At 59.9% G+C, this 56,817-nt stretch carries 48 protein-coding genes, 1 tRNA gene and 14 pseudogenes (2 of these 63 cut by a window edge); 34 read left to right on the top strand and 29 right to left on the bottom strand.

The window, feature by feature from the left end; all coding sequences use genetic code 11:
- A protein-coding gene (locus tag P6U16_RS11775; protein WP_277703828.1) for an MFS transporter crosses the window boundary here: on the top strand, positions 1-685 show its end. Its footprint begins 1,067 nt before the window's first position; 685 of the gene's 1,752 nt are visible here — the last part of the coding sequence; its start codon lies beyond the left edge, outside the window; the stop codon is at positions 683-685.
- A gap of 201 nt (positions 686-886) precedes the next feature.
- On the opposite strand, the gene P6U16_RS11780 is transcribed toward P6U16_RS11775, so the two are convergent.
- The 3 genes from P6U16_RS11780 to leuB form a co-directional block, all read right to left on the bottom strand.
- Complete coding sequence (locus tag P6U16_RS11780; protein ID WP_277700753.1) at positions 887-1,171, bottom strand: hypothetical protein; 285 nt, start codon at positions 1,169-1,171, stop codon at positions 887-889.
- A 95-nt stretch (positions 1,172-1,266) separates the two neighbouring features.
- Entirely contained in the window at positions 1,267-1,944 is a 678-nt protein-coding gene (locus P6U16_RS11785; RefSeq protein WP_277700754.1) for a phosphatase PAP2 family protein, read from the bottom strand.
- A gap of 273 nt (positions 1,945-2,217) precedes the next feature.
- Entirely contained in the window at positions 2,218-3,330 is a 1,113-nt protein-coding gene (gene leuB, locus P6U16_RS11790) for a 3-isopropylmalate dehydrogenase (protein ID WP_277700755.1), read from the bottom strand.
- Positions 3,331-3,554: 224 nt separating this feature from the next.
- Here leuB and P6U16_RS11795 point away from each other — a divergent pair, with 224 nt between their 5' ends.
- Positions 3,555-3,803: a hypothetical protein gene (locus P6U16_RS11795; RefSeq protein WP_277700756.1), complete on the top strand. Its 249-nt coding sequence runs from the start codon at positions 3,555-3,557 to the stop codon at positions 3,801-3,803.
- A 106-nt stretch (positions 3,804-3,909) separates the two neighbouring features.
- Here the strand turns inward: P6U16_RS11795 and P6U16_RS11800 are convergent, their stop codons facing one another.
- The 3 genes from P6U16_RS11800 to P6U16_RS11810 all read right to left on the bottom strand — a co-directional run bounded on the left by P6U16_RS11800 (position 3,910) and on the right by P6U16_RS11810 (position 5,275).
- Positions 3,910-4,296 carry a RidA family protein gene (locus tag P6U16_RS11800; protein ID WP_277700757.1) on the bottom strand — a complete coding sequence of 129 codons (387 nt, stop codon included), beginning with the start codon at positions 4,294-4,296 and terminating at the stop codon, positions 3,910-3,912.
- 19 nt (positions 4,297-4,315) lie between these two features.
- Complete coding sequence (gene leuD / locus P6U16_RS11805) at positions 4,316-4,921, bottom strand: 3-isopropylmalate dehydratase small subunit (protein WP_277700758.1); 606 nt, start codon at positions 4,919-4,921, stop codon at positions 4,316-4,318.
- 108 nt (positions 4,922-5,029) lie between these two features.
- Positions 5,030-5,275 (bottom strand): hypothetical protein, encoded by a 246-nt coding sequence (locus P6U16_RS11810; RefSeq protein ID WP_277703829.1) that lies wholly within the window; start codon positions 5,273-5,275, stop codon positions 5,030-5,032.
- Between the two features lie 150 nt (positions 5,276-5,425).
- Here P6U16_RS11810 and P6U16_RS11815 point away from each other — a divergent pair, with 150 nt between their 5' ends.
- Both P6U16_RS11815 and P6U16_RS11820 read left to right on the top strand, forming a co-directional pair.
- A complete protein-coding gene (locus tag P6U16_RS11815) occupies positions 5,426-6,334 on the top strand; it encodes a CoA ester lyase (protein WP_277700759.1) in 909 nt (302 codons plus the stop codon).
- Complete coding sequence (locus P6U16_RS11820; protein ID WP_277700760.1) at positions 6,331-6,537, top strand: DUF1737 domain-containing protein; 207 nt, start codon at positions 6,331-6,333, stop codon at positions 6,535-6,537. The genes P6U16_RS11815 and P6U16_RS11820 overlap by 4 nt, the downstream gene beginning before the upstream one ends.
- Before the next feature lie 25 nt (positions 6,538-6,562).
- On the opposite strand, the gene P6U16_RS11825 is transcribed toward P6U16_RS11820, so the two are convergent.
- A complete protein-coding gene (locus P6U16_RS11825) occupies positions 6,563-6,997 on the bottom strand; it encodes a metallopeptidase family protein (protein ID WP_277700761.1) in 435 nt (144 codons plus the stop codon).
- A 1,156-nt stretch (positions 6,998-8,153) separates the two neighbouring features.
- On the opposite strand from P6U16_RS11825, the pseudogene P6U16_RS11830 reads away from it, so the two are divergent.
- From P6U16_RS11830 to P6U16_RS11855, 6 genes and pseudogenes are all read left to right on the top strand, one after another.
- Positions 8,154-9,584: pseudogene (locus tag P6U16_RS11830) on the top strand (DNA polymerase Y family protein).
- Positions 9,584-12,924: pseudogene (locus tag P6U16_RS11835) on the top strand (error-prone DNA polymerase). The pseudogenes P6U16_RS11830 and P6U16_RS11835 overlap by 1 nt, the downstream one beginning before the upstream one ends.
- Before the next feature lie 282 nt (positions 12,925-13,206).
- A complete protein-coding gene (locus P6U16_RS11840; protein WP_277703830.1) occupies positions 13,207-13,560 on the top strand; it encodes a (2Fe-2S)-binding protein in 354 nt (117 codons plus the stop codon).
- A complete protein-coding gene (bfr, locus tag P6U16_RS11845) occupies positions 13,526-14,017 on the top strand; it encodes a bacterioferritin (RefSeq protein ID WP_277700762.1) in 492 nt (163 codons plus the stop codon). Before P6U16_RS11840 ends, bfr begins: the two co-directional genes overlap by 35 nt.
- A gap of 178 nt (positions 14,018-14,195) precedes the next feature.
- Positions 14,196-14,708 carry a hypothetical protein gene (locus P6U16_RS11850; protein ID WP_277700763.1) on the top strand — a complete coding sequence of 171 codons (513 nt, stop codon included), beginning with the start codon at positions 14,196-14,198 and terminating at the stop codon, positions 14,706-14,708.
- A gap of 113 nt (positions 14,709-14,821) precedes the next feature.
- Positions 14,822-15,291: pseudogene (locus tag P6U16_RS11855) on the top strand (ferritin-like domain-containing protein).
- Positions 15,292-15,361: 70 nt separating this feature from the next.
- Here P6U16_RS11855 and P6U16_RS11860 read toward each other — a convergent pair.
- The 10 genes and pseudogenes from P6U16_RS11860 to obgE form a co-directional block, all read right to left on the bottom strand.
- Complete coding sequence (locus P6U16_RS11860) at positions 15,362-15,889, bottom strand: RNA pyrophosphohydrolase (RefSeq protein WP_277700764.1); 528 nt, start codon at positions 15,887-15,889, stop codon at positions 15,362-15,364.
- Positions 15,890-15,951: 62 nt separating this feature from the next.
- Positions 15,952-17,169: a divergent polysaccharide deacetylase family protein gene (locus P6U16_RS11865; RefSeq protein WP_277700765.1), complete on the bottom strand. Its 1,218-nt coding sequence runs from the start codon at positions 17,167-17,169 to the stop codon at positions 15,952-15,954.
- A gap of 142 nt (positions 17,170-17,311) precedes the next feature.
- Positions 17,312-18,634: a S41 family peptidase gene (locus P6U16_RS11870; RefSeq protein ID WP_277700766.1), complete on the bottom strand. Its 1,323-nt coding sequence runs from the start codon at positions 18,632-18,634 to the stop codon at positions 17,312-17,314.
- Positions 18,624-19,948 (bottom strand): annotated as a pseudogene (locus P6U16_RS11875) (murein hydrolase activator EnvC). Before P6U16_RS11875 ends, P6U16_RS11870 begins: the two are co-directional and overlap by 11 nt.
- A 254-nt stretch (positions 19,949-20,202) precedes the next feature.
- Complete coding sequence (gene rlmH / locus P6U16_RS11880) at positions 20,203-20,685, bottom strand: 23S rRNA (pseudouridine(1915)-N(3))-methyltransferase RlmH (protein WP_277700767.1); 483 nt, start codon at positions 20,683-20,685, stop codon at positions 20,203-20,205.
- Positions 20,686-20,842: 157 nt separating this feature from the next.
- Positions 20,843-21,328 carry a ribosome silencing factor gene (gene rsfS, locus P6U16_RS11885; protein ID WP_277703831.1) on the bottom strand — a complete coding sequence of 162 codons (486 nt, stop codon included), beginning with the start codon at positions 21,326-21,328 and terminating at the stop codon, positions 20,843-20,845.
- Between the two features lie 48 nt (positions 21,329-21,376).
- Positions 21,377-21,982, bottom strand: a complete 606-nt coding sequence (locus tag P6U16_RS11890; protein ID WP_277703832.1) for a nicotinate-nucleotide adenylyltransferase — start codon at positions 21,980-21,982, stop codon at positions 21,377-21,379.
- Positions 21,983-21,997: 15 nt separating this feature from the next.
- Positions 21,998-23,281 carry a glutamate-5-semialdehyde dehydrogenase gene (locus P6U16_RS11895; protein WP_277700768.1) on the bottom strand — a complete coding sequence of 428 codons (1,284 nt, stop codon included), beginning with the start codon at positions 23,279-23,281 and terminating at the stop codon, positions 21,998-22,000.
- Complete coding sequence (proB, locus tag P6U16_RS11900) at positions 23,274-24,446, bottom strand: glutamate 5-kinase (RefSeq protein WP_277700769.1); 1,173 nt, start codon at positions 24,444-24,446, stop codon at positions 23,274-23,276. Before proB ends, P6U16_RS11895 begins: the two co-directional genes overlap by 8 nt.
- 1 nt (position 24,447) lies before the next feature.
- Entirely contained in the window at positions 24,448-25,470 is a 1,023-nt protein-coding gene (gene obgE / locus P6U16_RS11905; protein WP_277700770.1) for a GTPase ObgE, read from the bottom strand.
- A 401-nt stretch (positions 25,471-25,871) separates the two neighbouring features.
- Between obgE and P6U16_RS11910 the strand changes: the two are divergent.
- The 5 genes and pseudogenes from P6U16_RS11910 to P6U16_RS11935 all read left to right on the top strand — a co-directional run.
- Positions 25,872-26,543, top strand: a pseudogene (locus P6U16_RS11910) (GntR family transcriptional regulator); the annotation flags it as partial.
- A 100-nt stretch (positions 26,544-26,643) separates the two neighbouring features.
- Entirely contained in the window at positions 26,644-27,429 is a 786-nt protein-coding gene (locus P6U16_RS11920) for a transporter substrate-binding domain-containing protein (RefSeq protein WP_277700771.1), read from the top strand.
- A gap of 81 nt (positions 27,430-27,510) precedes the next feature.
- Positions 27,511-28,182, top strand: a complete 672-nt coding sequence (locus P6U16_RS11925; protein WP_277700772.1) for an amino acid ABC transporter permease — start codon at positions 27,511-27,513, stop codon at positions 28,180-28,182.
- On the top strand, positions 28,179-28,838 hold the full coding sequence (locus P6U16_RS11930) for an amino acid ABC transporter permease (RefSeq protein WP_277700773.1): 660 nt from the start codon (positions 28,179-28,181) through the stop codon (positions 28,836-28,838). Before P6U16_RS11925 ends, P6U16_RS11930 begins: the two co-directional genes overlap by 4 nt.
- Positions 28,816-29,540 (top strand): annotated as a pseudogene (locus P6U16_RS11935) (amino acid ABC transporter ATP-binding protein). Before P6U16_RS11930 ends, P6U16_RS11935 begins: the two are co-directional and overlap by 23 nt.
- Before the next feature lie 58 nt (positions 29,541-29,598).
- On the opposite strand, the gene P6U16_RS11940 reads toward P6U16_RS11935, so the two are convergent.
- The 4 genes and pseudogenes from P6U16_RS11940 to rplU all read right to left on the bottom strand — a co-directional run.
- On the bottom strand, positions 29,599-30,183 hold the full coding sequence (locus tag P6U16_RS11940; RefSeq protein WP_277700774.1) for a GNAT family N-acetyltransferase: 585 nt from the start codon (positions 30,181-30,183) through the stop codon (positions 29,599-29,601).
- The gene (locus tag P6U16_RS11945; RefSeq protein ID WP_277700775.1) at positions 30,180-30,827 is read right to left on the bottom strand and encodes a GNAT family protein; all 648 of its coding nucleotides are present in this window, start codon (positions 30,825-30,827) and stop codon (positions 30,180-30,182) included. Before P6U16_RS11945 ends, P6U16_RS11940 begins: the two co-directional genes overlap by 4 nt.
- Positions 30,828-30,953: 126 nt before the next feature.
- The gene (gene rpmA / locus P6U16_RS11950) at positions 30,954-31,223 is read right to left on the bottom strand and encodes a 50S ribosomal protein L27 (protein ID WP_158476700.1); all 270 of its coding nucleotides are present in this window, start codon (positions 31,221-31,223) and stop codon (positions 30,954-30,956) included.
- 108 nt (positions 31,224-31,331) lie between these two features.
- Positions 31,332-31,634, bottom strand: a pseudogene (rplU, locus tag P6U16_RS11955) (50S ribosomal protein L21); the annotation flags it as partial.
- Between the two features lie 288 nt (positions 31,635-31,922).
- On the opposite strand from rplU, the gene P6U16_RS11960 reads away from it, so the two are divergent.
- From P6U16_RS11960 to P6U16_RS11985, 6 genes and pseudogenes are all read left to right on the top strand, one after another.
- Positions 31,923-32,012: transfer RNA gene (locus P6U16_RS11960), tRNA-Ser, on the top strand.
- Positions 32,013-32,102: 90 nt separating this feature from the next.
- Positions 32,103-32,366, top strand: a complete 264-nt coding sequence (locus tag P6U16_RS11965; protein ID WP_277700776.1) for a hypothetical protein — start codon at positions 32,103-32,105, stop codon at positions 32,364-32,366.
- A 3-nt stretch (positions 32,367-32,369) separates the two neighbouring features.
- Positions 32,370-33,335 (top strand): transglutaminase-like cysteine peptidase, encoded by a 966-nt coding sequence (locus tag P6U16_RS11970; RefSeq protein WP_277700777.1) that lies wholly within the window; start codon positions 32,370-32,372, stop codon positions 33,333-33,335.
- Between the two features lie 301 nt (positions 33,336-33,636).
- Positions 33,637-33,906, top strand: a complete 270-nt coding sequence (locus P6U16_RS11975; RefSeq protein WP_277700778.1) for a hypothetical protein — start codon at positions 33,637-33,639, stop codon at positions 33,904-33,906.
- A 284-nt stretch (positions 33,907-34,190) separates the two neighbouring features.
- Positions 34,191-35,392 (top strand): annotated as a pseudogene (locus tag P6U16_RS11980) (TIGR03862 family flavoprotein).
- Positions 35,393-35,409: 17 nt separating this feature from the next.
- Positions 35,410-36,096: a hypothetical protein gene (locus P6U16_RS11985; RefSeq protein WP_277700779.1), complete on the top strand. Its 687-nt coding sequence runs from the start codon at positions 35,410-35,412 to the stop codon at positions 36,094-36,096.
- Positions 36,097-36,113: 17 nt separating this feature from the next.
- Here P6U16_RS11985 and uxuA read toward each other — a convergent pair whose 3' ends face one another.
- Positions 36,114-37,289 (bottom strand): mannonate dehydratase, encoded by a 1,176-nt coding sequence (uxuA, locus tag P6U16_RS11990; RefSeq protein WP_277700781.1) that lies wholly within the window; start codon positions 37,287-37,289, stop codon positions 36,114-36,116.
- A 167-nt stretch (positions 37,290-37,456) separates the two neighbouring features.
- Here uxuA and P6U16_RS11995 point away from each other — a divergent pair, with 167 nt between their 5' ends.
- The 3 genes and pseudogenes from P6U16_RS11995 to P6U16_RS12005 all read left to right on the top strand — a co-directional run bounded on the left by P6U16_RS11995 (position 37,457) and on the right by P6U16_RS12005 (position 39,645).
- The gene (locus tag P6U16_RS11995; RefSeq protein ID WP_277700782.1) at positions 37,457-38,149 is read left to right on the top strand and encodes an FCD domain-containing protein; all 693 of its coding nucleotides are present in this window, start codon (positions 37,457-37,459) and stop codon (positions 38,147-38,149) included.
- Positions 38,146-38,931: an SDR family oxidoreductase gene (locus P6U16_RS12000; RefSeq protein ID WP_277700783.1), complete on the top strand. Its 786-nt coding sequence runs from the start codon at positions 38,146-38,148 to the stop codon at positions 38,929-38,931. Before P6U16_RS11995 ends, P6U16_RS12000 begins: the two co-directional genes overlap by 4 nt.
- 28 nt (positions 38,932-38,959) lie before the next feature.
- Positions 38,960-39,645: pseudogene (locus P6U16_RS12005) on the top strand (D-lyxose/D-mannose family sugar isomerase).
- 15 nt (positions 39,646-39,660) lie between these two features.
- Here P6U16_RS12005 and P6U16_RS12010 read toward each other — a convergent pair.
- The 4 genes and pseudogenes from P6U16_RS12010 to P6U16_RS12025 all read right to left on the bottom strand — a co-directional run bounded on the left by P6U16_RS12010 (position 39,661) and on the right by P6U16_RS12025 (position 41,791).
- The gene (locus P6U16_RS12010; RefSeq protein WP_277700784.1) at positions 39,661-40,290 is read right to left on the bottom strand and encodes a hydratase; all 630 of its coding nucleotides are present in this window, start codon (positions 40,288-40,290) and stop codon (positions 39,661-39,663) included.
- Positions 40,281-40,424 (bottom strand): hypothetical protein, encoded by a 144-nt coding sequence (locus P6U16_RS12015; protein WP_277700785.1) that lies wholly within the window; start codon positions 40,422-40,424, stop codon positions 40,281-40,283. Before P6U16_RS12015 ends, P6U16_RS12010 begins: the two co-directional genes overlap by 10 nt.
- Positions 40,425-40,691: 267 nt before the next feature.
- Positions 40,692-41,198 (bottom strand): pyridoxamine 5'-phosphate oxidase family protein, encoded by a 507-nt coding sequence (locus tag P6U16_RS12020; RefSeq protein WP_277700786.1) that lies wholly within the window; start codon positions 41,196-41,198, stop codon positions 40,692-40,694.
- Positions 41,199-41,229: 31 nt separating this feature from the next.
- Positions 41,230-41,791, bottom strand: a pseudogene (locus P6U16_RS12025) (type 1 glutamine amidotransferase domain-containing protein).
- 128 nt (positions 41,792-41,919) lie between these two features.
- Between P6U16_RS12025 and P6U16_RS12030 the strand changes: the two are divergent.
- Together P6U16_RS12030 and P6U16_RS12035 are read left to right on the top strand one after the other, a co-directional pair.
- Positions 41,920-43,146: pseudogene (locus tag P6U16_RS12030) on the top strand (putative DNA modification/repair radical SAM protein); the annotation flags it as partial.
- 4 nt (positions 43,147-43,150) lie between these two features.
- A complete protein-coding gene (locus P6U16_RS12035; protein WP_277700787.1) occupies positions 43,151-44,662 on the top strand; it encodes a UdgX family uracil-DNA binding protein in 1,512 nt (503 codons plus the stop codon).
- Here P6U16_RS12035 and P6U16_RS12040 read toward each other — a convergent pair.
- A complete protein-coding gene (locus tag P6U16_RS12040) occupies positions 44,617-45,864 on the bottom strand; it encodes a Xaa-Pro peptidase family protein (RefSeq protein ID WP_277700788.1) in 1,248 nt (415 codons plus the stop codon). The genes P6U16_RS12035 and P6U16_RS12040 overlap by 46 nt on opposite strands.
- A 166-nt stretch (positions 45,865-46,030) precedes the next feature.
- On the opposite strand from P6U16_RS12040, the pseudogene P6U16_RS12045 reads away from it, so the two are divergent.
- Both P6U16_RS12045 and P6U16_RS12050 read left to right on the top strand, forming a co-directional pair.
- Positions 46,031-47,217, top strand: a pseudogene (locus P6U16_RS12045) (acyl-CoA dehydrogenase).
- An 8-nt stretch (positions 47,218-47,225) separates the two neighbouring features.
- Entirely contained in the window at positions 47,226-48,398 is a 1,173-nt protein-coding gene (locus P6U16_RS12050) for a CaiB/BaiF CoA-transferase family protein (protein WP_277700789.1), read from the top strand.
- Positions 48,399-48,405: 7 nt separating this feature from the next.
- Here the strand turns inward: P6U16_RS12050 and P6U16_RS12055 are convergent.
- Positions 48,406-49,861, bottom strand: a pseudogene (locus P6U16_RS12055) (NAD-dependent succinate-semialdehyde dehydrogenase).
- A gap of 153 nt (positions 49,862-50,014) precedes the next feature.
- Positions 50,015-51,282: pseudogene (locus P6U16_RS12060) on the bottom strand (aminotransferase class III-fold pyridoxal phosphate-dependent enzyme).
- A gap of 181 nt (positions 51,283-51,463) precedes the next feature.
- Between P6U16_RS12060 and P6U16_RS12065 the strand changes: the two are divergent.
- From P6U16_RS12065 to P6U16_RS12090, 6 genes are all read left to right on the top strand, one after another.
- The gene (locus P6U16_RS12065) at positions 51,464-52,297 is read left to right on the top strand and encodes a MerR family transcriptional regulator (protein ID WP_277700790.1); all 834 of its coding nucleotides are present in this window, start codon (positions 51,464-51,466) and stop codon (positions 52,295-52,297) included.
- A 188-nt stretch (positions 52,298-52,485) separates the two neighbouring features.
- Positions 52,486-54,018, top strand: a complete 1,533-nt coding sequence (locus P6U16_RS12070; RefSeq protein WP_277700791.1) for an acyl-CoA carboxylase subunit beta — start codon at positions 52,486-52,488, stop codon at positions 54,016-54,018.
- A gap of 178 nt (positions 54,019-54,196) precedes the next feature.
- Positions 54,197-55,087 (top strand): glutathione-dependent disulfide-bond oxidoreductase, encoded by an 891-nt coding sequence (gene yghU, locus P6U16_RS12075; protein ID WP_277700792.1) that lies wholly within the window; start codon positions 54,197-54,199, stop codon positions 55,085-55,087.
- A gap of 29 nt (positions 55,088-55,116) precedes the next feature.
- Positions 55,117-55,494, top strand: coding sequence for a hypothetical protein (locus tag P6U16_RS12080; RefSeq protein ID WP_277700793.1), 378 nt, complete (start codon positions 55,117-55,119; stop codon positions 55,492-55,494).
- Positions 55,495-55,498: 4 nt separating this feature from the next.
- Complete coding sequence (locus P6U16_RS12085; protein WP_277700794.1) at positions 55,499-55,909, top strand: hypothetical protein; 411 nt, start codon at positions 55,499-55,501, stop codon at positions 55,907-55,909.
- A gap of 16 nt (positions 55,910-55,925) precedes the next feature.
- Positions 55,926-56,817: the start of an acetyl/propionyl/methylcrotonyl-CoA carboxylase subunit alpha gene (locus P6U16_RS12090; RefSeq protein WP_277700795.1), read on the top strand. 1,130 nt of this gene lie beyond the right edge of the window; the window shows 892 of its 2,022 coding nt (coding positions 1-892); it begins with the start codon at positions 55,926-55,928; its stop codon lies beyond the right edge, outside the window.

The following is a 56,817-nucleotide window of genomic DNA, read 5'->3' on the forward strand; positions in this document are numbered from 1 at the left end:
TGCGGCGCACCAGACTCCGGTCACCGTTACCGCATCGCCGGAAGACTGCTCGTTCCAGTTCAACCCGACCGGAACGGCAAAGTTCACCTCGTCCTGCGATATCGCGAAAGCGACGCTTGCCCGCACGTCGGTGAACTATGAGACAGTCGAAGATCCTGCGGCAACCGTTGCCCAGGTCAAGGTCGGCGAAACGGTTATCACTGCCTATGATTCGGCTACGCTCACCGGTGACGATCTGAAGAACACCACGGCTGCCTTCACCAAGGGCGTAAACGATGCGCTGACGGCGGCGGGTTATCCGATCTCGGCAGATGCGAACACGACCGTAGCCAGGGCTGCGCACTTCTTCGATATCTTCACCGGCCAGAAGATCACGATCGTCCTGATCCTGACCTATCTGATTCTGCTTGTGACGATGGTCTATGGCCCGATCGCGGCCATGCTGGTCGAACTGTTCCCGACCCGCATCCGCTACTCAGGCCTGTCGCTGCCTTACCATATCGGCAACGGCTGGTTCGGCGGCCTGATGCCTGCAACGGCCTTCGCCATCTCGGCGCAGACCGGCAACGTCTATGGTGGTCTGTGGTATCCGATCATTATTGCCGCAGCCACGGTCGTCATCGGGGTCATCTTTGTGCCGGGCAATACACACAAGAAGGACATCTTCGCGAACGACGCGAAGTAATGTCGCACAGGCTGGTCTCCGGGCCAGCCTGCTATTTTGAATGCTTTACAGCCAACAGCAATTTAAGGAAACGCCGCCGCGGTTTTAGCCGTGGCGGCGTTTTTATGTGTCAGGTGAAACAGTGGCGGCGCATTGTTGCGCATTCGCATCCAGGTAAAAGCCGTTCTTGCAGCCAATCGGTTGTCTCAGGAGAACGATGTCCTATTGACGTACCTTCGTCCAAACCGCCCATGCCGAGACGAAGCAGCCAAGAATAATGGCATTCGAGACGATTCCCCAGGCCATCATGGTGAGCCTTGCTCCGTTGTCCGTCACGGTATTTGCCCCCGTCGTCAGCGGTAACAGGATTGCCACGAAAACGACGCCGAGACCCAGGGGCATTGCCAGGCCCATCGCTGCGCGTGTCCGCAAGGCGGTCAGGAACAGGAACAGAATCAAGCCTATGCGAAACGGATCTGTGAGCTGAGAGACAAGTGTTTCCAACATTTTAGATCCTCCGTTTGCAGTGGCGCCATGGTTCCATAAAGACCGGGCGCGGGCAAGCGAACGAAAGCATCATAAAGCGCCTTCTTCGTTGTGTTTCAGGATTTTGGCCGCGGCCAGCCTTTTTCATCGTGTCGGAAGAGCCAGTTGCGCGCGGCAAAGACAAAAGCGGCCATGATCGCCGCCCACAGGCCCAGCAGCAGCCCGGCGGCCACATCGCTTGGGTAATGCGCTCCGACGACAACCCGTGTGACCCCGATCGTCAGGGCGCCCAGCAGGAACAGGATACGCAGACGCGGCACCAGCATGGAAAAGGCACTGAAGAAGGAGCCGACAGCAGCCGAATGGCCCGACGGAAAGCTCTGATACACCCATTCATGTCCGGCGAACCAGGTGAGGCTATGCGCGCCGTAATCCGCAAACAGCTCCGGGCGTGCCCGCCCGAAGATCAGCTTGGCCAGATGCACCAGCGTGCTGGCGCTGCCGATCGTCACCAGGAAATACAGCGCCAGCCGCCACGCCGTTTTCGACTTCGACGAGAAACTGTCGCTGCTGGCGACCCGGCTGGCGATATAGGCGATGATGACGATCGAGCCGGACCCATAGATCATCCATGCGAAGGTGCCGAAATCGGTGATGCGGGTGTTGAACGCAACGATCCCTTCAGGCAGCGCCTGGGCCCGCTGCGACAGGGTGCCATCGAAGGGCAGAAGTGCAGCCACGAGAAGCATGGTGGCGAGCAGCAGCCACAAAGAGGAGGAGAAGGGTCGGCTCATGAAAATCCTGCTTGTCTGCGATTACGAAGGCTTGTTCTCCCATCCTCTCGCCCGTGGTGCGGATCATGTACACTGAGTGAAGCGAGCAAAAGGCTCTTCCCTGAGGCTGATGGTTGAGTTTCCGTCACGTGCGCTGAAACGAGGGAGCTTGGAACAGCGCCTTTTCGAAACCTGTGGTCCTATCGCAACTATTCAACCTCGCCAAGCAAAACGGCACCTGAATCTTTCGATGGAGGTGCCGTTTTCACGAAGTAGGGCAGGTGTGGGATGACTCTAAGCCGACAAAGCCTTGAATTCTGCAAGAATCGCGTCGCCCATCTCAACGGTGCCGACCTGTCGTGCACCCTCGGCCATAATGTCGCCGGTGCGAATGCCCTTGTCGAGCACGTTGGCGATCGCCTTTTCCAGCGTGTCGGCTTCCTTGACGAGGTTGAACGAGTAACGCAGGCACATGGCGAACGAGGCAATCATGGCGATCGGGTTGGCGATGCCCTTGCCGGCGATGTCCGGGGCTGAACCGTGTACGGGCTCGTAAAGTGCCTTGCGCTTGCCGGTCTTGGCATCCGGCGCGCCGAGCGAAGCGGATGGCAGCATGCCGAGCGAACCCGTGAGCATCGCCGCGACATCAGACAGCATGTCGCCGAACAGGTTGTCGGTGACGATCACGTCGAACTGCTTTGGCGCGCGAACGAGCTGCATGCCGCCGGCATCGGCGAGCATGTGGTCGAGCGCGACATCAGAATACTTCGCCTTGTGCGTCGCCGTCACCACCTGGTTCCACAAAACGCCCGACTTCATGACGTTACGCTTTTCCATGGAGCAGACGCGGTTGCCGCGCGTTCGGGCCAGTTCGAAGGCGACCCCGGCGATGCGCTCGATTTCGTAGGTATCGTAGACCTGCGTATCGATGCCGCGCTTCTGGCCGTTGCCGAGGTCGATGATTTCCTTCGGCTCGCCGAAATAGACGCCGCCGGTCAGTTCGCGCACGATCAGGATGTCGAGGCCTTCAACCAGTTCCGGCTTCAGCGAGGAAGCGTCGGACAGGGCCGGGTAGCAGATCGCCGGGCGCAGGTTGGCAAACAGTTCCATGTCCTTGCGCAGGCGCAGCAAGCCGGCTTCCGGGCGCACCTCGTAAGGCACGTCATCCCATTTCGGGCCGCCGACGGCGCCGAAGAGAACGGCGTCCGCTGCCATTGCCTTTGCCATGTCGGCGTCGGAAATCGCTGCCCCATGCGCGTCATAGGCCGATCCGCCAACCAGGCCTTCGTCCGTGGTAAAGCCGCCCGCCATCTCGGCGTTCATATAGGCGATGATTTTACGGACTTCCGCCATGGCTTCCGGGCCAATGCCATCGCCGGGCAGGAGGAAAAGATTGCGCACTGTCATGGGGCATTCCTTTGAGTTCGGGCTGTCAGGTGTCGGCGCGTTCTTAACGCAACTTTCCCCCAAGTAAAATGCGTTTGGCAAAGAATCGCACCCGGTATTACAAGCGTTCCTGTGATTTCGGAGGTCCTGTTCCATGCGAAACAGCACGATCCTGAACGCCATGGCATTGTCGGGTCACTGGATGAGACGAACTCATCCGCAACCCGGATCAAAGGATTTACACCATGCGCAAGTTCATCATCTCCGCCATCGTCGCCGCAGTCGCTGCCGTCTCTTTCGCCGCTCCCTCGCAGGCCGGTGGTTATGGCTACAAGAGCTACGGTTATTCCAAGAGCTACGGCCACAAGTCCTACGGTTACAAGAAGAGCTATGGCCACAAGCAGTACGGCTACAAGAGCCACAGCTACAAGCCTTACGGCTACAAGAAGCACTACAAGGCCAAGGTCGTCATCAACTACGGCTACGGCTACTGAGCCCATACAACAACGAACTGACCTCCCCAGAGCCCGGTCGCCCCTGCGACCGGGTTTCGGCTGTTTCGTAGGCTTGCACGGGGGACAGCCTGTTCCTTCATCGGAATCAGCCCCTGAAGGCTGTGACTTCGATCTCGATCAGCATTTCCGGGCGGATGAGGCTGCAGACGACCATGGTCGCCGCCGGCCGGATCGTGCCGAAGTCTTCGCCGAGGATCGGAAAAACCCTGTCGGCAAAGGCGGCGTCGGTGATATAATAGTGATTACGGACGATATCTGAAAGCGAAAATCCCGCCTCCTGCAAGGCGCCTTCTATGGTTTTCAGGCAGTTGCGCGTCTGTTCTTCCACGGTTTCCGGCATGATCATCGTGGTGTAGTCGTAGCCGGTCGTGCCGGACACGAAACACCAGTCGCCCTGCACCACCACCCGCGAATAACCCGCCGTGCTTTCGAACGGCGAGCCGGAAGAGATCAGCGTGCGTGGGCTTGCCATAGTCCGGGCTGCCTTTGGCTTACGCCCAGGGATGGGAAACGGCGTTGGCCTTCTCGAAACTGTCGATGGCGGCCGCCTTTTCGAGCGTCAGGCCGATATCGTCGAGGCCGTTCAGCATGCAGTGACGGCGGAAGGCATCGAGCTCGAAGCTGATCTTGCCGCCATCGGGGCCTGTGATCTCGCAGGATTCGAGATCAACCGTCAGAACGGCGTTGGAGCCGCGCGAGGCGTCGTCCATCAACTTTTCCAGGTCTTCCGGGGAAACGACGACCGGCAGAATGCCGTTCTTGAAACAGTTGTTGTAGAAGATGTCGGCAAACGAGGTCGAAATGACGCAGCGGATGCCGAAGTCGAGCAACGCCCAGGGAGCATGTTCGCGCGAGGAGCCGCAGCCGAAATTGTCGCCCGCCACCAGAATCTTGGCGTTCTGGTAGGCCGGCTTGTTCAGCACGAAATCCTCGTTTACCGAGCCGTCTTCATGGTAGCGCGCCTCGGCGAAAAGGCCGGTGCCGAGACCGGTGCGCTTGATCGTCTTCAGGTAATCCTTCGGAATGATCATGTCCGTGTCGATGTTGACGACGGGGAGCGGCGCAGCGACGCCGGTGAGCTTGACGAACTTGTCCATGACTGAAAGCCTTCGATTTCAACGGAACGGCAGGAATTGCGCCCAGCATCTAGAGCAATTTAACGTGAAAATGAAGGAAAATCTGCGGCGCCCGGTTGGCGATGTCGATTACAGGTCGATGATCGTGCCGCGGCCGTCGTTCCAGATGCGCGGTTCGCGCGCCGGGCGTGGGGCATCGCGATTGGCTCGGGCGCGCACCGGCTTGGGCGAAAGCCGTGCCGAGATCGCCGAGCCGATCATCAGCACCGAGACGATGCCGGCCAAGGCCAGCCCGAGCGAAGCCGTGAACACGAAGGCCATCAGCGTGAACGCGATGCCCGCGACGGTCAGGAGGAGAGTTCGAATGCTTTGCATGATCATGGTCACCTTTCGTTGCTTCAGATGTGGCCCTGTCGCTTGCAGTTTGCAAGAGGCGGCTCTTCCGCAAGGGATGCGGCGGCATGTCCATCGTCAGACACGCAACCTGCCTTGCGAAAAAGGCGAAAGCCGGGCAAGACTGCGCCGATGACAGCCTCTTCCTATCGCCATCCCGTCCGTCTTCGTCGCTCGGTCCTTTGTGTCCCGGCCGACAATGCCAGGGCGATTACCAAGGTCGCTGTGCTGGAATGCGACGCGGTCATCTACGATCTTGAGGATGCTGTTTCTCCGGATGGCAAGGCGCCGGCACGCGAGGCGCTCGCAGCCCATCTGTCAGCTCGCCATCGGCCGAATCTCGAAGTCATCGTCCGTATCAACAGCCTGTCGTCCGGTTTTGGTGAAAAGGATCTCGCAGCGCTCGTATCCTGCAATATCGACGCGCTACTGCTCCCCAAGGTCGAAAGCCCCCAGGATATCCAAGCGGTTGTCGATTTCCTGTCCGAGAGAGATGCGCCGGATACGTTGCGCCTGTGGGCGATGATCGAGACACCGCGTGGCGTGCTCAATGCTGCGGCCATCGCCGAAACCGGCCGTACTCGTGGCGGCAGGCTCGATTGTTTCGTGCCGGGTGCGAATGACTTGCGCAAGGAAGCCGGCGTGCCGGATGCGCCGGGCCGACCCTATCTTGTGCCGTGGCTGATGCAGATTCTGCTTGCCGCCCGCGGCAGCGGGCTTGATATCATCGATGCGGTCTTCAATGATTTTGGCGATGCGCAAGGTTTTGCTGCCGAATGTGCTCAGGGCCGTGCCATGGGCTTCGATGGCAAGATGCTGATCCACCCGGCACAGATCGGCCCGGCCAATGATTGTTTCGGCGTCGATGCGTCTGCGCTGGCTGAGGCGCGTTCTATCATCGATGCCTTTGCTCTTGCCGAAAATGCGGGTAAAGCGGTGATCAACCTTAAGGGCCGCATGGTCGAGCGCCTTCATCTCGATCAGGCGCTGCGCCTCGCCGCCAAGGCCAAAGCCATTCAATATAAAGGTATAAAAGCTTGAAACTGTACCGTTTACTGACCGCGCAGGACGATGCCACCTTCTGTCACAAGGTCACGGCCGCCTTGAACAAGGGCTGGGAGCTCCATGGCTCGCCCACCTATGCCTGGAACCAGGAAACCCGGCAGATGATGTGCGGCCAGGCCGTCGTCAAGGATGTCGAAGGCAAGGAATATACGCCGGATACCAAGTTGTCCGAGCACTGAAACAACAGGGCGGGACAGGCTTTCCTTACCCGCCAACATGCTCGACGCTGGCCTCGATGCGTTCCATGTCGTCGTCCGACAGACCAAAATGGTGACCGATTTCGTGGATCAGGACATGGGTGATGATATCGCCCAGGGTCTCCTCGTTCTCAGCCCAATAGTCTATGATCGGTCGGCGATACAGCGTGATCCGGTTCGGCATTTCGCCGGTTTCCATGGTGAAGCGCTCGGTGACGCCCCGACCCTCGAAAAGTCCGAGCAGATCGAAGGGCGTTTCCAGCGCCATATCCTCCAGAACGTCATCGCTTGGAAAGTCCGCAATCTCGATGCTGAGACCGCTGGCCAGCGCTCGGAATTCCTCGGGCAGATGACCGTAGGCCTCCAGCGTCAGGGATTCGAATGTGCTGATGGTCGGTGCGTGGCGTTCCCGCCAGTCATCGGTCTGGTCAATCCTGGCCATGCGTACTCCTTAACTGACCTCCATATAACGATTTCATCCGCATATTTCGAGTGATGAATTCTGGCTGATCCGATGCAAGGAATAAATTCTTAAAATTTGCGATTGACTCTTTTTGAAGCTCTGGAATCTATAGGAACATAACAGGAACAAATGCTGAGAGGGTGACCGTCATGGCCGCAAAAGCTGTGTCGCGGGCGGGGCTTTCTGCGCTTCGCGAAACCATTGCACGGATCGAAAACGAAAAGCTTCCGGGGCTCATCCACTCCGCCCGTGGTGTCGATGAAGCCGGATTCCAACGGCGTGAAAGCCACAGGGAAGCACCCGGAAAAAAGTCCTGCCGATCGGGGTTGAGACGCTGGACCGCATTCTGGATGGTGGCTTCCCATTGGAAGGCCTGACGGAAATCCGTGCCCCGCAAACCCGCGATGCGGGGGCTGCGACCGGGTTTGCATTGGCGATCGCGGCTCTTTGCCAGGGCGTGGCTTCGGCAGAACTGCGTTTGCCGGTTCTCTGGATCGGTCAGGCCATGGGCGCGAAAGAAGCGGGTCTGCCCTATGCGGTCGGCCTTCAGGCGTATGGTCTGGATATGCGCCGCTTCCTGCTTGGCCGGCCACGCACCGTTCAGGATGCGCTGTGGATCGTCGAGGCGGCGCTGACCGCGCCAGTCTTTGCCAGCGTCATTCTGGAGGTGCGCGGCAACCCGACCTGTCTGGGGCTCAGCGAAAGCCGGCGGCTGCATGTGCGGGCTCGAGCCGGCGGCACGCCTTTGCTCCTGCTGCGCCAGTCCGGCGAAGAGGAGGCAAGCAGCGCGCTCTTCCGGTTACGGGTCGAGTCGCGCCCTGGGCAGGGCCAGCGGCTGCCGGATGGTGCGATTCTGCCCGGCAGCATCGGAAATCCCGTCTTTCACGTCACTGCCGAAAAAGCCGGATGTTGTCGCATGCCGGTACAGTTCTGGAATGGAGCCCCCATGACCGCCGCTTTTATGCCCTCGACCCGGACGCAGCCGCTCTTCAGCCAGACCCAACGCATCTTGTCGCTTACCTTCCCGCATCTGCCGACGAACCGGGTAGCGCGCCTGCGCTGGGGCATGTCGTGGCTTTCAAGAGGGCGTCCTGATCATCCGCCGATCGTTTTTTCCGGGCAGGTAAAAAACGCCATGCGGATCGTGGCACTCGACCACGTGGCGGAACGGTCCGGCCTCCGGTTTGGTCAGGGCATCACAGAGGCTCGTGCCATTCATCCGGTGATCGATGTGATCCCGGCAGATCCGGCGGCGGATCGTGCCTTTCTCGACGGGTTGGCTGATTGGTGCGACCGCTACACGCCGTTGGTTGCGATGGATGGAGATCGCGGACTTTTTCTCGACATTACCGGATGCGCTCATCTGCATGGCGGGGAAAAGGCGCTTCTCGACGATCTGCTGTTTCGCCTTTTCCATCTGGGCGTCGAGGCCCATGCCGCGATTTCGAACACGCCCGGCCTGTCCTGGGCCATGGCACATTTTGGCGGCACGCGGATGATTGCCGCGGCGGAGGATGCGGAAACCATCCTGTCGCCCATGCCGCTTGCAGCGCTCCGGCTGGCGCGTGAAACCGTCGAAGCATTGGCGCGTGTCGGGTTGAAGACGGTGGGCGATATTCTTCATGCGCCGCGGGCGCCGCTCGTCCGTCGCTTCGGAACACAACTGCTGTTGCGCCTCGATCAGGCGCTGGGGCTTGACGATGAACCCTTGTCGCCGCGTCTTACCGTCGCCAGCCTGTCGAGGGAGCGGCGGCTCGCGACCCCTGTCGAGGGGAGGATGACATTCTCGGCCTGGCACTGCAACTGGCCAAGGGATTGGTCCCGGCTCTCGAAGAACGGGGAGAAGGTGGACGTCTTTTCGAACTCCTGCTGTTTCGGGTCGATGGCAAGGTTTTCCGCATCCAGGCACGGACATCCGCCCCTTACGCGACCCCGCGCGCGTGGCAGGGCTTTATCGGGAACGGCTTCAGGCCGTGCATGATGATCTTGATGCCGGCTATGGTTTCGAAATCCTGCGTCTGTCGGTGTTGAAGGCGGAACCGTTCGGTCAGACACAGCAGGATTTTTCAGGAAGCCCTGATCAGGGTCTGTCGCTGGCCGCCTTTGCTGACAAGGTGGTGGCGCGTCTCGGTCCTGACAGCCTTGCGGTGCCGGTCCTTCTAGAGAGCCATCTGCCGGAGCGCGCCGCTACTTTCCAGCCGCTGTCCGACACGGCTCTTCTTTCGATACCCACCAAAGCGGTTTCCCCTCGTCCGTTGCCTATTTCCGCACAGCAAGACCCTTGCGGCTTTTTCATTACCCAGAACCCGTGCAAGCCTTTCTCGCCGAGGTTCCGGACGGCGCACCGGAAAGCTTTGAATGGCGTCGTATGCGTCACCGCGTCGAGCGTTCGGAAGGGCCGGAGCGGATCGCCGCGGAATGGTGGGTCGATGGCGAGATGGCGTCAACCCGGGATTATTTCCGGATCGAAGATCAGAACGGCCATCGTTTCTGGCTCTATCGCGACGGTCTTTACGGACAAGGTGCGGCCCCTCCCCGCTGGTTCATGCACGGGGTCTTTGCTTGATGCATCAACCGGTCTTTTTCGAGTTCGGCGCCCGGACCAATTATTCCTTTCTCGAAGGGGCGGCGCCTGCGGAAGAAATGGTGGTCTACGCCCGGAAGATCGGCCTGGCCGGCCTCGGTATCGCCGATCGTAATACGGTTGCCGGCGTGGTGCGGGCACATGCCAAGGCGCGGTTTGAAAAGACTGTTTTTCAACCTGGCTCCCGGCTTGTCTTCGCTGACGGGACGCCTGATATTCTCGCCTATCCGCAAAATCGAAGGGGCTGGGGGCATCTTTGCCGGCTGCTCAGCACAGGCAACCTGCGCTCGAAGAAAGGGGCGTGCACGCTTTTTCTCGGGGATTTGTTCGCATGGCAGGACGATCTCCAGCTGGTTGTCATGCCGTCTCCGGGGTCGGTGGATTGCAAGAGCCTGCAAACCCTGCTGTTGAAACTGAAAGCCGTGGCCGGAACCCGGCTCTATCTCGGGCTTGTCCCGCGCTACGATGGCTGCGACCGTCATCATTTCGCAACGCTTGCCCAGCTTGCCGGCAAGCTCGGTGTTCGACTGCTGGCCACCAATGATGCGCTGTATCACGATCCAAAATATCGTCCACTGGCGGATGTGGTGACGGCGATCCGCGAGCATCTGACGATCGCCAATGCCGGATTCCGATTGCAGGCGAATGCCGAGCGACATCTGAAATCACCACGGGAGATGGCCCGGATCTTTCACGATTATCCGGATGCCATCAGCAATGCCGGCCGCTTTTTTCGTGGGCTATCCTTCACACTCGATGAATTGAAACATCAATATCCCGACGAATCGGAAAATGGCAAAAGCCCGGCGGAGATGTTGAAAAGGCTGGTGCAGGAGGGGGCCGCGAGGCGCTATCCCAAGGGCACTCCGCCGAAGGTTCAGAAACAACTCGCCTATGAACTCGAACTTATCCATTTCAAGAAATACGAACCTTACTTCCTGACCGTGTACAAGCTTGTGAATTTTGCTCGAAGCAGGGATATCCTCTGTCAAGGGCGCGGCTCTGCCGCCAACTCCTCTGTCTGTTTCTGTCTTGGTGTTACGGAAGTCGATCCGCAGCACTTCACGCTGCTTTTCGATCGCTTCCTGTCGCGCGACCGCGATGAGCCGCCGGATATCGATGTCGATTTCGAGCATGAACGCCGCCAGGAGGTGATCGAATACATCTACGCGACCTATACCAAGGAACATGCCGGCATCGCCGCCGCCGTCATCAGTTACCGCGCCCGCTCCGCCGGCCGCGAGGTTGCCAAGGTCTTTGGCCTGTCGGAGGATGTGCAGTCGGGTCTCTCGAGCTCAATCTGGGGCTGGTGGACAACGTCGTTCTCGGAGGAGCAGGCAAAGGCGGCCGGTCTCGACATGGCCGATCCGGTGACGCAGCGCGTACTGACCTATGCCGGGCTTCTGATGGGCGCGCCGCGACATCTTTCCCAGCATGTCGGCGGCTTCGTCATCACGCGGGACCGGCTCGACGAAGTCGTTCCGATCATGAACACGGCCAAGGAGGACCGCTACATGATCGAATGGGACAAGGATGATCTCGATACGTTGAATATCCTGAAGATCGATGTGCTCGCGCTCGGCATGCTGACCTGCCTTGCCCGCGCCTTCCGGCTTCTCAAGAGCCATTACCATAAGCCGAAAACGCTGGCCGCAATTTACGAGGACCAGCAACCGGCGGTCTACGACATGATCTGCCGGGCCGATACGCTCGGCGTCTTCCAGATCGAGAGCCGCGCCCAGATGAGCATGCTGCCGCGTCTTCGACCGCGCGTCTTCTACGATCTTGTGATCGAGGTGGCGATCGTCCGCCCGGGTCCGATCCAGGGCGATATGGTACACCCCTATCTCAAGCGACGGCAAAATCCCGATGCCGTCGAATATCCGAGCGAAGAACTGAAGGAGGTTCTGGAGCGAACCCTGGGTGTGCCTCTATTTCAGGAGCAGGCGATGCAAATCGCCATCACGGCTGCCGGTTTTTCGCCGGCGGAAGCCGACAAGCTGCGCCGTGCCATGGCGACGTTCCGCCGGACGGGTGAGGTCAGCAATTTTAGGGATCGCATGATTGAGGGCATGGTCAACAATCCGCGCCACCGTTACGAGCGGGAATTCGCCGAGCGCTGTTTCAGCCAGATCGAAGGTTTCGGCGAATATGGCTTTCCGGAAAGCCATGCCGCCTCCTTCGCCTCGCTCGTCTATGCGTCCTGTTGGTTCAAGACCTATTATCCCGATGTCTTCTGCGCAGCGATGCTCAATTCCCAGCCTATGGGTTTCTATCCGCCGGCCCAGCTGGTGCGCGACGCGCGGGAACATGGCGTGTCTGTCCTAGCCGTCGATATCAACCATTCTACCTGGGATGCCGCCCTGGAAGATGGTGGTTTCGATCGCGCTGGGATCGAGCCGCGACATCGGGAGATGCGCGATGTGATCCTGTCGAAAAAATCAGTGCGGCTCGGTTTCAATCTGGTGAAAGGCCTGAACGAGGACGACATGGAAAACCTCGTTAAGCATCGTGAACGGGGGTATCGCTCCGTAAGGGATCTGTGGCTGCGCTCCGGCTTGGCGCGGGGGCGATCGAACGGTTGGCCGACGCCGATGCCTTCCGTTCTGTTGGGTTGGATCGGCGTGCGGCACTCTGGGCCGTTAAGGCGCTGGACGACAAAAGCGCTGCGGAAAGCCTGCCTTTATTCGAGCGGGCCGGCCATGCCGACCTTCAGCGCGAACCCGCCGTCGACCTGCCCGCCATGTTGCCGGGCGAGCAGGTGATCGATGATTATCGTTCGCTCACCCTCTCGCTGAAAGCCCATCCGGTTTCCTTTCTTCGGGAAAGTTTTTCCAGGCAGGGCATCGTCACGAACAGGCATCTCGATACGATCCGGAGCGGTCGGATGGTGACAATTGCCGGTTTGGTTCTGGTGCGTCAGCGCCCGGGGACTGCCAAGGGCGTGATTTTCATGACGTTGGAAGACGAAACCGGTGTCGCCAATGCGATCATCTGGAAGAAAACCTTCGAAAAATACCGTGCCGTCGTGATGGGTGCGCGGCTCGTGAAGATTCGCGGCCGCGTGCAGAGCGAAAGCGGCGTCATCCATGTGGTCGCAAGCCATATGGAGGATATGACGCCGGCGCTTGGCCTGTTGCGGCAGGAGACACGCAGCTTCGCGGCCCATCCGCGCGCCGACGAGGTACTGCGCCCGACCACCGATCACCGGCAGAAACAGGCAGCAAAGGCGAAAGCAAAACAGGCTGACATCGCCCAAGGTCTTTTGGCGGAGGTGGAGGATGCGGCAAGCGTAATGCCGAGGGGGCGGAATTTTCATTGAGCGTGGGCCTGCCGGAGAGCCCTTTTAGTCGGCGATTCGAAGCGGACGCTTAGAAACGCTGGCAGTGACACCCTTTGCCCCTGTGTCGGCAATTGCTGGTTTCGAGAAAGATATTGCGACAAAAAAGCCGCGTTGCACGAAAGAGATCGTGCGTCGCTGCTTTGGGCAGGACAATAAGGTCCTGAAAATACGATGTTTTTCATCAAGTTTAGAATGACTCAAAAATACAGCGAAAAGTCCTCGCGCTATTTTTTCTTGACAGGAAATATCCGCTTTGGCTTTATGAAAACAATTCAGTGCTTTGCGTATGATGGGCAAGACAAGATGCTGGTTTGCAGTTGCAATTTCATCAGTGAAAAGGAAATCGAGGACACCATCATCGGTCTTCTCGATGAGGACTGCTGGCAGCTGATCGTGCCCGCCAAGGTCTATCATGCAATGGAAAAACGCGGCCGCTGCTGCGGCTGTTTTCCCAATGTCATCGACATCATCATACGCACCACAGAGCGATATCATGCCGGTCGCCCCTCGACGGATGGCGATATATTTGATTTCATGAGCCGCCTCAAACACTTCCATGAAGAAAACAGGAGAGCGGATCTTGAAAGGCGACACAAAAGTCATCGAGCAGCTTAACGAAGCGCTCTATCTCGAACTCGGTGCGGTCAACCAGTACTGGCTCCACTATCGCCTGCTGGACGATTGGGGTTATTCACTTCTCGCCAAGAAGGAGCGAGCAGAATCGATCGAGGAAATGCAGCACGCCGATAAGATCATCGAGCGTATCATTTTCCTCGAAGGTCATCCCAATCTGCAGACCGTTGGCCCGTTGCGTATCGGGCAAAATGTCAAAGAAGTCTTGGAAGCCGATCTTGCGGGCGAATATGACGCCCGTACGGCCTACAAAAACTCCCGCGACATCTGTCATAACGCTGGCGATTACGTCACCATGAAGCTGTTTGAACAGTTGCTTATGGATGAGGAGGGCCACATCGACTTCCTTGAGACACAGCTTGAATTGCTGAACACGATTGGTGCCGAAAAATACGGTCAACTCAACGCGTCACCGGCGAACGAAGCCGAAGGCGACTGAGATAACACCTGGAATCGTGATAAAAAACCGCCGGTCATGCCGGCGGTTTCTTTTGCGTTTTACGATTGCTTACCCAATTTGAAGATGTTTCTCTTCGTGACTTTGATCACCGAGATCCCGCGCTTGACATGGACAACCCACCCGGCAATTTAGAATCTGTGTCAGCAGAGGAATCAAGATGAAGGCAATTCTTGCGGGGTTTTTGGCTGTCTTTATCTGTGCTGAAGCCTCAGCCGCGGAATTCTTTGACCACAATGGTTCGCTGATGCTCGTTGACTACGATACCGGCACCATTTCCTATCATGAGGTCAAGCCGTCGATACGGAAGATTGTCTCTCCCGGCGCCATCGTCTTTTCCGGAACGGTCGTCCGCGGAAAGTTCGCGCAAGGTACTGCTTACACGTTCAGAAAAGGCTGTCCTTCCGCACCCTACGACGTGTCGGGACGGTACGACCCGCAATTGCCCGGATATATTCTATCGGGCGCGGCGCCTCACCGTCCAAAGTCGGGCTGCGGGATCATCAGCTATGAGATAGACAATCCCAATGCCCGCCTCGTCTTCGTCGATCGTTCGAAGGATGCCCGAAGATCCACGCCTTCTGCCGCAGCAGATGACGATAAGGGTTTCGACGAAAAAACGTCCTCCAGCGGGATCGCACCCAAACCTCATCTACCCACGGCGACACCCTGATGGCGACCTGATCTTCAGCAAGCCGACTCAACACATCGCCATCCAGCAGACTCCAACGCAGGAACGAACAAGGCGTCCACACGTTCTCCGGTGTCATTAAACAGGAGAATTTCATGGAAACGCTGGCCGAATTGTTTGAGCATACGCTCAAGGACGTCTATTACGCCGAAAATGCCATTGCCAAGGCTCTGCCGAAGGTCTCAAAAGCCGCGAAGAACGCCGAATTGAAAAAGCCGTCGATCATCACCTTGAGGAAACCAAAGGCCAGATTAAGACCCTCGACAAGGTTTTCAAGACGCTCGGTATCAAACCGGAAGCAGTTAAATGCGATGCCACCGACGGCCTGATTAAGGAAACCGAAGGGCTGATTGAAGAAGGCAAGGGCGTCGCACTGGATGCAGGCCTGCTGGCCGCATGCCAAGCGGTGGAGCACTACGAGATTGCGCGTTATGGCTCGCTGCGCGAATGGGCGAAGGTGCTCGGCAATGAAGAGGCCCATGTGCTGCTGAGCGAGATCTTGGACCAGGAGAAAGCCGCCAACAGCAAGCTGACCAACCTCGCCGTGACGGCGATCAACAAGTAAATCATCATCCATGGGTCGGCGGATTTTCCACGAATTTCCGCCGATTCAGCCTGCTACGGATCCCTGCCTCCTATGGCACCAGATGCTCAAAGGCAGCGACAACTTCTTCATAGACCTTGCGCTTGAAGGGCACGATCAGGCCCGCCAGTTCGCGCATCGGTTTCCACGCCCATTCGTCGAATTCCGGATCATGGCCACCAGGCGGCGGGTTGATGGCGATTTCGGTCTCCTCGCCTTCGAAGCGGAAGGCGTACCAGCGCTGGGTCTGGCCGCGATATTTGCCTTTGAGGCCGATACCGATCAGGCGCGGCGGCAGATCATAGTTGATCCAGCCGTGCGTCTCGGCGAGCAGCGAAACCGTCTGCATGCCGGTTTCCTCGTAAAGCTCGCGATAGGCGGCTTTCAGCGGATCTTCGCCCTTGTCGATGCCACCTTGGGGCATCTGCCAGAGCTGGGCAGAGCCGTCATATTCGGAATTGACAATCGGGATGCGGCGTCCGGCCCAGACGAGGCCATCGCGGTTCAGCACCATGACGCCGACGCAGGGGCGATAGGGCAGGTCTTCCGCCCTCACCGGTTTCGTCTTGTCCTTGCCCATGCGAATGCCCCTTGATAAACGGTTTGTCGCGGCGGCGCTCTGCCCCGCGACCGACCTATAGATTATTGCTGTTGCGGATCCTTGACGAGCGCCGAGACGCCGACGAATTCGATGCCGCGCGTGCCGGCCTCCTCCATCCATTGCGACACTGCGCCGACGCTTTCGTCGAATGCCGAGGCAACCCCGATGGCAGTTCCGTTCCTGCGGGCGATCCGCTCCAGTTCGTCGAGCTTGCGCAAGATGGCGATGCGTTCCAGCTGGCCATCGACCACGAGATCGGCAAAGCCGTGTGGCACGCCGATCGTGTCAGCCAGCGTGCCCGTCAGAGATTGGGCCGATGTGCCGTCATCGAGAAAAAGCAGGCCGCGTTTGGCAAGATCACGCATCACCGGCTCCAGAGCATCGGCATTGGAGAGAAACTGGCCGCCAAGGAAGTTCATGATGCCGGTGTAGTTGGTGATTTGTGCCAGCGAATAATGCAGTTCCTTCAGGTTCTTCTGGGCGTCAAGCCCGGTGCGCAGTGTATGCGGTCCGGGATTATTATCCGGGTAATCGAATGGCTCCATCGGAACCTGTAGAAGAATCTCATGGCCGTCGCGCCGGGCTTCCTGCATCCAGCGCTGCAAGCTGTTTCCAGTAGCAGCAAAACCGAGCGTCACTTCCTCCGGCAGATCGCGGATAGCCTTCTGCGTCCCGGTCTGGCTGAGCCCGAGGCCGCCGACGACAAGCGCAATGCGAATGCCGCGGGCACCGGACCAGGGCCGTGCATATTGATCCATCGGCCGCTCGCCGTTTGCCCCGATGATGGGCAGGCGCCCATCAGGTGTGTCGTCCAGAAGCGCGTCGTTCGGCAGCGCCGCCATACGCGGATCCTGGCCCTTCGTCCGCTCCACCTGAATCAACGCTGGTCCGTCGCCGCTGCGCTGACCGGGGCTGAACTTGGTGATGATCGAGCCGTCTTCGGTGAGCGTCTTCTCGACATTGGCCCCGGACAGTGCGCCGCTTGTCGGCAGAGGGGTTGGTTTGCTGCCGGTATCATCCGGTTTGGCACCCCCGTTCATTTGATCGGGTGTTGCCTCGGGGGTGCCTTCTGCGATTTCCTGTGGCTTTTCCGTCTGTCTGAGACCTGACGGCGCGAGCACGGCCCATGTGGAAATGCCGGCAAGCACAGCTATCCCGATCCCGGCAAGCACGCGCCCCGCTGACAGGACAGTTTTTTTGCCGGCCTGCGGTTCCGGTCTGCGGTTCTGTCCAAGGGGTCTGTTGAGATCTGTTCCCAAAAAGGGCCTCTGTCGATCGAACCTGGTTGCCTGCACCGTGCGCCATCAAGCGGCTTGTGCGGAGAATCAATTCCGCCGCCGGACGCAGGTCTGGCGGCGGAATAAGTCTGGTTTGCGTGCCGACGCCCGACACGGCCTTTCCTCAGGGCTGCAATTCAGCCTTCTGCGGGTTGGCCGGAAATGCCGGATCGCTCTTTTTGCCACGCAGGAGATCGAGCGCGTAGTTGAGCTGCAGGTCGTCCTTGGCTTCCGGGGGCACATAGGCAACCGAGCCGGAACCCTCTTCGTTTTCGCTCTGGCCTTTGATGTGACCGCGCAGGCTGGATTCGCTGGTGGTTTCCACCTTGCCGAGCAATTCCGGCGGCAGTGGCTGTTCGACCTTGATATCAGGGGTGATGCCGGTGCCCTGGATAGACTTGCCAGACGGCGTATAATAAAGCGCCGTCGTCAGGCGCAACGCGCCGGCCTCGCCCAGCGGAATAATCGTCTGGACGGACCCTTTGCCGAAGGAGCGGGTGCCGAGAACCGTCGCTCGCTTCAGGTCCTGAAGCGCACCAGCAACGATTTCGGAGGCCGATGCCGAGCCGCCATTGACCATTACGATAACCGGCTTGCCATCGACCAGATCACCTGGTGTAGCATTGAAGCGGCGGGTTTCATCGGCGTTGCGGCCGCGGGTGGAGACCACTTCGCCGCGGTCGAGGAAGGCATCCGACACGTTGATCGCCTGATCGAGCAGACCGCCCGGATTGAGGCGCAGGTCGAGCACGTAGCCCTTTAGCTTGTCGGCCGGAACCTGGGCCTTGATCTTCTCGATGCCGGCTTTCAGGTCGTCATAGGTCTTTTCGGTAAAGGAAATCACGCGCAGATAGCCGACATCGCCTTCAACACGGAATTTCACCGCGCGAACCGCGATGATGTCGCGCACGATCGTGAGCTCAATCGGCTTTTCGGCACCCTTTCGCAGGATCGTCAACTTGATCGGCGCACCGACGGCACCGCGCATCTTGTCGACGGCTTCCTCAAGCTTCAGGCCGCGGACGTCCTGTCCATCGATCTTCGAGATGAAGTCCCCGGCCAGAACGCCGGCCTTTGCGGCAGGCGTATCGTCGATCGGGCTCGTGACCTTGACGAGTTCGTCTTCCATCGTGACTTCGATACCCAGTCCGCCAAATTCGCCGCGCGTCTGGGTGCGCATGTCCTCAGCGTCACTGGAGTTCATGTAACTCGAATGCGGATCAAGCGACGAGAGCATGCCGTTAATGGCGTTCTCGATCAGCTTGTCATCCTGCGGTGGCGTCACATATTGGGCCCGAACGCGCTCGAAAACATCGCCGAAGATCGACAATTCGCGATAAGTTGAGGGATTGGCCGCGATGGCCGGGACGGTCGCGGAATAAACCACGCCCATGGCGGTTGCACCCATCAGTGCCCCGACCAGAACAAGTGAAGCCCTACGAATCATTGCGTGCCTTTCCGGTGTCTACTGCGGTCCACCATGGTCGGGAATCAACCGGCTTTCCGTCTTTTCTGAACTCAATGTAAAGTGTTGGTCGGTCCGTTTCCAGCGCCAATGCTGTGGCGCTCGCCACTCTTTTGCGCCCATCGTCGCCAAGGGTTCCCCGGCCACGACGAATTGTCCTTGCTGAACGGTGACCGCCTCCATTCCCGACAGGACGATGTGATAGCCATCGCCGGGGTTCAGAATGATCATCTGCCCATAGCTGCGGAATGTTCCTGCAAAGACGATCCAGCCATCAGCCGGTGCCGTGACCAAGGCATCCGCATTCGTTTCAAGCATCATGCCCTGCAACGCATGCCCGGTGCCATCGGCATCGCCAAACCGGCGAAGGATAGATCCCGCAGCCGGAAGAGCCAGCGTCCTTTGCAATTCAGAAAACGCATATGCGGGTGCAATGCGGTTTTTGTCGGGCACGGAATTGCGGGCAAGCTCGCGCGCTTCTTCGCGCTGTACATCGGTCATCGTCCGGCGTGCCTCTTCTTCTTCGCGGGCCGCGGCCGCTGCATCGCGAACGGAGGCGATCTCGCTTTCAAGCGAACCGATCAAGTCCTCGAGACTGACTGCTTGATTGGCCAGTTCTTCCGCCTTACGGCGCTCGGAGGCCAGTTCGTCTGCGCTCTGCTGTTTCAGCTTTTGTTTTTCCGCGATCAGCAACGTCAGTCGTTGTTCTTCCTCAAGGCTCGCCGTCATGGCGCCGGCGAGCGTATCCTTTTGCGCGGTAATGTCGCGGCGAACGCCGGAAAGCGCTTGCAGATCGGCGGCAAGGTTCTCGGTCTCGTGGCGAATGCCGGGTACGACGGCGCCGAGAAGGATGGCGCTGCGCACGGAGGAGAGCGCATCTTCCGGCGTGACGAGCAGGGCGGGTGGTGGATTGCGGCCCATACGCTGGAGTGCCGCCAGCACTTCGGCAAGAACGCCGCGACGGGCACGCAGGGAGCTATGAACAGCATCCTCCTTGCCGCGCAGGACTTCCAGTTGTTTTTCGCCATCGACGATCTGCTGTTCCAGAGCCGTGCGTTTTCCCGCCGACTCGACGATTGCGCCCCTGAGCGTCTCGCTGGTTTTTTCGAGGTCGGCAATGCTCGCCTCAAGCTGCGCCGTTTTGTCCTTTGAAAGAGTGATCGACTTCGATAGGGCTTCCAGTTCACTACGGGTGCTGTTGCGTTTCTGGGCAAGAGCGGCCGCCGGGTCGGCAAGCGGTTGGGCAGTCGTCTGGGCCGGCTGCCCCGTTCGGTCGGTGGTTGGCGTCTGGGCGATGGCGCCCGTCGCTAAAAGGGTAAACGTGGCGAAACCGGCACACAGCAAATGCCAGCCGTTTCCGGCGGGCCTTTCTACTGCAATGTGTCTGCTTGCCCCTTGTGTCATTCCGCCGATCTGCCGCCGCCCTGTTCGTCGTGAATCCTACGCTGATTTGGTCTATGCCACCACCAACCATTTGCAAGGATTGCGGCGGGTCCGTGGCAGGAATGCGCACATTTCAGTGATTGGTGGCGTCTGGCTGGTCAAACGGATCAGGCGCGATGGTAGGGGTGCCCTGAAAGTATGGTGACGGCGCGGTAAAGCTGCTCGGCGATCAGGATGCGAACGAGCTGATGCGGCCACGTCATCTTACCAAGACAAATGACGGCATCGGCTTTGCCGTGAAACTGCGGGTCGAGACCGTCGGCACCGCCGATGACCAGTGTTAGGTCGCGCTTGCCATTGTCGCGGAAGGTTCCGATCATCTTGGCGAAGGCTTCGGAATCCACGGCCTTGCCGCGTTCGTCGAGCAGGATCAACACGCCAGCGTCGGGCAGGGATTTTTCGAGCTGAGCGGCTTCCTCGCGCTTGCGGGTATCGGCGCTTGAGGCCCGACTTTCGGCAAGCTCGAGCACGCGGGATATTTCCAGCCCGATCGCGGGACCGGCCTTGGCGAAACGGTCCAGATAACGCGCCGCAAGTTCCTTCTCCGGGCCAGCCTTGAGGCGCCCGACAGCAAAAAGACCTACCCGCATCCGCTCTATCCGATCCTTCGCAAAAAGCTTGCTCTCCGGCGGGCGAACGTCGCCGCTGGCAGGTACACAATTCTATTCAGCCCCGGGAAAGGTCATCTTGTCGCCGGGTGTCTTGCATCCATTCACGACGGGAAGCCTGCCCGTCGATCGTGGTGCGTCAATGCAGCGTGCCGTCTTCCATGTCCGGCGCAGCCCACATCTTCTCGATGTTGTAGAACTCACGGATTTCGGGGCGGAACACATGGACGATAATGTCGCCACCGTCGATCAGGACCCAATCACCGGTCTCCAGGCCTTCGACACGTGCATTGCCGTATCCCTCGTCCTTCAGATCCGTCATCAGGTGATCGGCGATCGCCATGACATGCCTGCTCGACCGCCCGGAGACAACGATCATGTAGTCTCCCAGCGCCGATTTTCCGGCAATGTCGATGGTGACGATTTCTTCTGCCTTTGAGTCCTCGAGGCTTTCGAGAACCAGCTTGAGCGCACGGTCGGCTGCGTCGTCGCGGCGGTCCGGGCTCTTCGGGAAGGTGCGTGCTGCATTTCCCTTTGCGTGTACTGTTGTCAGGGTTTTTCCTTTCCAAATGACAGAACAGGCACGAGGCGATTCGACTTTTTCGGATCGACCCGCACCCTGAATGTAGTCATCAAACCCTTAAGGTTTCAAGACATGAGAAGTAAATGACAGTTATTCGGACTTGGCGCGCAGTGCCGTCGAACTGAGCGCCGAGCGCGGCCCGTGAATGAAGGTCCAGGCCGGTGCCTTCCGCAGAGCCAGCGTTCCGGCATCGTCCTCGTCGATACGGGCGTAATCGAAGGTTTTCGCCATTTTCGAGGAGAGATAGGCAAGCGTGGCACCCGGTCGGTCGATGACGGCAATCGGGAAAGTGCGCGCGATCGTCTGCCAGTTCTGCCAGCGATGGAAATCCTTGAGATTGTCGGCGCCCATGATCCAGACAAAATGAATATCCCGGTTGCGTTCGCGGATCTTCTCCAGCGTCCGGGCCGTGTAGCTCTGCCCGAGCGAAAGCTCGAAGGCCGTGACCTTGATGCGGGGGTTGTGAGCGATCCGTTCGCTGAGCGCGATGCGCTCGGCCAGCGGTGCGAGGTTGCTGCGGCTTTTCAGCGGGTTGCCCGGCGTCACCATCCACCAGAGCTGGTCCAGGTGCAGCCGCCGAAGCGCGATCTCGGCCACCAGGCCATGGCCGTCATGCGGTGGGTTGAAGGATCCGCCGAAAAGTCCGACTGTCATTCCGCTTTCGACATGCGGCATCCGGAGATAGGGCTGCTTCACGTCGTTCGTTGACACTCAGGGCCGGACCTGACCGGTGCCGCGCACCCTGTATTTGAACGATGTCAGCTGTTCGACGCCGACCGGGCCGCGGGCGTGCATCTTGCCCGTGGCAATGCCGATTTCGCCGCCCATGCCGAACTCGCCGCCATCGGCAAATTGCGTCGAGGCATTGTGCAGAAGAATGGCCGAATCGATTTCCGCGAAGAATCGCTCCGCGACCGAAGCATCCTGTGCGATCACCGCTTCCGTATGACCGGACGACCATTGTCCGATATGCTCGATGGCACCGGCAACGCCGTCGACAAGCTTTACCGACATGATGGCGTCGAGATACTCGGTCGCCCAGTCTTCCTCGGTTGCGGCGATAAGTCCGGGCACCATCGCGCGGATGTCCTCGCTGGCGCGCACCTCGCAACCGGCATCCTGTAGCGCCTTGACCAAGGGAGGAACAAGGCGATCCCGACCGGCGCGGTCGATCAACAGGGTTTCCGCTGAACCGCAGACGCCGGTGCGGCGCATCTTGGCGTTGACGACAATGGCTTTTGCCATGTCGAGATCGGCTGACCCATCGACATAGACATGGCAGAGGCCTTCGAGATGGGCGAAAACCGGCACGCGCGCCTCGTTCTGCACACGGGCAACGAGGCTTTTGCCGCCCCGCGGCACGATGACGTCGATGGCGCCGTTCAGGCCGGACAGCATGGCGCCAACGGCCATGCGATCGGCGACCGGCACCATCTGGATCGCATGCTCTGGAAGTCCGGCATCCCTCAGGCCCTGCACCAGGCAGGCATGGATAGCCTGCGATGAATACAGGCTGTCCGAGCCGCCACGAAGAATAACGGCGTTGCCGGCCTTGAGGCAGAGCGCGCCGGCATCCGCCGTGACATTGGGTCGGCTTTCATAGATCACGCCAATGACGCCGAGCGGTGTGCGCACGCGTTCGATATGCAGGCCGTTCGGCCGATCCCATTCGGCGATGATATCACCCACCGGATCCCGCAACTCGGCAATTGCACGAATGCCGTTCGCCATATCGAGGATACGGTTTTCGGTCAAAGTCAACCGGTCGAGAAACGACGCGGCGACGCCGGATTCACGGGCGTTTTCGAGGTCGATGGCATTGGCGGCGAGGATCTTGTCCCTGGACGTAACGATATTGCTGGCCATGCTGATAAGGGCCGCGTGCTTGCGCTCGGCCGATGCGGTGGCCAGCGGTCGGATGGCGGCCTTCGCCTGGCGGCCGATCGCCGCCATGATATCAAGGATTTCCTGCTTGTCCTTCACCGCCTCAAGCATTGGCCGTGTTCCTTTCCGTATCCAGGTCGCGTCGCAGCCCGGCCGCCGTCATCACCAGATCGTCCCGGTGCACCATGGCGGCGCGCCCAGCGTAACCGAGGATAGCGGCGATCTCCGCCGATTTCTTGCCCGTGATCTGGCGGGCTTCGTCGGCATCATAGCCGGCGAGCCCTCGGGCGATTTCACGGCCTTCGATACCGATGATGGCGATTGTGTCGCCGCGGCTGAAACTGCCCCTCACATCGTTTACGCCAGCCGGAAGCAGGCTTTTGCCGGATCGCAACGCATTTTCCGCACCGGCATCAATGGCAAGGCTGCCGGCAGGAAGAAGCTGCCCGGCGATCCAGGTCTTGCGCGCGGTAACTGGTGAGCCGGATGGCGCAAACCAGGAAGAACGCGCACCGTTTTCGATGGCAGACAAGGGATGGTCCGGCTTGCCGGAAGCAATGATCATAGCGCAGCCGGCGCCGGTCGCGATCTTGCCGGCATCGATCTTGGTGCGCATGCCGCCGCGCGACAGCTCGGAAGCGGCGCCACCCGCCATGGCCTCGATCGCCGGGGTGATTTCCGCGATCGTGTCGAGAAACTGTGCATTGGGGTCCAGATGTGGCGGAGCCGTGTAGAGACCGTCGATATCGGAAAGCAGGACGAGCAGGTCCGCGCCGGTCATCGTCGCGACGCGTGCTGCAAGCCGGTCATTGTCGCCATAGCGGATTTCGGTTGTCGCGACCGTGTCGTTTTCGTTGATAATCGGCACGGCGCCAAGCTTGAGCAATTGGTTGATCGTTGCCCGGGCATTCAGATAGCGGCGGCGCTCTTCGGTATCGCCCAGCGTCAAAAGGATCTGGCCAGCAACGATGTCGTCGGTCGACAGGCTTTCCGACCAGGCGCGGGCCAGCGCGATCTGGCCGATGGCCGCCGCCGCCTGGCTTTCTTCCAGCTTCAGCGCGCCGGACGGAAGATCAAGCACCGATCGCCCGAGCGCGATGGCGCCCGATGAGACCACGAGAATATCAATGCCCTTGGCCCGAAGTGCTGCGATATCGGCGCACATGGCATTCAGCCAGGCACCCTTCAGCCCGGTCCTGCGATCGACAAGCAGGGCCGAGCCGATCTTGATCACAATCCGGCGGTATTTTTCCAGCGGTTTGCGCGTCTTCGTCATGTCAGTCGTCGTCTTCCGCTATGTCGCCGGCCGTCTGTGCCCGCACGATAATGTCGCGCAGGGCGCGCAGCGCATCCGTCATGCCGACACCGACGATGGCGGAAAGCTGCATCGGCGTCTGGCCGCAGGCCTTGGCCAGCGCCTTGGTCTTCTTCTTCAGCTCGGCGGGGTCGAGAATATCGATCTGCGAGAGGGCGACGATCTCTGGCTTGCCGGTCAGTTCGCCGCCATAGGCCTCCAGTTCGTGCTTGACCGTCTTGTAGGCCTTGGCAACGTCTTCTTCCTGGGCGGACACAAGATGCAGCAACACCCGGGTGCGCTCGACATGGCCGAGGAACCGGTCGCCAAGGCCGATGCCGTCATGGGCGCCTTCGATCAGGCCGGGAATATCGGCCAGAATGAACTCGCGTCCATCGATCGTCGCCACGCCGAGGTTCGGATGCAGCGTCGTGAACGGATAGTTGGCGATCTTCGGACGTGCACGGGTGACCGTGGCGAGGAAGGTCGATTTACCGGCATTCGGCAGCCCGACGAGGCCGGCATCGGCAATCAGCTTGAGCCGAAGCCAGATGGTCTTTTCCTCGCCCTCCAGGCCGGGATTGGCCCAGTTTGGCGCCTGGTTGGTCGCCGACTTGAAATGGGTGTTGCCGAAGCCGCCATTGCCGCCGGCAGCAAGCCGAAAGCGCTGGCCCTCGGTAATCATATCAACGATCAGCGTTTCCGCGTCTTCCTCGAAGATCTGCGTGCCCACGGGCACTTTCAGCGTCACGTCGGCGCCGCCGGCACCGGTGCGGTTGCGCCCCATGCCATGGATGCCGGTACCGCCCTTGAAATGCTGCTGGAAGCGGAAATCGATCAGGGTGTTCAGTCCGTTGACCGCTTCCACCCAGACATCGCCGCCGCGACCGCCGTCACCGCCATCAGGACCGCCGAATTCGATGAATTTCTCGCGCCGGAACGACACGGCGCCGGCGCCGCCATCGCCCGAGCGGATATAGACTTTTGTTTCGTCGAGAAATTTCATCTTGGTCACCTGTTGGGCTTTTTGCCCGTCACAATCGCCGCCATCGATATAGGCGGTTATTCATGAGGTCAAAGAATATCGTCAAATTTTTGAGCTGTAACGTGCAGTATGCCGCGGTTAAAAGTTGGGATCGATACATCGGCCGTCATTCTTTCCGGCAGGACGGAGGATGCGCCTGTTCGGGCCAGGGCGACAAAGACCCTTGGCCGCTTCGCTTCGAAAGCGCAGATGGTTCTCGAGCGCTCCGTTGATCCTTCAGGCTGCGGTTGCATCCAAGGTGCCAGCGCCTAAGAAACAATCAAGGCTTGCATCAATGGACAGATATTAAGCAGTGAACATGCCTTCTCATTTGAAGAGTCTGAATTTTCTGATCTGGCACAGGTCTTGCTTTCCATTCTTGTATGCAAGACAGCCAGACACAGATCACACTACAATCGACCATCGAGGAGGCCATTGTTTCCGGCATCCTCAGCGCACGGATACGTCCGGGTACCCGGTTGAGCGAAAACCAGCTGGCCGGCCTGTTCGGCGTGTCGCGGACACGGGTACGCGAAGCGATGATGCGGCTCGAAACGCGCTGCATCGTTCACGTCAGCCCAAGGCGTGGCTGGTTTGTCGTCGAGCCCTCCGCGGAGGAGGCGATCATGGTCTATGGCGCGCGACGCGCTATAGAATCCGGCCTCCTGCGTGGCATGCGGGTCTTGAGCGATGCTGGTCGGGCGGCCATCCGCAATCATCTTGAGGAGGAAAAGGCGGCCATGGCCGCCGGCGACCGACAACGCCTGACCTGCTTGATGGGTGATTTTCATATCCGCATCGCCGAACTTGCCAAAAATCCTGTGCTGACGGAGATCCTACGCGACCTCACCGCACGCACCATCCTCATATCGATGCTCTACCAGTCGGATTTTCACGCCCTGCAGTCGCATCTCGGTCACTGCCGCATCGCCGATGCGATGGAGGCCGGGAATTTCGAGAGGGCTGCAGAACTGTCCATCGAGCATCTCGACGAAGTGGAGATGGGCCTCGATCTGACGAGGCGCCCGGACCCGCTCTCCGAACTTCGCGATTCCTTTCGCTTCCACCCAAGACCGTTTCGTCGCCTTCCGCCGGAACAGTCATCCAGAGTAACCCCAAAAGCAATTCTGCCTACTCAAAAGGAGAATAACCCGAATGTTTGCCAAAAACTTCTTGATCGCCGCTGCCGTCCTTGCCGGTACGCTAGGACTTTCGACTGTGTCGCATGCCGATGCCCTCAGCGATATTACAGCCCGGGGCACGATCCGCGTGGCGGTACCACAGGATTTCCCGCCATTCGGAAGTGTCGGAACCGACATGGCGCCGATGGGCTACGATATCGATATGGCCAACCTGATCGCCGAAAAGCTCGGTGTAAAGGCTGAACTCGTGCCTGTTACCAGCGCCAACCGTATTCCCTATCTCCAGACGAACAAGGTCGATCTGGTTATTTCCAGCCTCGGCAAGAATGCTGAACGGGAAGCCGTCATCGACTTCACGACAGCCTACGCGCCGTTCTTCAACGGTGTTTTCGCGCCCGCCGATGTTGCCGTTGCCAAGGTCGAAGACCTGTCCGGCAAGGTGGTCGGCGTGACCCGCGGTGCCGTCGAGGATCTTGAGCTGACCAAGATCGCACCGGCCGATCTGACCATCAAGCGCTACGAGGACAATAACGGCACGATTTCGGCTTTCCTGTCGGGACAGGTCGAATTGGTCGCCACCGGCAACGTCGTTGCCGCGGCTATTCTTGCGAAAAACCCACCCAAGCGTCCGGAACTGAAGTTCCTGATCAAGAACTCACCCTGCTATATCGGCCTTAACAAGAGCGAGCCGGCCTTGCTGGAAAAGGTCAATGCGATCATCGCGACAGCCAAGACCGACGGCACGATGAATGTGATCGCCCAGAAATGGCTGGGAAGCGACGTTCCTGCCGATCTCTGATCGGCTTCTGCAGCGACCTGCCATCCCGCAACCGTTTCGGGATGGCACCGTCATCGCGTATTCAGCAGAGGGGAAACCGCCTTGAGTTACCAATTCCAATTCAACTGGCTCGCCCAGTATTATCCGGAGATCGTCAAGGGCATCGGCATCACGCTGCAACTCATCAGCATTGGCGCCGTGCTCGGCATAGCGCTGGGAATTGCCTGTGCCTGGGCGCGTGCGCTCGGTCCGACTTGGTTGAAGCCGATCGTCGCAGCTTATGTCGAGCTCATCCGCAACACGCCGTTCCTGATCCAGTTGTTTTTCATCTTTTTTGGCCTGCCGTCGCTTGGCCTGCAACTGGGCGAGCTGCAGGCGGCCAATATCGCCATGGTGGTCAATCTCGGCGCCTATAGCTGCGAGATCATCCGGGCCGGCATTCAGTCGACGCCCAAGGGCCAGTTCGAAGCGGGTGCCAGCCTTGCCATGACGCCGTTCGAAACCTTTCGCCACGTGGTGCTGGTGCCTTCCCTCCAGCGGATCTGGCCGGCGCTGTCGTCGCAGGTGGTCATCGTCATGCTGGGCTCGTCCGTCGTTTCGCAGATCGCCGCCGAGGACCTGACATTCGCGGCGAATTTCATCCAGTCACGGACCTTCCGCGCTTTCGAGGCCTACATGGTCTCGACGCTCATCTATCTGGTTCTGGCCATCCTGCTGCGGCAAATCCTTGCCGTCATCGGCGGCTTCATCTTTCCCCGGAGGGCGACGCGATGACAGAATTTACGCTCTGGGATATCTTGCGAAACCTGCTGCTTGCCACACGCTGGACCATTCTCCTGTCGCTTGTGTCCTTCGTCGGCGGCGGGCTGGTCGGTCTCCTTCTTCTGTTCCTGCGCATCAGCAGCCGAAAGGCCGTGCGGGTTTTTGCGCGCTGCTACATCGAGCTTTTCCAGGGAACGCCGCTCTTGATGCAGCTGTTCATTGCATTCTTCGGTCTTGGTCTCTTCGGGATCGATGTGCCGGCCTGGCTCGCCGCGGGACTGGCCCTCATCTTGTGGACAGCCGCGTTCCTGGCGGAAATCTGGCGCGGTTGCGTCGAGGCCATTACCAAGGGGCAGTGGGAGGCGTCTGCCAGCCTTGGCATGGGACGGCTGCAGCAGATGCGCTACGTCATCCTGCCGCAGGCCATGAAGATCGCCGTACCTCCTACGGTCGGCTTCTCCGTGCAGGTTGTCAAAGGCACTGCGCTGACATCGATCATCGGCTTCGTCGAGCTTTCAAAAGCCGGCACTGTGGTCACCAACGCCACGTTCCAGCCCTTCACGGTCTACGGTCTCGTCGCTCTCATCTATTTCGCGCTCTGCTGGCCCCTGTCCAAGAGCAGCCAGATGCTGGAAAGGAAGCTCAATGTCGCTCATCGAAATCACTGAGGTCCGCAAGAGTTTCGGCTCGAACGAAGTCCTAAAAGGCATCAATCTCGACGTCCAGCCCGGCGAAGTCATTGCCATCATCGGCAAGAGCGGGTCTGGAAAATCAACATTGCTCCGCTGTATCAACGGTCTTGAAATGATCAGTGGTGGGTCGATTTCGGTCGCCGGGGCTCAGCTGCTCGACGACCAGCTGCATCTGAAGACGTTGCGGCTGAAGGTCGGGATGATCTTCCAGCAGTTCAACCTGTTCCCGCATCTGACGGTCGGTGGCAACGTCATCCTGTCCCAGACCGTGGTGAAAAAGACGGCAAGGCCGGTGGCGGAAGCCATGGCCCGCAAGATGCTCGATCGTGTCGGCCTTGCCCAAAAATTCGATGCCTATCCCGATGAGCTGTCTGGCGGCCAGCAGCAGCGCGTTGCCATCGCCCGCGCGCTGGCGATGGAACCGATCGCATTGTTGTGCGACGAGATCACCTCGGCGCTCGATCCTGAACTCGTGGCCGAAGTGCTGGCCGTGGTCCGCGAGTTGGCGAACGAAGGCATGACCTTGCTGATGGTGACCCATGAGATGAAATTCGCGCGCGATGTCTGCTCGCGCGTCGTCTTCATGCACCAGGGCCGTGTTCACGAGATCGGCCCGCCGGGGGACGTTTTTCCAATCCGCAGACTCAGGAGCTGAAACAGTTCCTTGGTATGCTGTAGGTATTGAGCTATCCAACCGGCCGCGTTGCGGCGGCCGGTTATTTCTGTTTGGTTGGGGTTATGGTCTGCGCAGATCGGCGGCTGTAAGCCTTGTCTCTATGTGGCTGACCATGCCTGCCCGGGCCAGCGCATAGACCTGCGTGCAGCCGGTGATCTCGAAACCGAGTTTCTGCTGCAGCTTCAGCGATGCCGCATTGTCGGCGAAGACGCCGGAATGCAGGGCCGTTTCCGGCATACGCATGAAGAACCGTTCGATCGAGACATGCGCCGCCTCGCCGCCATAGCCCCTGCCCCAATAGTAGCGGTTCAGCCAGTAGCCGAGATGCCACTGGCCATGCCGCAGCTCGAGACCGACGAAGCCGATATGGACATCGTCGCCAGTCGTGACGGCGAGCGTCCAGCCTGGCAGAACGCCCGCCGTCTGGCGAACCAGCCAGTCGAGGGCATCCTGCCGGTGATAGGGCACGGGCACCCGCGCCAGCATGCGCGAGACCTGGTAGTCGCCCAGCGACTGGGCGATCGCCTCGGCATCGGATAGCCGGTGCGGCCGCAGGACGAGCCGTTCCGTCTCTATGACCGGGCAAGGGCCGGGCTCGGGACGAACAACAGCCTGCTTCGGCCGAGGGAAAGCCAGCGTGTTCATCGTTGACCTCCCCAGCTTCTGAGCGACATCCAGGTCTTGCGGTCGAGCCTGTACCATTCGACCGCGATGGTGCCGCCGAGCGCCAGGCTATCGACCATGCCGGAGCCCTGGAACTGGAAGCCGCACTTTTGGATGACCCGCCTTGAAGCGACGTTCATGACCCGGCAGCGCGCATCGATCTGGTCGATGTCCCGCGTGCGAAAGGCCATGTCCGTCAGAGCCTGCGCAGCCTCGGTGGCATAGCCTCTGTTCCAGTGTGGTTCGCCCAGCCAGTAGCCGAGCTCCGCCGTCTTGCCGTCGGGATGCGGTTCGATCCCACAACAACCCAGAAATGCGCCATTATCCGCTTTGGTAATCGCATAGACGCACTTGCCAATCGCGCCCGTCTTCGTACGACGTACGAAATCCGCAGCATCGGCCACCGTGTACGGGTGCGGCATGCGCGAAACCATGGTGGCGATATTGGCGTTGTTGGCAAGATGGGCAAGGGCGTCGATATCGTCTTCGTGGGGGCCGCGTAAAACGAGCCTGGGCGACAACAATATCGGGCAATCGGTCCTTGACCGTTCCGGCCTCAGCCGTTCCTCTGGCGAGGGCGATATGGGAGACCGGGATTGGTCTTCCCTCAACAATTCGGTTTGCATAGTTCGTCCTCCAAGACGTGAAAAAGGGGCGATCGGGCATTGCCCCATCTCCCCTTTGATCTTGGTCTGAACCAGATGCGGTCAGCCGGGTCGATGAGACGCCGGCTGTTTTAGAGCGCTACCGGCTTATTCCGCTGCTTCGGCTTTCGGCATTACAGACACGTACACGCGGCCATTGGCCTTCGTACGGTAGTTCACATTGCCGGCCGTAAGTGCAAAAATGGTGTGGTCCTTGCCGAGGCCGACATTGGCGCCCGGATGCCACTGCGTACCGCGCTGGCGCAGGATAATGTTGCCCGGAATAACGACTTCGCCACCGAACTTCTTTACGCCAAGGCGCTTGGAGTTGGAATCGCGACCGTTGCGCGAGGAACCGCCAGCTTTTTTGTGTGCCATGGGATGTCTCCTTTAAACCTTAGATCCGTTGTCTCAGTTCGCAGCTTCGACGGCAGCGTCTTCAGACTTCTTGGAAGCCTTCTTCGCCTTCGCGCCGGCAACAGCAGCGATGTCCAGAATGCGGACGGTCGTGTTGTGCTGGCGGTGACCGCGGGTGCGCTTGGAGTTCTGGCGACGACGCTTCTTAAAGGCGATGACCTTCTTGGCGCGGCCGTGTTCCACAACTTCGGCGCTGACAACGGCACCTTCGACAAACGGAGCACCGATGGTTGCATCGGCGCCGACGCCGACCATCAGGATCTCGGTGAATTCGATCGTATCGCCGACGGCACCTTCCAATTTTTCAATCTTCAGAACGTCGTTGGCGGCCACGCGGTACTGTTTACCGCCGGTCTTGATGACTGCGAACATTTTTTATCCTTTCATGTTCGTTCCGGCTCTTCACGCAAGGCGAGGCCGTCTTTTTCTTCAGTCGGACATGACAAGGGTTTCAGGCCTTGCCGGTGAAAGGGCACAATAGATACCCTGCGCGGTTTGGACATGCCACACCACTTCAGTGGCGCGGATTACGGGAAGTCTTCACAACTGTCAAGATCAAAGCCCGGAAGTCGCTGCATATTCCTGTCACATGCCCCTTGTCATCGCGCAAAACTGCCGCTATGAACCGCCTCGCGCTTGACGGCGCCGACCAGCATATCCGGAGAGGTGGCAGAGTGGTCGAACGCACCGCACTCGAAATGCGGCATACCTGCAAGGGTATCGTGGGTTCAAATCCCACCCTCTCCGCCAAAATTTGGGTCACTCTTCCTCAATTACCCGCAAGCCCTCGGGTTTCCTCGTAAATTCCTGACCGATTGCCCTCAAAAGGGAAGTTCAGTCATGAATGTATCGCGCATTGTATCGCGCCATGTACAGTCCGATGTATCGCCGGATGCGGAAATGATTTCCGGGAAGAAACGGAATCGCAAGCTTAAAAAGCGATCCTCCGGGCTCTATCTGGTAAGAAGCGGCGGCATCTACCTTTTTCAGATCAGATTGCCGAAACGCATCGGCGGCGGCGCAGGTTCTCGTCCGATTCCAAAAATCGACACGGTAATTTTATCGGTCTGCTCTAGTGTTTCTCCTATCGCAGGAGGGCTTTAGAAAATGAAAAAGAACATTAGGCGATATGCTTTAGCCGTTGCTTTGGCCTTTACTGCGTTCCCTGGCTTCTCATCAGCAAAGTCCGGAGATGAATTCATAAAAAATGAAGTCCATGAAGATTTTTATTCTTCCGGTCATTCTTCTGTAATTTCGCCTATGTTTTTATATTTTGCGCACACGTTAAGGGACCAAATCGGTACGATATATTTAAAAGCGGTCGAAGTGCAGATTGAGGCATTGGAGGCCCGCATTCAAACCGGGGGCATCCCGACCATCGTGGTTAGCCCAAGCGCTGTACGATCAAAAGAAAGGAAAACGCCGACAACCTCGGCAACAAAAGCGGTATTCGGCACAGTCGCCTTTCCGCTGAAGCGCCTCGGCGCGCTCAAAAAGTTCCGGCCTTCGTTTAGCCAAATTGCGGATGGTTCGGCGTTGAACTGTGAAGCGAAGAACTGCAACGCGGCGGCGGTTTCAATCAAAGCGGCCTACTCCCGTGTCGCTCAATCGTCCTTGCGCGACAAGTTGAACGACATCAATGCAACGGTGAACAATGCCATTCGCTATAGCCGCGACATCGACACCTATAAAACGACAGATAGTTGGGCTATGCCCAGCGAAACGCTCAAGCGCCAGACTGGCGATTGCGAAGATTTCGCGATTCTGAAAATGGCAGCCCTGCACGCTGGCGGCGTTAGCATGGAAGACATGGCCATTGTGGTTCTCTACGATCAAAAACGCCGCTTTTATCATGCCGTGCTCTCAGTTTCGGGCGGCGATAGATATTATATACTCGACAATATGCGGAATGCCGTCATGACCGACGATCAGTTGACTGAATACGTGCCGCTCTACTCGATCCACAATGGTCGCGGCTACTTCCACGGTCTGCCAGTATCGCGGTCCAAGCAAATCGCTCGCAATATGCTACCATTTGAAAAGGTGGCGCCTGGCGAAGGCTCTGCCCTTTAGTTGTCCTCGTAAGCCCTGATCTTCGCCGTACCGTTGAAGACAATCCGGTTCTTGCCTTGCCTTCATCATAGTTCGGGATCCTTTTCGAGCCGGCGTCGGTGCTGAAGGCTTCCCGATCTCGAAAAGCACAGGTCGCGCTACGATCTAAAGAGTGCTCAGAGATATGGCGGCGTGGAGCCGGGCACCAGGAAGCTGCTCGACTCAAGGGCGCTCTATCTCTATCACAACGGGCATGACACGCTCACGTATTCATGGATCGCCGGAATGGTGGAGCATCGGCACGGACATGTCTTCGGGTTGCGTGAGACTGCTCAATCCGGGCGTCAACGATTTCTATGAGCGCCTCACCGACGGTACGTCTGTCACCGTGACCGACAGTTTTGCCGTGCGCGCAGCCGCACGGATCAGGGTGCGTAGAAGGCGTCATCAGCAGGCGCTGGCTGAAACACCTCGCAACAATCTCTCATCAAGACCCGAAACAAAAGTGTGGCCACGCACCAAACAAGCTTACAGACGAGAATCTCCAATCTCAGTACTGCGCAACGCAGGCTTCAGCCATACGTTCAACTGAGGCAACATGATCCATCGTCAGCCGCTTTTGTCGGCACGGTGCCGGACGGTCCGATTGTGCGTTAGTATGCCAAGCGAGCGACGCCTGATGCCATCCATGTCACCAAAGACAAGCAGCGGATTAAGTCGTGTCAACACTCGGGACGGCTTTTAAGGCAGCCAAATGAACGAGGGGCAAGAAGCACAGAGTCAGCCGAATATCTGAGCTTTGGATTGCACCGTGTTCTTGCCTAGGCAGCCGATCGGTATAAGAGGTAAGTTTGCGGGTATGACGGCGGGTGACTGATGGGGCGGGTTGCGGTTATTGGAGGCGGGCCGGCGGGGCTGATGGCGGCGGAGGTTCTCGCTTCCTCGGGACATGCCGTTACGATCTATGAGGCGATGCCAACGGTCGGGCGCAAATTCCTGCTGGCGGGAAAGTCCGGTCTCAACATCACCCATTCCGAGGATCATCAGCGTTTCCTGTCACGCTTCGGCCAGGCCGGAGCGCGCCTTTTGTCATCCATCGACGCCTATCCAGCCGCGGCGGTGCGTGCCTGGGCGCAGACGCTCGGTACGGAAACCTTTGTCGGCTCTTCAGGGCGGGTTTTTCCGACGACGATGAAGGCGTCTCCGCTTTTGCGGGCCTGGTTGCGGCGGCTGGAAGGCCAAGGTGTGACTATCCTGACCCGGCATCGATGGGCAGGATTTGTGGACGGTGGCTGCCGCTTCGAGACGCTGGAGGGCGCAAGGGTGGTCGAAGCCGATGCCTGCCTTCTGGCGCTCGGTGGCGCGAGTTGGCCGCGGCTCGGCTCGGATGCGGCCTGGGTGCCCTGGTTGCGGGACCGCGGCGTCGATATTGCCGACTTGCGCCCCGCCAATTGTGGGTTCGATGTCGGCTGGAGTGATCTGTTCAGCGAGCGGTTTGCAGGCGTGCCCGTCAAGTCCGTTCGCGCCACTTCGGCGGTCGGGGCCATTACCGGAGAGTTCGTGATCACCCGGCACGGCATCGAAGGCAGCCTCGTCTATGCCCATGCAGCCAGTCTGCGGGAGCACCTTGAGAAAAATGGCTCCGCAGCCCTGATGCTTGATTTGATGCCGGGCCGCACACTGGCGCGTTTGGTGCAGGATCTATCAAAACAGGATGGCAAGGCAAGCTTCTCCAACCGGCTGCGAAAGGGAGCAGGCATCGACGGTGTCAAGGCCGCATTGCTTCGTGAGTTTTCGAGCGATGCCGACCGCCGCGATCCGCAAAGGCTGGCCGGCCTCATCAAGCATTTTCCCTTCCGGTCCTCCGCCCGCGCCCGATCGCCGAGGCGATCTCGTCAGCTGGCGGCGTGCGCTGGAGCGCGATTGACGAAAACTACATGCTGAAAGCGCTGCCCGGCACCTTCGTCGCAGGCGAAATGATCGACTGGGAAGCCCCAACCGGTGGCTATTTGCTGACGGCCTGTTTCGCAACGGGTAAGGCCGCAGCAGCGGGCATCGAACGCTGGATGGCGCGCTAGCAATTAAGGAGCGGAAATTGGCAAAAGAAGGTAAGCTTGGAAGGGCGCGGATTTTCGTTCCAAGTGCGGGGCCGCCCGACTGGCAGAAACTCCTTGCCGAACCTGAGAAACAATGGCGTTCGGGGTATTCGGCAAAGACCCTGGCACACAGTTGGCATGCGAGCGACGGGCTTCCGCCGGAAGTTGCCGCATTCTTCCCAGCACCTTGCGAATTGCTTCTGGCTATTCCCGAGTACAGAGTGCCCTTGGCCGGTGGAGGCCGCGACAGTCAGAATGATGTCTTCCTATTGCTGCGTTATAATGATCGAACCTGCGCTGCAACAATAGAGGGCAAAGTCAGCGAACCCTTTGGCCCGACACTCGGTGAGTGGCTGGCTACGCCATCCAAAGGCAAGGCAATTCGCCTGCAGGCGATATGTGACTTACTCGGTCTGGGCAATCCGCTGCCGTTGCACATCCGGTATCAGTTGCTCCATCGAGCGGCATCGGCGGTCATCGAATCTCAGCGCTTTAAGACAGATGAGGCTGCCATGATTGTCCATTCCTTTTCGCCGACGAAACTATGGTTCGACGATTTTGCCAATTTTTGTGGGCTCTTCCACAAAGCAGTCAAGCCGGATGAAGGCGCTATCGTGACCTGCGGCTCGGCGCAACCTTTGCGACTTGGTTGGGCAACAGGCGATCCAATCTTTCTGACGGCGTGATTGTAACGATCTCCACGTCAACCCAACTGATCGACGGCGGCGATGACACCGCGCAGTTCGGCGAGGCCCTTCAGTCGGCCAATACAGGAATAGCCGGGATTGACCTTCTTGTTCTGGTCGTCGATCAGGAGATGGCCATGGTCGGGGCGCATGGGGATTACGCAGTCTGCGCGGCCCTCCGCCTGCCTGCGCTTTTCTTCACCGCGTAGCACCGAGATCAGCGAGACCATGTTGACGTCTCCGGCCAGATGCTCGGATTCGATGAAGGAGCCGTCCGGTTCCTTCGCGACGTTGCGCAAATGGGCGAAATGGATGCGGTCGGCAAAGCGTTTCGCCATGGCGACGACGTCATTGTCCGGTCTCGAACCGTAGGAGCCGGCGCAAAGCGTGATGCCGTTGGCGGGATCGTCGACAGCGTCGAGGATCGTCTGCACGTCATCCGGTGTTGAGACCACGCGCGGCAGGCCGAACAGCGGGAAGGGCGGATCGTCCGGGTGGATGGCGAGCCGCACGCCGTTTTCGGTCGCGATAGGGACGACCTCACTCAGGAATTCGACCAGATTGCCCCGCATGTCCGCGTCGGAGACGCTGTCAAAGGCCGCGATATGGCCGCGGATCGTTTCGCGGGTGTGGCTGTCCTCGCCACCGGGAAGGCCGGCGATGATGTTCCGTTCCAGCGTCAGGATCTCGTCTTCGCTTTTTACCGCAAGGCGCTTGCGGGCCGCCTCTATGACATCAGCGCCGTAGCTGTCCTCCGCGGCATGGCGTTTCAGCACGAAGACATCATAGGCGACGAAGTCGATCATATCGAAGCGGAGCGCATATCCGCCGGCTTCGGTCGGATACATCAGGTTGGTTCGCGTCCAGTCCACCACCGGCATGAAATTGTAGCAGACGACGGGCACGCCGCCGCGGCCGAGATTGGCAAGGCTGGTTTTCCAGGCATCCAGTGTGCGCCGCCAGTGGGCGTCGCGCAGTTTCAGCGACGAGCCGACCGGGATGGATTCGCAGACGGCCCATTGCATGCCAGTCTTGCGCACAAGCGCCATGCGCTCGGCAACATCATCGAGTGTCCAGGCACGGCCGTCATAAATATGATGCAGGGCGGTGACCACGCCCGTTGCGCCGGCCTGCCTCGCATCGGAAAGCGTCACCGGATCTTCCGGTCCGAACCATCGCCAGCTTTCGAGCATCCGTCGTCTCCATTCCGTTAATGTAGGACAATACACTGATGAATGCCGATAAAATCAAGAGTTTTTGATTGCTTGGTTTATTATGTTGGGCATATGATTCGGTTATCAGGGCCAAACGAACGGGCAAGCAGATGGAAAGCGGTGGGCGGGCATCGGCGGTGGATGGCATGGTCCAGCATATTCGTGGCCTCATCCGGGATCGTGGACTGACCGTTGGCGATGTGCTTCCAAGCGAAGGTGAGCTTGCCGTCATGTTCGACGCCAGCCGCAATACCGTGCGCGAAGCCTTCCGGACGCTGAAGGCCTATGGCGTGGCTGAATCCCGCCAGAAGGTAGGCGCCGTTCTCACCGATCAGCATCATGTAGCGATGCGCGATCTTTTCTCCTTCGCCATGGATATTTCTGTCGATGCGTTTCGCGATATTCAAGGCTATCGGCGGCTGACCGAAATGAACCTTTTCGATCTGCTGGTCGGCCGGGTTAGTGAGGATACGTTGGATGAGATGGATGCGGTCAACGCCCGGATCGGCAAGGCAGAGACACCGGAGGAAGCCTCCGATCTTGATTTCCAGTTTCACCGGCTGATGGTCGAAGCGGCCGGAAATCGCACGCTGTCGGAGACCTATGGTATGCTGAAGCCGGTCATCCGCCGTCTGATGCTGGCCGGAAAGTCGCAGCGCCTGGCCCTGGAAGGCGTTGTCGCCGAGCATGCGGCGATCGTTCAGTCCCTGCGCAAGGCCGACCGGATCGCTTTCGTCTATCACATGAACCGGCATCTTGATGCCGGACTGGAATTCATTCCGCTGGCCGGCCGGACCGTGACCGACGGCAATGCGGGTATGGAGGACGACGGACGATGAGCGAGTTTGAAGGCAGGATCGCGCTGGTGACCGGCACGACCGGGATCGGCCGGGCCGTGGCGCTGCACTTGGCCCGCGAAGGGGCCTCTGTGGCGGTGCTGGGAATTGACGAGGCGGCCAATCAGGCCCTGCAGGGCGTCGCGAGGGTGGAAGCGTTGGATCTCGTCGTGCTTCAGGCCGATGTCTCGGTGCCTGCGGAGGTCGGCGCCGCGATTGCAACCGCGGTCGAACGGTTTGGCGGGCTTGACATCATCGTCAACTCAGCCGCCGTACACCCTTACGGGACAGCAGAGACGACGTCTTTCGACGCCTTCATGCGCTGCATGGCGGTCAATGTCGGATCGATCCATCTGACGGCGGAATTCGGGGTTCCGGAGATGCGCAGGCGTGGCGGCGGGGTGATCGTCAATCTGTCGAGCGTGCAGGGCCATGCGTGCCAGAGCGGGGTTTCCGCCTATGTCGCTTCCAAGGGGGCGATCCATGCGTTGACGCGGGCCATGGCGCTCGACTTCGCGGCCGATTGCATCCGTGTCGTCTCCATCAGTCCGGGCTCTGTGCGAACCCCGATCCTCGAACTTGCAGCCCGGACCTTCGAGGGGCCGGATGCGGACATCGACGCTGTCTTTCAGCGTTTCGGCGCGGCACATCCGCTCGGCCGTATCGGCGAACCGGAGGAAGTGGCAGCGCTCGCGGCCTTTCTTGCCTCCGACAAGGCAGGATTCATCACCGGCTCCGACCACCGCATCGATGGTGGTCTGACGGCCGGTATCGGTGTGCGGTAGAGGCCGCGGGAGAGAAAAGATGACCACGATGAAACGCAGCCAGATCAACGCGATCATTCGTGAAAGCGAAGCCTTCATACGCGGCTTCGGTTATATCCTGCCGCCCTTTGCGTGGTGGTCGCCTGGAGAGATGGTGGCGCGCAAGACAGAGATCGCCGGCATTACCGGCGCCGGCCTCGGCTGGGACATCACCGATTTCGGCTTGGGCGATTTTGCCGGCAACGGGCTGCTCCTGTTCACCACACGCAACGGCCGGATCGACGATCTAAAGCAGGGTCGCGGCATGCTTTATGCTGAAAAGGCGATGATTTCGCGCAAGGACCAGGTGACGCCGATGCACCGCCACGATCTCAAGGCGGAAGACATCATCAATCGCGGTGGCGGCACGCTGGTTGTCGAGCTTTTCGGAGATACGGATGGCCGTTGCGACCGCGAAAAGGTGTGACCGTCGCCATGGACGGCATCGCGCGGAGTTTTCCGCCGGGCCACCGGTTGCGGTTGTCTCCGGGTGAAAGCGTCACACTGATGCCGGGCGACTGGCATGCCTTTTGGGCGGAGGAGGCGGACGTCTTCGTCGCCGAGGTCTCGACCGTCAATGACGACGCGATTGACAATATTTTCGAGGATCCGCGCGTGTCCCGGTTTTCCGGTATCGAAGAGGACGAGGACCCCGTCCATCTTCTTGTTTCCGATTATGGGACCTGGCTGCGATAGCCAGCCGCGGTAACGTCAGTCAGGGTGGGCAGTCGATCGCACCTGAACGGTGAAGGTCGCAAAGCCGCTGACGACGATCTCCGCATTGTGCGGCATGGTGACCGGGCCACAGAGGCTGCCGGTGGTGATGATCTGGCCGGCCGGAATCTCCTGTGTCAGCGCGTTGGCAAAGGCGAGCAGGGCAGCGACAGGATCGATGAAGGGGTGTTTGCCGGGGCCGGCAAACAAGGTCTCGCCATCCGCGATGACGGTGAGCGGATAGCTCAATTCCGGTTCGATCGAAGCGACATCCAGTTGCTCGCCGAGTACATAGCCGGCATTGCCAAGCCGATCGGCAAGGAAAAGCTGCGGCTGCGATTTGCTGCCGTCATCCAGCCGGTGGGCGAGAAACTCGATGCCTGCGTGAATGGCGGAAACATGGTCCAGCACGCTAGCACGTGTATACCCGTCCGGGCCACGCGGCGTCAGGGGCGTTGCTAGAATGAAGCAGATCTCGACTTCGACGGCATCGACTACTGGACGCTCGAACGTCGCCTTGCCCTCGTGGGATGCAAAGCTAATATGGGCCATCGGAGCGGAGACCGATATTCCACCGGGTCGTATCGCCACTTTGTAACCACCGGCTGCCCAGCTGCTCAGCGCCAATGTCTCTTGCTGCGTTGCCAGCGCGTCGGCATCACTGCCAGGAATGGGAAGGAGGCCGACACCAGGCGCTTGCCCTCGGTATCGGCTTTGTAGAGCAGGCGGGCAAGTTCGGTTTTGTCAAAGGCGGCGGTCATCTCGACTCCTGCGGAAAGGATGTGGTCTCCCTTTGCACCACATTGGAAACCAAAGGAAAACCCCGGTCCGCCCGCCGCCTTCGAAGTTGTTGGTCCTCGGCCGATTTATTTTTCTTTGAAGACAAAACGAACCGTCCTATTGAAGGACAAACGAAACGTCCCACCCTGCGCACGGCAAGGCGGGACGCGAAAGCAACGGCGCCAGTCCGCAAACGGGCCGCGCTGTGAGAGCGGCAAACCGCCGACGCCGTTGCGATGAGGTCGGCCCTATTGATGCGGCAGAGAGATATGCGTGCGTACGCCCAGATCCGGCTCCTTGCCGGTGAGGTTGGCTTTGGCCATTTCCCAGCCAAAGCGCAGCGTGTTGTTTGATGATGCCCAGATCGCCGCATCATCAAGCTTTAGCTGAAGCATTGTCAGCAACGGATCGTCCTTCCCGCCTTCAAACCAGGCGCTAATCACCGGCGACCAGAACTTGTCGATGTGCTCGCGCGACTTGTTTTCGCTGATCGAGCCAGCAAGATAGGCGTGGTAGTCGTGATCCTTGCTGATGACGCAGAACTGCGCACGCCCGCCGCCATGGACCGCCTTGACGAGATCGCTGTCCGAGCGGGTGTAGAACCAGACGGAGTTGCTTTCCTTCTCCAATTGCGGTGCCATCGGCTGCATAGGCTGGCCGGAATCCTCGACGCCAAGCATGCCGGCGCGGGTATCTTCCAGAATATCCCAGAGCTGCTGCAAGGGGTCTTTGTTTGTTTTCGACAGGTCGACCATTAACGGTCCTCTCTTTAAGCGATGGGGTTGATCAAGCGGCGTGTCGTTCGTGGAGACCTTCCTCGATTTCCTCGACGATCTTGGCAACGAAGGGCTGCAAGTCGTCTGGATTACGGGAGGTGATGATGCCCTTGTCGGTGACGACTGCCTCATCGACCCAGTTGCCGCCGGCGTTCTGCATGTCCGTCTTGATGGAGGCATAGGAGGTAACCTTGCGGCCGCGAACGGCATCCGCCTCGATCAGCAACCAGGGTGCGTGGCAGATAGCAGCAACTGTTTTGCCGGATCTCGACGAATGCGCGAACCACGCACATGGCGTCCTCATTATGGCGCAGAATGTCCGGATTGATTTGACCACCCGGCAGCACCAGCCCGTCGAAATCTTCGACGCTGACATCGCTTGCCAGAATGTCGACATCGACACTGTCGCCCCAATCCTTGTTGTCCCAACTCTTGATGCTGCCTGCCTCGATCGATGCGATCTTGACGTCAGCACCGCGCTTCTTCAACTCGTCCAGCGGGACCCGCAGTTCGGAGCGCTCGTAACCGTCGGTGGCGAGAATGAGGATTTTCGATTGTTGAATGGAAGGCATAATGCCAGCTCCTTCTGTCGTTCATAAAGGGTAGGTTCGCTCAATTAACGGGTCGGGCGGGCATTCGTTCCGTGCAATCGGGCTTTTCTAATTGACCAGAGCGCGCAAAGAACATACCATGAACAGTTATGAAGAAGACGATGAATGAACGTTTGGCCATTCTTTCGGATGCGGCGAAATATGATGCTTCCTGTGCATCAAGCGGCACGACCAAACGGGACTCGACCAGGTCTGGCGGACTCGGATCAACCGAAAGCATGGGGATCTGTCATGCCTATGCGCCGGACGGTCGTTGCATTTCGCTCTTGAAAATTCTCATGACGAATTTCTGCATCTATGATTGTGCCTATTGCATCAATCGCTCGTCGAGCAATGTGGAACGTGCCCGGTTTTCCGTCGAGGAGGTCGTGTGGTTGACGCTGGAATTCTATCGCCGCAACTATATCGAGGGGCTGTTCCTATCCTCCGGAATCATCCGGTCCTCCGATCACACGATGGAGGAGATGGTGCGTATCGCCCGTGAACTGCGCACCACCCATAATTTCCGGGGCTATATCCATCTGAAGTCGATCCCCGAGGCGTCGCCGCTCCTGATCGAGGAGGCGGGGCTCTATGCGGATCGGCTTTCGATCAATGTCGAGCTTCCGACCGATGCCGGGATAACCCGGCTGGCTCCGGAAAAGCGTCCGGCCGGCATTCGCAGGTCGATGGGCGACCTTAGGCTGAAGATCGAGGCGGCGAACGACCCGACGCTACAGACGAAACGCCGCAAGCGTTTTGTGCCCGGAGGCCAGAGCACACAGATGATCGTCGGCGCCGATGACGCGAATGACAGCGTCATTCTCGGCACCAGCGCCCGGCTCTACGGCAGCTATAAGCTGCGGCGCGTCTATTACTCTGCCTTTAGCCCTATCCCTGATGCGTCGAAGAACCTGCCCCTGATCAAACCTCCTTTGATGCGTGAGCACAGGCTTTATCAGGCGGACTGGCTCTATCGCTTCTACGGCTTCGACATCAAGGAAATCACGGCCAGTCAGCCGGGCGGCATGCTCGATCTGGCGCTCGATCCGAAGCTTGCCTGGGCTCTGGCCAACCGCGCCCGGTTCCCGGTCGACATCAATCATGCGGAACGCGAAATGCTGTTGCGTGTGCCGGGGCTGGGCACAAAAGCGGTGAACGGCATTCTTTCGGCGCGACGCTACAGGCGTCTGAGGCTGGAGGACCTGGCCCGGCTAAAGGTCTCGCTGAAAAAGGTCCAGTCCTTCATCGTCGCCGAGGGTTGGTCACCGCACCGTCTGATCGACAGGACCGACTTGCGCGCCATGTTCGAACCCCAACCACAGCAGATGGCTCTTTTTGATGCAACGCATCACGCTGAAAGGGAAAGGCGATTTCGAGGTCTGGCGACGGCCGGCGCGGGCCCTACTCCATGCAGGAATTCCGCCACGGGAGATCGACTGGGTGGAGGAAGCGGGTGCGGTCGGTGACCTTTTCGCGGCGGATGCGACCGATAACCTGCCTTTGCCGGCGGGCGGCGGACAGACCCTTGCCGTGCCACGTGCTTTCGTGCTTCTGGCCGAGTCGATCATCTGTCATTCCGATCCGGCGCGCTTTGATTTGCTTTACCGCCTGCTCTGGCGTCTGCAACAGGAACGCAATCTGCTGGCCATCCCCTCCGATGCCGATGTGGCGCGAGCCTATGGGCTCGAAAAATCGGTGCGGCGCGACAGCCACAAGATGAAGGCTTTCGTGCGGTTCAAGGAAATCGATGGCGTGTCCGGGCAGGGTGGCCGTCGCCGGTTTCTGGCATGGTTCGAGCCGGATTATCACATCGTCGCGCGCACGGCACCATTTTTCCAGCGTCGGTTTACCGATATGGACTGGATCGTCGCCACGCCGAAAGGGTCGGCTGCATGGAATGGGGACGCGTTGACGGTCTCCGACGATCCGGCGGAAAACCCGATGCTGGACGACGCAACGGATGCGCTCTGGCGGACCTATTTCTCCAACATCTTCAATCCGGCACGGCTGAAGGTGAAGGCCATGCAGGCGGAGATGCCGAAGAAATACTGGAAGAACCTGCCGGAAGCCGCGCTTATTCCCGGCCTGATCGCTGGCGCCGAAGCCTCGGTCGCGGCCATGGCGGCACGTGCGGCCAGCCAGCCGCCATTGTTTCATGAAAGGCTGCAATCGGCCGCGGCAAGTGTTGTTTCAAATGAACCGGAAGCGGCGCCCGGAACGTTGGATGCCGTGCGCGAGGAAGCGCGTAGCTGCACCCGCTGTCCGCTGCATTGCCGGGCGACGCAGACTGTTTTTGGCGAAGGGCCTGATAATGCCGGCGTGATGTTCGTCGGCGAACAGCCGGGCGATCAGGAGGACCTGGCGGGGCGCCCTTTCGTCGGCCCTGCCGGCAAGGTCTTCGGCGGCATGCTGGCCGAGGTTGGGCTGGATCGCAGCACCGCCTATGTCACCAATGCAGTCAAGCATTTCAAATACGAGCCGCGCGGCAAGCGCCGTATTCATCAAAAGCCGAATATCGGTGAAGTCCAGCACTGCAAATGGTGGCTCAAGCTGGAACTGGACCTCGTCCGCCCGAAGCTTGTGGTAGCGTTGGGGGCGACGGCTCTCACAGCGCTGACAGATGCAAGCCAGCGCTTTTCGAACCTGCGCGGAACTGCGCAATCCTTCGGTCCGGATCAAACGCTTCTGGTCACGGTGCACCCGTCCTATCTGCTGCGCATTCCCGACGCCGACCGCAAACAGGCGGAAACAGCTCGGTTCCGCGCCGACCTTGAATTAGCCGCGGCGATTGCGTCCGGTTTCGCTCAAACCACGACCAGCCCCGTCGGCAGCCGGTTCATGGCTTCGTAACCCGTCTCGGTGATCAGGTACTGGTTCTCGATGATCATGCCGCCGACACCATCGACATACCAGGGCGTTTCGAAGGCGAGTACCATGCCGGGTTCGATGGCAATATCGGCGTCGCGCGAGATGAATGGCCATTCCTCGCTGCCGAGGCTTGCACCCAGCCCATGGCCGAAATGACCGCGCGTATAACCGGGGAAGCCGGCGCGGCCGATGGCCTGGCTGGTGGCCTGGTGCACATCCTTCAACAGGTTGCCCGGTTTCAGCAGCGCAAGCCCGACTTCGAAGCCCTGCCGGAGCGCATCGAACAGCGCAGCCTGCATGCGGGAAGGTTCGCCGACAACGAAGGTCCGGCCGGTATCAGATGTATAGCCGGCAACGAGGCAGCCGACATCGACCTTGATCAGGGCGCCCGGCGCAACTTCGCCGCCTTTTGTCCAAGGATTTTCGCCGACCGACACATATTCCCAGCTACCGGTGAGATTGTGGACACCTCGTCGTGTCACCTCGGCATCGACGCCCGCCTTCCAGGCGGCCGCGAGACCGTCGCGGCTCGCGCCGATCGCGATCGCATCGCGCAAGGTCTCGATGCCAGCTTCGGCAAGTTCCACCGCGGTACGCAGAAAGCCGATCTCCTGAGGCGACTTGATCATTTTCAGCCGCTGTACGAGGTTTGAGGCATCGACAAGCTCCGCATCCGGCAGGGTGGCGGACAGGAGATGAAAGTCGGTGACCGACAAGCTGTCGAATTCGACGCCGATGCGGGCTTTTGCCAATCCCCGTGCGGCCAGCAATTCGGCCACAAGACGGAATCCGGTTGTGGGATCGAAGGTCTCTGGTCTCGCGAAGCCCGGCGCCCGCCCCTGTTTTTCCCAGGCCTGTCGGATGAGTGCTTCGTCCGTTGCGACCGTGCCGTCCAGACCGCGAATGTCGCCGGTTTCGACCCAGATGGGATGCACGCGAATGTCATGGATCATGCTTGATGCCCGAAAATCAGCCTCGAACAGGTCGGTGACCACGGCTGCGCAGTCGATTGTCGGGTCCGCGGGAACGATCGCCGCCACAGCACCCGCCCGTCTCCACATGGTGGCCACACCGGCCGGTGCCCCCGTGGCATAGGCAAAACTCTCTGGCGTCAGCAGAAGAAGCGCGTCGAGGCGTGCTGCCTGCATCAGCCGCATGGCGCGTTGCCTATCGAGATGGGCCATGCCGTTCATCCTTCTATGCGCGTTGATCCGCGGATATTCCGCAGCGGGTCAAGGATTGCAAGCGCGCTCAGGCACATTCCAGGCGCGCATGAGGCTGTGCCGCAATTTCGTTTGAACAGCGGGCTATCGCTTGTCATAACGGGACAGGACTGCATGGGAGAGAGACATGGCCGCGAAAAACGAGTTCCAGTGGGACGATGCGTTCCTGCTTGAGGATCAATTGTCCGAGGACGAGCGGATGATCCGCGATACGGCGCGCGCCTATGCGCAGGACAGACTGCAGCCGCGTGTCATCGATGCCTATCGTACCGAGCAGACAGACCCGTCGATCTTCCGCGAAATGGGCGACCTGGGGCTGTTGGGCGTGACCGTGCCGGAAGCCTATGGCGGTGTCGCGGCCTCCTATGTGGCCTATGGTCTTGTTGCCCGCGAGGTCGAGCGGGTTGACAGCGGCTATCGCTCGATGATGAGCGTTCAGTCCTCGCTCGTCATCTACCCCATCCTCTCCTACGGCTCCGAAGCACAAAAGCAGAAGTATTTGCCAAAACTGATCAGTGGCGAATGGATCGGCTGTTTCGGTCTGACGGAGCCCGATGCCGGGTCTGATCCAGGTGGCATGAAGACGCGCGCGGTAAAGACCGATGCCGGGTACCGGCTGAACGGTTCGAAGATGTGGATTTCAATGCGCCGATCGCCGATGTCTTCGTCGTCTGGGCGAAATCCGAAACCCATGGCAATGCGATCCGTGGCTTTGTGCTGGAAAAGGGCATGAAGGGTCTTTCGGCCCCCAAGATCGGCGGCAAGCTTTCGCTGCGCGCCTCGATCACCGGCGAGATCGTGATGGACAATGTCGAGGTCGGCGAGGATGCACTTTTGCCTAATGTCGAGGGCCTGAAGGGTCCGTTCGGCTGCCTTAACCGCGCCCGCTATGGCATCTCATGGGGCGTTCTCGGCTCGGCGGAATTCTGCTGGCATGCGGCCCGGCAATACGGCCTCGATCGTAAGCAGTTCGGCCGGCCCTTGGCGCAGACCCAGCTCTTCCAGAAGAAGCTTGCCGACATGCAGACGGAAATCACGCTCGGCCTGCAGGCCTCGCTGCGCGTCGGCCGGCTTATGGACGAGGGGCGGATGGCGCCCGAGATGATTTCCATGGTCAAGCGCAACAATTGCGGCAAGTCCCTCGATATCGCTCGCGCTGCCCGCGACATGCATGGTGGCAATGGTATTTCCGAGGATTACCAGGTGATGCGCCATATGGTGAACCTCGAGACGGTGAATACCTATGAGGGAACGCACGATGTTCATGCCCTAATCCTCGGCCGCGCCCAGACCGGGCTGCAGGCCTTCTTCTGAGCCCGGCGATGGACGCGCCGCTGAAGGGGCTGAAGGTTCTCGAACTTGCCCGCATCCTCGCCGGCCCGTGGATCGGCCAGACGCTGGCTGATCTCGGAGCTGACGTCATCAAGGTGGAAAGCCCTGCCGGTGACGACACGCGCATCTGGGGGCCGCCCTTCATCGAGGGGGCGGACGGCGAGAAGCTGGATGCGGCCTATTTCCACGCCTGCAATCGCGGCAAGCGCTCCGTCGTGCTCGATTTCACCACGCCGGAGGGCCAAGAGGCGGTGCGGCAGCTGGCTGTGCAGTCCGATGTGCTGCTGGAGAACTTCAAGGTTGGCGGGCTTGAGAAATACGGCCTCGACTATGAGAGCCTGCGAAAGGTCAATCCGCGCCTCGTCTATTGCTCGGTCACCGGCTTCGGGCAGGACGGCCCTTATGCCCATAGGGCGGGCTACGACTACATCGTCCAGGGCATGAGCGGCATTATGGACCTGACCGGTGATCCGGCCGGCGAGCCGCAGAAGATCGGCGTCGCCTTCGCCGATATCTTCACCGGGCTCTATGGCGTCATCGCTGTGCAGGCGGCCCTTGCCCAGCGCGAGCGCACGGGAACCGGCCAGCATATCGATATGGCGCTGCTCGACTGCATGACCGGCGTGCTGGCCAATCAGGCGCTGAATTTCCTCGTTTCGGGCAAGGCGCCGACCCGCATGGGTAATGCCCACCCCAACATCGCGCCCTATCAAGTTTTTCCGACAGCCGATGGCCACCTGATCGTCGCGGTCGGCAACGACCGCCAGTTCGTCAAGTTCTGCGCGCTGCTGGGCCGGGACGATTTGGCTGCCGATCCGCGCTACCTGACGAATGCGAGCCGCGTCGCCAACCGCGATAGCCTGACGCCGGCACTGAGCGCGGAAACGGGGAAACACGCGCGCGACGCATTGCTGGCATTGCTTGAGGCTGCCGGTGTGCCGGGCGGCCCGATCAATACGGTCGGCGACGTTTTCGAGGATCCGCAGATCGTCCACCGCGGCATGCGCATCGAGGTGCCGCACACCGGCGCTGCCGCTGGAACCGTTCCCGGCGTGCGGACTCCGCTTCGGTTTTCGGACGCAGGTCTGGCGTTGGACCGCGGCGCGCCACGGCTCGGGGAGCACACGGATGAGGTGCTGGCGGAGATCGGGATGAAGCCCTGACAGGGCCTCAAATATTCCCCATGCAGAGATATTTCATCTCCAGATAGTCCTCCGCGCCGTGGCGGGAGCCCTCGCGGCCGATGCCGGATTGCTTGAGGCCGCCGAAGGGGCGGCTTCAGAGGACATACGGCCGGTGTTGATACCGATCATGCCATATTCCAGCGCCTCGGCCACGCGCCAGACCTTCTTCAGCTCCGTCGCGTAGAAATATGCGGCAAGCCCGTAGATCGTGTCGTTTGCCTGGTGGATGACGTCTTCCATCGTCTCGAAGCGGATGATCGGGGCCACGGGACCGAAGGTCTCGTCGCAGGCGACCAGCATGCGGCCATCGACATCGCCGAGCACGGTTGGCTCGAAAAAGGCGCCGGACAGCCGCTTGCCGCCGCAGAGCAACGTCGCGCCCTTGGCGACGGCGTCGTTGACATGGCTTTCGACCTTGCCGAGTGCCCGGTCGTCGATCAGCGGGCCGATCGTCACGCCGGGCGTGAAACCGTCGCCGACAGTAAGCTTGCCGACTTCCACAGCGAGCTTGCGCGCAAATTCGTCATAGACACGGGCCTGCACATAGATGCGGTTGGCGGATGTGCAGGTCTGCCCGGCATTGCGGAATTTCGCCTGCACTGCGCCATCGACGGCGGCGTCGATATCTGCGTCGTCGAAGACGATGAAAGGCGCGCTGCCGCCGAGTTCAAGACTGACTTTCTTGATCTGGTCGGAGCACTGCCGCATCAGGATGCGGCCGACCTCGGTCGAGCCGGTGAAGCTGATCTTGCGGACCTTCGGATTGCCGCAGAGTTCGCGGCCGATCGCATCTCCTTCGGAGGCCAGGATGAGGTTGAAGACACCTTTGGGAAAACCGGCGCGGATCGCCAGGGCGTGCATGGCAAAGGCAACCAGCGGCGTCTGTTCCGCCGGCTTCAGGATGACGGTGCAGCCGACGGCGAGCGCCGGCGCAATTTTTCGGGCAACCATGGAGGCCGGAAAGTTCCAGGGGTAATGGTGCCGACCACGCCGACCGGCTGCTTGATGACCAGCATGCGACGGTCGGTCGAGGGCGCGGGAATGGTCTCGCCATAGACGCGTTTTGCCTCCTCCGCATACCATTCGATATAGGCGGCGGCGTGCTGCACCTCGGATCGCGATTCCGAAAACGGCTTGCCCATTTCCGCCGTCAGGATCGCGGCCAGGTCGTCGATATGGACGATGATCAGATCATGCCAGCGGCGCAGGATGGTGCTTCGTTCCCCGGCCGGCCGCTCTGCCCAGGCAAACCGTGCCTCGGATGCCGCGTCGATCGCCGCGCAGGTTTCCGTAACGCCCATGTCCGGCAAAGTGGCGAGGAGCGCGCCGTTTGCGGGATTGCGCACATCAAAGGTCCGGGCATCCGGGCCGAACGGCGCATTAGCTAGCCCCAGCAGATCTGGCGCCTTTACATGGGCGATCAGCGTTTCCGTAAAGATCATTGGTGATCCTTTCTGGCGAGACCCGTGCCCTGGGGGCACGGTAAGGCGGTGTCGGCTGAGAAAGCCGCAGACCGATGCCGATAGCCGATAAAGATAGCCGGGGTCCATCGGGCAAGGAGCCGCCCGATGGAGAGATTGAGGATGGTGATCGACCTAGGCGCGGACTTCGAGGATCGATGCTTCGAGGATGTCGAGGGCTTCGGCAAAAACCCCATCCTGGATGGTGATCGGCGCCAGGAAGCGGATGACATTGCCGTAAACACCGCAAGTGAGCAGGATAAGGCCTTTTTCGAGCGCCTTCAGGCGCACCTTGTTGGCGAAATCCGCGCTCGGTAGGTTGGTCGTGACGTCGTTGAACTCGACGGCATTCATAAAGCCGGGGCCACGGATATCGACGATTTCCGGTGCTTTCTCACGGATAGAAGCAAGACGTTGCTTCAATCGGCCGCCGAGTTGTTCGGCACGGTTGCAGAGATCCTCGTCCTTGATGACGTCGAGCACGGCATGCGCCGCTGCAACACCGATCGGGTTGCCGGCATAGGTGCCGCCAAGGCCACCCGGGCCGGGCGCATCCATAATCTCGGCGCGGCCTGTGACGGCCGCAATCGGAAATCCGCCGCCAAGGCCTTTTGCCATGGTCGTCAGGTCGGCGGCAACGCCATAATGTTCCATGGCGAAGAGCTTGCCGGTCCGGGCAAAGCCAGTCTGCACTTCGTCAGCGATGAGCAGGATGCCATGCTGGTCGCAGATTTCGCGCAGCGCCTTCATGAAGGCGACCGGGACAGGGTAGAAGCCGCCTTCGCCTTGGACCGGCTCGACGATGATGGCGGCGACGCGGTTCGGATCGACATCGGCAGCGAAGAGCTTTTTCAACACGCCGAGCGACTGTTCGACAGTCGTACCGTGCATCTCGACCGGGAAGGGGCGTGAAAGACGTCGGCCGGCATCGCGCCGAAGCCGACCTTGTAGGGAACAACCTTGCCGGTCAGCGCCATGCCCATGAAGGTACGGCCATGGAAGCCGCCGGAAAATGCGATGACGGCCTGGCGTCCCGTGGCGGCGCGGGCGATTTTCACGGCATTTTCGACAGCTTCAGCGCCGGTGGTGACGAAGATCGTTTTCTTCGCGAAATTGCCGGGAACGATGGCGTTGAGACGTTCGGCGAGTTCGACGTAATTTTCGTAAGGTACGACCTGGTGGCAGGTGTGGGTAAAGCGATCAAGCTGCGCCTTGACGGCTTCGATGACGCGCGGGTGGCGGTGGCCGGTATTGACCACGGCGATGCCGGCAGCAAAATCGATGTAGCGATTGCCTTCCTTGTCCCAGATTTCCGAATTTTCGGCCCGGTCGGCGTAGATCTGCGTGGTCATGCCAACGCCACGGGAGATGGCGGCATTCTTGCGGTCGGTCAGGCTTGTCATGGTCGTGATCCCGGAAGCTGGGGTTGTATTATCATGGAGAATGATGGAATATTACCTACATTTTTTCTGTAGGATAGCAAATGAATTTTCGTGATCAGATGAGCAGGGGTGTGAATAGATCCGCCTGTGATATGCGGGAACGCGGCGCATGCTGCCTTTTGGCGACAGGAAGGGAAATGGGATGACCGATGATGCCGTAACCGTTCTCCGTTACAAGGTCGCCGAGGCGGCACGGCTTGCCGGTGTGTCGGCATCCACACTCAGGCTTTGGGAAACACAGGGCCTCGTCGTGCCGGAACGCTCTGTCACAGGGCACCGGCAATACAGCGAAAATGACCTGGCACGACTGAAGCGGATTTCCTGGCTCCGGGTCGAACGCGGCCTCAACCCCGCTGCCATTCGCGAGGCGCTGGATGCCGAATTACCTGTAAGCGACGAGGGGACGGCGGGGCCCCCGACCGAGGGCGCGTCAACCTTCGAAATCGGGCGCAAGCTGCGCAGCCTGCGGCACGGGGCCGGCAAGACGCTGGAGCAGGTGGCCGGCGATATCGGTATCGCGGCCTCCATCCTCTCGACGCTGGAGCGCACCTCGCAGGGTGTTTCGGTCGCCGTCCTGCATAATCTCGCTGAATATTTCGGAAGCACGGTGTCCAGCCTGTCGGGTAAGGACGAAGGAGAGGTGCGGGCCGTCGTGAGGGCCGGCGAGTGGCGCAACTGGCCGCGCACCACGCCCGGTGTCACCATCCAGATGCTGGCCGAAGGCCGCAACCAGATGGATTGCCATCGCTTCGTGCTGGAACCCGGCGCCTCCAGCGAAGGCGCCTATAAGCATGAGGGCGAGGAATTCGTCTATGTGCTGTCCGGCCGGGTCGAGTTCGTGCTCGACGCCGACCAGTTTCACGATCTCGGTCCCGGCGATTCGCTTTATTTCGCCAGCCGCCGTCAGCATGCCTGGTCGAACCGGCATGATGGTGAAACTGTGCTGTTGTGGATCAACACGCCGCCGACATTCTGAGCAAAAGGCTCCAATCGGCCTGTTGGCCGAGACTGCCCGAAACTTGCGGGAGAGTCGCCTGGGTTAGCCCTCGTCCACTGGTCTGCTTTCATCCTTTCGTCACAAAGCCTTTCGTCGCTCTTGCGATTTTGCCGCGATTGTTCTCTTGTTCCGCCACAAAGCAAAGACGATGGGAGGCGGCGACAGGCATGCGCGCAGTTCTGGAACAGGTGGAGGCCCGGCGGGCCGAGGCGCGCGCAGGCGGCGGGCAAAAGCGGATCGACGCCCAACATGCCAAGGGCAAATTGACCGCTCGCGAGCGCATCGAAGTGCTGCTCGATGAGGGTTCCTTCGAAGAATACGACATGTACGTCACCCACCGCGCTGTCGATTTCGGCATGGCGGAACAGAACGTGGCTGGCGACGGCGTCGTGACCGGTTGGGGCACGATCAACGGGCGACAGGTTTACGTCTTCTCCCAGGATTTCACCGTACTTGGCGGCTCCCTGTCCGAAACACATGCGCAGAAGATCTGCAAGATCATGGACATGGCGGTGCGCAACGGCGCTCCTGTCATCGGCCTCAACGATTCGGGCGGCGCCCGCATCCAGGAAGGTGTGGCTTCGCTTGCCGGCTATGCAGAAGTCTTTCGCCGCAATGCCGAGGCCTCCGGCGTCATTCCGCAGATCTCCGTCATCATGGGCCCCTGCGCCGGCGGTGCTGTTTATTCGCCTGCGATGACCGATTTCATCTTCATGGTTCGCGATACATCCTACATGTTCGTCACGGGCCCTGACGTGGTGAAGACCGTCACCAACGAAATCGTCACGGCCGAGGAACTGGGCGGCGCCGGCACCCATACAAAGAAGTCTTCGGTGGCGGATGCAGCCTATGAGAACGATATAGAGACGCTGGAGCAGGTGCGCCTGCTGTTCGATTTCCTGCCCTTGAACAATCGCGAGAAACCACCCGTTCGCCCGTTCCACGATGACCCGGCGCGGCTTGAGGCGCGGCTCGACACCTTGATCCCGGATAGTTCGGCCAAGCCCTACGACATGAAGGAACTGATAAACGCGATCGCCGACGAAGGTGATTTCTTCGAGCTGCAGGAAGCCTTTGCCCGCAATATCATCACCGGCTTCGTCCGCATCGAAGGCCAGAGCGTCGGCGTTGTCGCCAACCAGCCGATGGTGCTGGCCGGCTGCCTGGATATCGACTCATCGCGCAAGGCCGCCCGTTTCGTGCGCTTCTGCGATGCCTTCTCGATCCCCATCCTGACGCTGGTCGACGTGCCTGGATTCCTTCCCGGCGTCGCGCAGGAATATGGCGGCGTCATCAAACACGGCGCCAAGCTGCTCTTCGCCTATTCACAGGCGACGGTGCCGATGGTCACCCTGATCACCCGAAAAGCCTATGGCGGAGCCTATGACGTCATGGCCTCGAAGCATATCGGCGCCGACATAAACTATGCCTGGCCGACCGCCGAAATCGCTGTGATGGGCGCCAAGGGTGCCACCGAAATTCTCTACCGCTCGGAACTTGGCGACCCGGAAAAGATCGCCGCGCGAACAAAGGAATACGAGACCCGCTTCGCCAACCCCTTCGTTGCCGCCGAACGCGGCTTTATCGACGAGGTGATCATGCCGCATTCCTCACGCCGCAGGATTGCCCGGGCGTTTGCCTCGCTGCGCAGCAAGCGCAAGGAACAGCTGTGGCGCAAGCACGATACTATCCCGTTGTGAGGAGGTATTCGTCTCAAACTGCAGCCGTCATCCTCGGGTCAAGCCCGAGGATGACGGAAAAACAAAATACGTCTTGGACGGAAAGTGACGATCTGCACTAGCGAAATTCATTGCCCGCTTCCCATATGCCTGATGTGCACTCCCATAAGCACAGCCCCGCTATCAAGGACCCACATTCATGACTGAAAAATCCCCCGCTGATAACTTCCCCGCCGGCTACGAAGTTCCCAAGGTCTGGACCTGGGAAAAGGGCAATGGCGGCCAGTTTGCCAATATCAACCGGCCGATCGCCGGGCCGACACACGACAAGGAGCTGCCGGTCGGAAAACATCCGCTGCAGCTCTATTCGCTGGCGACGCCGAATGGCGTGAAGGTGACGATCATGCTGGAGGAGCTTCTGGCGGCCGGTCATACGGGTGCGGAGTATGACGCCTGGCTGATCAAGATCGGCGAGGGCGACCAGTTCGGTTCCGGCTTCGTCGATGTCAATCCGAACTCGAAGATCCCGGCCCTGATGGATCGCTCGACGCCGGAGCCGACACGCGTTTTCGAATCCGGCTCGATCCTGCTTTATCTCGCCGAAAAGTTCGGTGCCTTCCTGCCTGGGGATCCCAAGGCGCGCACCGAGGCGATCAACTGGCTCTTCTGGCAGATGGGCTCGGCACCCTATCTCGGCGGCGGCTTCGGTCATTTTTATGCCTATGCGCCTATGCACATCCAGTATGCGATCGATCGCTTCTCGATGGAGGTCAAGCGCCAGCTCGACGTGCTCGACCGGCACCTCGCAGATAACCGCTACATGGCCGGCTTAGACTATTCGATCGCCGACATCGCCATCTGGCCGTGGTACGGAAACCTGGCGCAGGGCAAGCAATACGGCGATTCCGGAACGTTCCTCGACGTCCAGAGCTATAAGCATGTTCAGCGCTGGACAGCCGAGATCGCGGATCGCCCAGCCGTCAAGCGTGGGCGTATCGTCAACCGGCCCTTCGGTGAGCCGTCCGAGCAGTTGCATGAACGTCACGACGCCTCCGACTTCGACACGAAGATGCAGGACAAGATCGCCTAGGACGGCGATGCCAAGATAAGGAAAAGCAGATGGCCAAACGGACCGAGATGACGAAACACAGGGGCTTTCCCTCCGGCTTGCCGGGCCATGGCCATCATTTCACCATCCGCAGACCGAACGAGAAGGCGGTTACTCCGCTGAAACCCCTGACCCGCCTCGCGCGTCCGAACACGATCGAGCAAAAGGTCGATGCCGCCTTCCTGCATGCGCTCTGGCACCATTTCGGGACGGAACCGTTCGAGCGCGGCAACCTCGATGCCGGCCGACTCAACCTGCTGTTTGGCCGCGAGGTCGTGCCGGCGGAAAGCCCGTTTGACGTGGCTTCCTATGAGGCCCTCCTGCAGATCGACGAACGCGTGGCGCGAAAGAGCTTTCCGGAAGCGTTTGAAGACGTGTTTGAGGTGTGACGCCATGGCCAAGACCCCCGAAATGCCCAAGCATCGCGGCTTTCCAGCCGGCCTGCTTGGAACCCAGTGGCAATTCACCCTGCGCCGGGCCAATTCCAAGGTCACCCCTTTGACGGCCTGGCCGCGGCAGCGGACCATGGATCAGACGGTAGCGCTCGCCGACATCGGTTTCGTACAGGCCCTCTGGCAATATTTCGGGACGACGCCGTTCCAGCGCGGCAATCTGGACGGAGAGCGCCTCTGCCGCCTGTTCGGCCGCGAACTCCTGCCGGCGGAAAGAGGTTTCGATCCGGCGTCCTACGAGGGACTGCTGAAGCTGAACGAGCCCTTGGCCCGGAAGAACTTCCCGCAAGCCTTCGAGGACGAGAAGAAGGATGCAGGCGTGGCGCGCGGCATCAAGAAGACCGCGGAATGAGCGAGGCCAACCATCCATGATCCAGAAAATCCTCATCGCCAACAGAGGCGAAATTGCCTGCCGGGTTATCAAGACGGCCCGAAAGATGGGCATCAGGACGGTCGCCGTCTATTCCGATGCCGATCGCAATGCGCTGCATGTCGAGATGGCCGATGAGGCCGTCCATATCGGGCCGGCGCCGTCCAGCCAGTCCTATATCGTCATCGACAAAATCCTCGAGGCGATCAAGCAGACCGGTGCCGATGCCGTGCATCCGGGCTATGGCTTCCTGTCAGAAAATGCCGCTTTTGCCGAGGCGCTGGAAAAGGCGGGCGTGGCCTTCATCGGCCTGCCGGTGGGCGCCATCAAGGCGATGGGCGACAAGATCACCTCGAAGAAGCTGGCGGCGGAAGCTGGCGTTTCCACCGTGCCCGGTCATATGGGGCTGATTGCGGATGCGGAAGAGGCGGCACGGATTTCCGCGTCGATCGGCTATCCGGTGATGATCAAGGCCTCGGCTGGCGGCGGCGGCAAGGGCATGCGCATCGCCTGGAGCGACGACGAAGCGCGCGAGGGCTTCCAGTCATCGAAGAAAGAGGCGAAGAATTCGTTCGGCGATGATCGCATCTTCATTGAGAAGTTCGTCACCCAGCCGCGGCACATCGAAATCCAGGTGCTCGGCGACAAGCACGGCACCGTGCTTTATCTCGGCGAGCGCGAATGTTCGATCCAGCGGCGAAACCAGAAGGTCATCGAGGAGGCGCCATCGCCGTTTCTCGACGAGGCGACCCGTCGCGCGATGGGCGAGCAGGCCGTGGCGCTGTCGAAGGCGGTCGGCTATCATTCGGCTGGCACCGTCGAGTTCATCGTCGATGGTAACAGAAATTTCTACTTCCTCGAAATGAATACCCGCCTGCAGGTCGAGCATC

The sequence above is a fragment of the Rhizobium sp. 32-5/1 genome, assembly GCF_029537235.1.
Lineage (GTDB): Bacteria > Pseudomonadota > Alphaproteobacteria > Rhizobiales > Rhizobiaceae > Pararhizobium.

Coding starts and splice junctions, on each gene's coding strand:
- P6U16_RS11800 (WP_277700757.1), bottom strand. CDS start 4,296: ATGGCAAGCCCACGCACGCTGATCTCTTCCGGCTCGCCGTTCGAAAGC.
- P6U16_RS11795 (WP_277700756.1), top strand. CDS start 3,555: ATGCGCAAGTTCATCATCTCCGCCATCGTCGCCGCAGTCGCTGCCGTC.
- uxuA (WP_277700781.1), bottom strand. CDS start 37,289: ATGCTCGAAAGCTGGCGATGGTTCGGACCGGAAGATCCGGTGACGCTT.
- P6U16_RS11895 (WP_277700768.1), bottom strand. CDS start 23,281: ATGCTTGAGGCGGTGAAGGACAAGCAGGAAATCCTTGATATCATGGCG.
- P6U16_RS11860 (WP_277700764.1), bottom strand. CDS start 15,889: ATGGGCAAGGACAAGACGAAACCGGTGAGGGCGGAAGACCTGCCCTAT.
- P6U16_RS12020 (WP_277700786.1), bottom strand. CDS start 41,198: ATGGTCGACCTGTCGAAAACAAACAAAGACCCCTTGCAGCAGCTCTGG.
- proB (WP_277700769.1), bottom strand. CDS start 24,446: ATGACGAAGACGCGCAAACCGCTGGAAAAATACCGCCGGATTGTGATC.
- P6U16_RS11810 (WP_277703829.1), bottom strand. CDS start 5,275: ATGCAAAGCATTCGAACTCTCCTCCTGACCGTCGCGGGCATCGCGTTC.
- obgE (WP_277700770.1), bottom strand. CDS start 25,470: ATGAAATTTCTCGACGAAACAAAAGTCTATATCCGCTCGGGCGATGGC.
- leuD (WP_277700758.1), bottom strand. CDS start 4,921: ATGGACAAGTTCGTCAAGCTCACCGGCGTCGCTGCGCCGCTCCCCGTC.
- leuB (WP_277700755.1), bottom strand. CDS start 3,330: ATGACAGTGCGCAATCTTTTCCTCCTGCCCGGCGATGGCATTGGCCCG.
- rlmH (WP_277700767.1), bottom strand. CDS start 20,685: ATGCGGGTAGGTCTTTTTGCTGTCGGGCGCCTCAAGGCTGGCCCGGAG.
- P6U16_RS11850 (WP_277700763.1), top strand. CDS start 14,196: ATGAAGGCAATTCTTGCGGGGTTTTTGGCTGTCTTTATCTGTGCTGAA.
- P6U16_RS11815 (WP_277700759.1), top strand. CDS start 5,426: ATGACAGCCTCTTCCTATCGCCATCCCGTCCGTCTTCGTCGCTCGGTC.
- rpmA (WP_158476700.1), bottom strand. CDS start 31,223: ATGGCACACAAAAAAGCTGGCGGTTCCTCGCGCAACGGTCGCGATTCC.
- P6U16_RS11825 (WP_277700761.1), bottom strand. CDS start 6,997: ATGGCCAGGATTGACCAGACCGATGACTGGCGGGAACGCCACGCACCG.
- P6U16_RS12065 (WP_277700790.1), top strand. CDS start 51,464: ATGACCGATGATGCCGTAACCGTTCTCCGTTACAAGGTCGCCGAGGCG.
- P6U16_RS11785 (WP_277700754.1), bottom strand. CDS start 1,944: ATGAGCCGACCCTTCTCCTCCTCTTTGTGGCTGCTGCTCGCCACCATG.
- yghU (WP_277700792.1), top strand. CDS start 54,197: ATGACTGAAAAATCCCCCGCTGATAACTTCCCCGCCGGCTACGAAGTT.
- P6U16_RS11920 (WP_277700771.1), top strand. CDS start 26,644: ATGTTTGCCAAAAACTTCTTGATCGCCGCTGCCGTCCTTGCCGGTACG.
- P6U16_RS11870 (WP_277700766.1), bottom strand. CDS start 18,634: ATGATTCGTAGGGCTTCACTTGTTCTGGTCGGGGCACTGATGGGTGCA.
- P6U16_RS11995 (WP_277700782.1), top strand. CDS start 37,457: ATGGTCCAGCATATTCGTGGCCTCATCCGGGATCGTGGACTGACCGTT.
- P6U16_RS11940 (WP_277700774.1), bottom strand. CDS start 30,183: ATGAACACGCTGGCTTTCCCTCGGCCGAAGCAGGCTGTTGTTCGTCCC.
- P6U16_RS12035 (WP_277700787.1), top strand. CDS start 43,151: ATGCAACGCATCACGCTGAAAGGGAAAGGCGATTTCGAGGTCTGGCGA.
- P6U16_RS11965 (WP_277700776.1), top strand. CDS start 32,103: ATGAATGTATCGCGCATTGTATCGCGCCATGTACAGTCCGATGTATCG.
- P6U16_RS12085 (WP_277700794.1), top strand. CDS start 55,499: ATGGCCAAGACCCCCGAAATGCCCAAGCATCGCGGCTTTCCAGCCGGC.
- P6U16_RS12070 (WP_277700791.1), top strand. CDS start 52,486: ATGCGCGCAGTTCTGGAACAGGTGGAGGCCCGGCGGGCCGAGGCGCGC.
- P6U16_RS12000 (WP_277700783.1), top strand. CDS start 38,146: ATGAGCGAGTTTGAAGGCAGGATCGCGCTGGTGACCGGCACGACCGGG.
- P6U16_RS11945 (WP_277700775.1), bottom strand. CDS start 30,827: ATGCAAACCGAATTGTTGAGGGAAGACCAATCCCGGTCTCCCATATCG.
- P6U16_RS12080 (WP_277700793.1), top strand. CDS start 55,117: ATGGCCAAACGGACCGAGATGACGAAACACAGGGGCTTTCCCTCCGGC.
- P6U16_RS11780 (WP_277700753.1), bottom strand. CDS start 1,171: ATGTTGGAAACACTTGTCTCTCAGCTCACAGATCCGTTTCGCATAGGC.
- P6U16_RS11930 (WP_277700773.1), top strand. CDS start 28,179: ATGACAGAATTTACGCTCTGGGATATCTTGCGAAACCTGCTGCTTGCC.
- P6U16_RS12040 (WP_277700788.1), bottom strand. CDS start 45,864: ATGGCCCATCTCGATAGGCAACGCGCCATGCGGCTGATGCAGGCAGCA.
- P6U16_RS11840 (WP_277703830.1), top strand. CDS start 13,207: ATGAAAACAATTCAGTGCTTTGCGTATGATGGGCAAGACAAGATGCTG.
- P6U16_RS12050 (WP_277700789.1), top strand. CDS start 47,226: ATGGACGCGCCGCTGAAGGGGCTGAAGGTTCTCGAACTTGCCCGCATC.
- P6U16_RS11970 (WP_277700777.1), top strand. CDS start 32,370: ATGAAAAAGAACATTAGGCGATATGCTTTAGCCGTTGCTTTGGCCTTT.
- P6U16_RS12015 (WP_277700785.1), bottom strand. CDS start 40,424: ATGACCGCCGCCTTTGACAAAACCGAACTTGCCCGCCTGCTCTACAAA.